This is a genomic window from Microbacterium sp., assembly GCF_041641055.1.
GTDB lineage: Bacteria > Actinomycetota > Actinomycetes > Actinomycetales > Microbacteriaceae > Microbacterium.
In genome coordinates this window covers 53,934-94,843 of sequence record NZ_JBEPZB010000014.1, presented here as the reverse complement: position 1 = coordinate 94,843, position 40,910 = coordinate 53,934, and the positions used below count along the sequence as shown (strand labels likewise).

The 40,910-nt window shown below is 69.4% G+C and carries 30 protein-coding genes and 4 tRNA genes (1 of these 34 only partly in view); 16 read left to right on the top strand and 18 right to left on the bottom strand.

What is annotated here, in order from left to right; genetic code table 11:
* From ACESK8_RS10795 to ACESK8_RS10780, 4 genes are all read right to left on the bottom strand, one after another.
* Window positions 1–10,361: beta strand repeat-containing protein (locus tag ACESK8_RS10795; RefSeq protein WP_372968591.1), on the bottom strand; the 10,361-nt coding region annotated here is incomplete at its 3' end.
* 322 nt (window positions 10,362–10,683) lie between these two features.
* Window positions 10,684–10,755: transfer RNA gene (locus ACESK8_RS10790), tRNA-Val, on the bottom strand.
* 24 nt (window positions 10,756–10,779) lie between these two features.
* Window positions 10,780–10,850 (bottom strand) — tRNA-Cys (locus ACESK8_RS10785).
* 53 nt (window positions 10,851–10,903) lie between these two features.
* Window positions 10,904–10,976 (bottom strand) — tRNA-Gly (locus ACESK8_RS10780).
* A 152-nt stretch (window positions 10,977–11,128) separates the two neighbouring features.
* Here ACESK8_RS10780 and ACESK8_RS10775 point away from each other — a divergent pair.
* Window positions 11,129–11,204 (top strand) — tRNA-Val (locus tag ACESK8_RS10775).
* A gap of 301 nt (window positions 11,205–11,505) precedes the next feature.
* Window positions 11,506–11,925, top strand: a complete 420-nt coding sequence (locus ACESK8_RS10770) for a GIY-YIG nuclease family protein (RefSeq protein ID WP_372968590.1) — start codon at window positions 11,506–11,508, stop codon at window positions 11,923–11,925.
* A gap of 160 nt (window positions 11,926–12,085) precedes the next feature.
* Here the strand turns inward: ACESK8_RS10770 and ACESK8_RS10765 are convergent, their stop codons facing one another.
* Window positions 12,086–12,469 carry an SPW repeat protein gene (locus ACESK8_RS10765; RefSeq protein WP_060928081.1) on the bottom strand — a complete coding sequence of 128 codons (384 nt, stop codon included), beginning with the start codon at window positions 12,467–12,469 and terminating at the stop codon, window positions 12,086–12,088.
* Window positions 12,470–12,564: 95 nt separating this feature from the next.
* Here ACESK8_RS10765 and ACESK8_RS10760 point away from each other — a divergent pair, with 95 nt between their 5' ends.
* Window positions 12,565–13,230 carry a Pr6Pr family membrane protein gene (locus ACESK8_RS10760; RefSeq protein ID WP_372968589.1) on the top strand — a complete coding sequence of 222 codons (666 nt, stop codon included), beginning with the start codon at window positions 12,565–12,567 and terminating at the stop codon, window positions 13,228–13,230.
* On the opposite strand, the gene ACESK8_RS10755 is transcribed toward ACESK8_RS10760, so the two are convergent.
* The 3 genes from ACESK8_RS10755 to zapE all read right to left on the bottom strand — a co-directional run bounded on the left by ACESK8_RS10755 (window position 13,209) and on the right by zapE (window position 16,218).
* Window positions 13,209–13,790 (bottom strand): type II toxin-antitoxin system PemK/MazF family toxin, encoded by a 582-nt coding sequence (locus ACESK8_RS10755; protein ID WP_372968588.1) that lies wholly within the window; start codon window positions 13,788–13,790, stop codon window positions 13,209–13,211. The two genes, ACESK8_RS10760 and ACESK8_RS10755, sit on opposite strands and share 22 nt — an antisense overlap.
* 20 nt (window positions 13,791–13,810) lie before the next feature.
* Window positions 13,811–15,049 carry an ammonium transporter gene (locus ACESK8_RS10750; protein ID WP_372968587.1) on the bottom strand — a complete coding sequence of 413 codons (1,239 nt, stop codon included), beginning with the start codon at window positions 15,047–15,049 and terminating at the stop codon, window positions 13,811–13,813.
* Between the two features lie 116 nt (window positions 15,050–15,165).
* Window positions 15,166–16,218: a cell division protein ZapE gene (zapE, locus tag ACESK8_RS10745; RefSeq protein WP_372968586.1), complete on the bottom strand. Its 1,053-nt coding sequence runs from the start codon at window positions 16,216–16,218 to the stop codon at window positions 15,166–15,168.
* Between the two features lie 146 nt (window positions 16,219–16,364).
* Between zapE and ACESK8_RS10740 the strand changes: the two genes are divergently transcribed.
* Entirely contained in the window at window positions 16,365–17,258 is an 894-nt protein-coding gene (locus ACESK8_RS10740; protein ID WP_372968585.1) for a sulfurtransferase, read from the top strand.
* Window positions 17,259–17,277: 19 nt separating this feature from the next.
* Window positions 17,278–17,709 (top strand): SufE family protein, encoded by a 432-nt coding sequence (locus ACESK8_RS10735; protein WP_372968584.1) that lies wholly within the window; start codon window positions 17,278–17,280, stop codon window positions 17,707–17,709.
* Here ACESK8_RS10735 and ACESK8_RS10730 read toward each other — a convergent pair.
* Window positions 17,693–18,847, bottom strand: a complete 1,155-nt coding sequence (locus ACESK8_RS10730; protein WP_372968583.1) for an alpha/beta hydrolase — start codon at window positions 18,845–18,847, stop codon at window positions 17,693–17,695. The genes ACESK8_RS10735 and ACESK8_RS10730 overlap by 17 nt on opposite strands.
* Window positions 18,848–18,872: 25 nt before the next feature.
* On the opposite strand from ACESK8_RS10730, the gene ACESK8_RS10725 reads away from it, so the two are divergent.
* From ACESK8_RS10725 to ACESK8_RS10710, 4 genes are all read left to right on the top strand, one after another.
* Window positions 18,873–19,454, top strand: a complete 582-nt coding sequence (locus ACESK8_RS10725; protein ID WP_372968582.1) for a DUF3000 domain-containing protein — start codon at window positions 18,873–18,875, stop codon at window positions 19,452–19,454.
* Window positions 19,447–20,640 (top strand): ribonuclease D, encoded by a 1,194-nt coding sequence (locus ACESK8_RS10720; protein WP_372968581.1) that lies wholly within the window; start codon window positions 19,447–19,449, stop codon window positions 20,638–20,640. The genes ACESK8_RS10725 and ACESK8_RS10720 overlap by 8 nt, the downstream gene beginning before the upstream one ends.
* Before the next feature lie 73 nt (window positions 20,641–20,713).
* Window positions 20,714–21,919 (top strand): thiolase family protein, encoded by a 1,206-nt coding sequence (locus tag ACESK8_RS10715; RefSeq protein WP_060928072.1) that lies wholly within the window; start codon window positions 20,714–20,716, stop codon window positions 21,917–21,919.
* Between the two features lie 5 nt (window positions 21,920–21,924).
* Window positions 21,925–24,084: a 3-hydroxyacyl-CoA dehydrogenase NAD-binding domain-containing protein gene (locus ACESK8_RS10710; protein WP_372968580.1), complete on the top strand. Its 2,160-nt coding sequence runs from the start codon at window positions 21,925–21,927 to the stop codon at window positions 24,082–24,084.
* Between the two features lie 49 nt (window positions 24,085–24,133).
* Here the strand turns inward: ACESK8_RS10710 and ACESK8_RS10705 are convergent, their stop codons facing one another.
* Genes ACESK8_RS10705 through ACESK8_RS10695 form a run of 3 tightly spaced genes read right to left on the bottom strand, consistent with a single transcriptional unit; the run spans window position 24,134 to window position 28,312 of the window.
* Window positions 24,134–25,783: a GMC oxidoreductase gene (locus ACESK8_RS10705; RefSeq protein WP_372968579.1), complete on the bottom strand. Its 1,650-nt coding sequence runs from the start codon at window positions 25,781–25,783 to the stop codon at window positions 24,134–24,136.
* Complete coding sequence (locus ACESK8_RS10700) at window positions 25,780–26,688, bottom strand: YegS/Rv2252/BmrU family lipid kinase (protein WP_372968578.1); 909 nt, start codon at window positions 26,686–26,688, stop codon at window positions 25,780–25,782. Before ACESK8_RS10700 ends, ACESK8_RS10705 begins: the two co-directional genes overlap by 4 nt.
* A gap of 1 nt (window position 26,689) precedes the next feature.
* Window positions 26,690–28,312, bottom strand: a complete 1,623-nt coding sequence (locus ACESK8_RS10695) for an FAD-binding oxidoreductase (RefSeq protein ID WP_372968577.1) — start codon at window positions 28,310–28,312, stop codon at window positions 26,690–26,692.
* A gap of 20 nt (window positions 28,313–28,332) precedes the next feature.
* On the opposite strand from ACESK8_RS10695, the gene ACESK8_RS10690 reads away from it, so the two are divergent.
* The 5 genes from ACESK8_RS10690 to ACESK8_RS10670 all read left to right on the top strand — a co-directional run bounded on the left by ACESK8_RS10690 (window position 28,333) and on the right by ACESK8_RS10670 (window position 32,534).
* Window positions 28,333–28,941: a TetR/AcrR family transcriptional regulator gene (locus ACESK8_RS10690; RefSeq protein ID WP_372968576.1), complete on the top strand. Its 609-nt coding sequence runs from the start codon at window positions 28,333–28,335 to the stop codon at window positions 28,939–28,941.
* Window positions 28,938–30,380 (top strand): glycerol-3-phosphate dehydrogenase/oxidase, encoded by a 1,443-nt coding sequence (locus ACESK8_RS10685; protein ID WP_372968575.1) that lies wholly within the window; start codon window positions 28,938–28,940, stop codon window positions 30,378–30,380. Before ACESK8_RS10690 ends, ACESK8_RS10685 begins: the two co-directional genes overlap by 4 nt.
* Window positions 30,381–30,518: 138 nt before the next feature.
* Window positions 30,519–31,214 carry an SPFH domain-containing protein gene (locus tag ACESK8_RS10680; RefSeq protein WP_060928183.1) on the top strand — a complete coding sequence of 232 codons (696 nt, stop codon included), beginning with the start codon at window positions 30,519–30,521 and terminating at the stop codon, window positions 31,212–31,214.
* 49 nt (window positions 31,215–31,263) lie between these two features.
* The gene (locus ACESK8_RS10675) at window positions 31,264–31,938 is read left to right on the top strand and encodes a TetR/AcrR family transcriptional regulator (RefSeq protein WP_372968574.1); all 675 of its coding nucleotides are present in this window, start codon (window positions 31,264–31,266) and stop codon (window positions 31,936–31,938) included.
* Window positions 31,935–32,534 carry a hypothetical protein gene (locus ACESK8_RS10670; RefSeq protein ID WP_372968573.1) on the top strand — a complete coding sequence of 200 codons (600 nt, stop codon included), beginning with the start codon at window positions 31,935–31,937 and terminating at the stop codon, window positions 32,532–32,534. The genes ACESK8_RS10675 and ACESK8_RS10670 overlap by 4 nt, the downstream gene beginning before the upstream one ends.
* A gap of 39 nt (window positions 32,535–32,573) precedes the next feature.
* Here ACESK8_RS10670 and dxs read toward each other — a convergent pair whose 3' ends face one another.
* The 5 genes from dxs to dut all read right to left on the bottom strand — a co-directional run bounded on the left by dxs (window position 32,574) and on the right by dut (window position 39,461).
* A complete protein-coding gene (gene dxs / locus ACESK8_RS10665) occupies window positions 32,574–34,514 on the bottom strand; it encodes a 1-deoxy-D-xylulose-5-phosphate synthase (protein ID WP_372968572.1) in 1,941 nt (646 codons plus the stop codon).
* Between the two features lie 171 nt (window positions 34,515–34,685).
* A complete protein-coding gene (locus ACESK8_RS10660; RefSeq protein ID WP_372968571.1) occupies window positions 34,686–37,568 on the bottom strand; it encodes an aconitate hydratase in 2,883 nt (960 codons plus the stop codon).
* Between the two features lie 108 nt (window positions 37,569–37,676).
* Entirely contained in the window at window positions 37,677–38,411 is a 735-nt protein-coding gene (locus tag ACESK8_RS10655) for a DUF3159 domain-containing protein (RefSeq protein WP_372968570.1), read from the bottom strand.
* Window positions 38,408–38,995, bottom strand: a complete 588-nt coding sequence (locus ACESK8_RS10650; protein ID WP_372968569.1) for a DUF3710 domain-containing protein — start codon at window positions 38,993–38,995, stop codon at window positions 38,408–38,410. The genes ACESK8_RS10655 and ACESK8_RS10650 overlap by 4 nt, the downstream gene beginning before the upstream one ends.
* Complete coding sequence (gene dut, locus ACESK8_RS10645) at window positions 38,988–39,461, bottom strand: dUTP diphosphatase (RefSeq protein WP_372968568.1); 474 nt, start codon at window positions 39,459–39,461, stop codon at window positions 38,988–38,990. Before dut ends, ACESK8_RS10650 begins: the two co-directional genes overlap by 8 nt.
* A gap of 12 nt (window positions 39,462–39,473) precedes the next feature.
* On the opposite strand from dut, the gene ACESK8_RS10640 reads away from it, so the two are divergent.
* Window positions 39,474–39,938 (top strand): DUF3093 domain-containing protein, encoded by a 465-nt coding sequence (locus ACESK8_RS10640; protein ID WP_372968567.1) that lies wholly within the window; start codon window positions 39,474–39,476, stop codon window positions 39,936–39,938.
* 148 nt (window positions 39,939–40,086) lie between these two features.
* Here ACESK8_RS10640 and ACESK8_RS10635 read toward each other — a convergent pair whose 3' ends face one another.
* Window positions 40,087–40,380: a DUF4193 domain-containing protein gene (locus tag ACESK8_RS10635; RefSeq protein WP_060928192.1), complete on the bottom strand. Its 294-nt coding sequence runs from the start codon at window positions 40,378–40,380 to the stop codon at window positions 40,087–40,089.
* A gap of 196 nt (window positions 40,381–40,576) precedes the next feature.
* Between ACESK8_RS10635 and sepH the strand changes: the two genes are divergently transcribed.
* On the top strand, window positions 40,577–40,910 hold the beginning of the coding sequence (sepH, locus tag ACESK8_RS10630) for a septation protein SepH (RefSeq protein WP_372968566.1). Its footprint extends 707 nt past the window's final position; only the first 334 of its 1,041 coding nucleotides appear in the window; the start codon lies at window positions 40,577–40,579; its stop codon lies beyond the right edge, outside the window.

The following is a 40,910-nucleotide window of genomic DNA, read 5'->3' as shown; positions in this document are numbered from 1 at the left end:
ACCAACACCCCACCCGTGACCGTCACATTCCCCGTGTTCGTCACCACCACCACATACTCCACCGTGTCACCCACCACACCGATACCACCCGCAGCCAACACCCCCGACTTCACCGCAGACAACGCGGCTCCCGGGGTGATGCCGATCGTGGAGATCGCGGTCGAGGGGTCGAGGGTGCCGCGGACCGGCGTGCCGGTGACGGTCACGGCGTTCGCGACGGATCCGGCGTCGACGTCCGCCTGGGTCAGGGTGTAGCCGGCGGTTGCCGTCGCTTCGGCCCCGGGGGCGAGAATGCCGGGGGCCGCCGCATCCGGCCAGGTGATCGTCAGGGGACTCAGGCCGGCGAGAGCGTCGTCGAACGTCACTTCGCTGACGGTCACGTCGCCGGTGTTGACGACCGAGAAGCGGAACTCGGCGATGTCGCCTGCGCGGCCGGTCGCACCGGCCGCCAGTGCGCCTCGCTTCGTCGCCGTGAGGTCGGGGTTCGCAGGCGCGAGCTCCGTCGTGACCTCGGCGTCGCCCGACGAGACCGCGACGTCAGCCGGAGCTGCGCCCGTCGCGACGGCGGTGTTGACGACCTCGCCGGCGTCGACGTCGCGCTGCACGACCGTGTAGCGCGCGGTCGCCGTGACGACGTCGCCCGGAGCGAGGACGCCGGTCTGACCGCGCGGCCACGCTCCGAAGGCGAGACCCGAGATGCCCTCCAGCTCGTCGGCGACGGCGACGTCCGTGATCGTGGTGTTGCCCGTGTTGCGCACCGTGAAGGTGTACTCGATCGAGTCGCCGAGCGAGCCGGCACCGGTCAGGGCGTCGTCCTTCGCCAGCTCCAGCGCGGGTGCGCGCGTCTCGGTCGTCAACTCGATCGCATCGGAATCGGTCACGGCCGCATCGGCCGGGGTGAGTCCCGTCGCCGTCGCCGTGTTGCTCACACCACCGCGGTCGACGTCGGCCTGGGTGATCGTGTAGGAAGCCGTCGCGGTGACGGTGCCGCCGGGTGCCAGCGCGCCCGGCGATCCCGGCCATGCGCCGAACGAGATCGCCGAGAGCCCCGGCAGCGGGTCGCTCAGTGCGATCGCGTCGATCGTGGCCGTGCCGGAGTTCGTGACGGCGAAGGTGAACGTCACGACATCTCCGACGGCGAGGTCGTCCTCCTGCGAGGCGCTCTTCACCAGAGTGAGACCCGCGGTCGAGTCGATCGGAACGGTCGCCGGCGCAGCCGCCGAGACGACGGCGGCGGATGGCGCGGTGCCGCGTCCGGTCACGACGCTGACGATCGATCCTGCGTCGACGTCGGCCTGGGTGAGCACGGTCGTCGCGGTCGCGGCGACGGTGTCACCGGGCGCCAGCACTCCCGCTGTCCCGTTCCACTGGTAGACCGGCGCGGTGGTGCCGGGGAGAGCATCCGTCAGTGCGGCGCCCGTGAGAGTCACGTTGCCGGTGTTCTGCAGGGAGTAGGTCCATGTCACGGTCGAACCCGCGACAGACCCCGGAGGAAGGGTGCCCCGGTTCGTCACGGCGACCGACGGTGCGGCGGCCTCGACGGGCACGATGCTCTGCGGCGAGGACGTCGTAAGGTCCCCGTCGGGCGCCGATCCGGACGCCGTCGCCGTGTTGAGCACGCGGCCGGCATCGACGTGCGCCTGGGTGATCTGCAGGGTCGCGGTCGCGGTGACGCTCTCACCGGGATCGAGCACGCCGGTGGCATCCGGCCAGTCGGCGGCGATCGCGGACAGCCCTGCGAGCGGGTCCGCGATGACGATGTCCTCGACGGTCACGTTCCCGGTGTTGCGGAGCACGAACGAGTAGGTGATGACGTCGCCGACGCCCGCCTCTCCCGCGACCGTCGCTCCGGACTTCGTGAGTCGCAGCTCGGAGCGCTGGGCCCCGGTGGCGACCTCGACCTCATCGGTGGCCTGCACGTCCGCGCCCGACGGCGGCGCACCGGTCACGGTCACGGCGTTCGTCACGGCTCCGGCGTTCACGTCGGCTTGAGTGATGTCGTACAGCGCGACGGCCGTCGCGGTGGCGCCGGGAGCGAGCACGCCGGGCGCCGCAGGGTCGGGCCAGGTGATGGTCGGGACGAGGCCGGGGATGCTGTCGTCGAGCACGACATCGGTCAGTGTGACGTTGCCGGTGTTCGCGATCACGAACTCGAAGCGGATGTCGTCGCCGACCTCGCCGTCGTCCACGCCGTCGCCGATCACGGTTCCCGTCTTCGAGACCGTCACGGACGCGGCAGGGTCGATCGGCACAGAGACCTCGGCGGACTCGCTGATCGTGGTGCCGTCCGGTGCCGTCGCGGAGCCGTTCACCGTGTTGTCGACGCCGCCGGCATCGATGTCGGCCTGGGTCAGCGTGTACGTCGCCGTCGCGGTCACGACCTGGTTGGGAGCGAGAGTGCCGGCGGCTCCCGGCCACGAGTACGCGAGCGGCGATACGGCCGGCTCGAGATCGGTCAGCGCGACCCCTGTGAGGGTCACGTTGCCGGTGTTGCGCAACGTGAAGGAGTAGGCGACCGTGTCACCGGCACGTGAGGTCGCGCCGCCGCGGAGGGTGCCGGACTTGGTCACCTCGATGTCGGGGGCCCTCGTCGCCGCCGGGGTGACGACGGTGTCGGACGGGTCGCTGACCGCGAGGCCCGTCGGTGGCGTGCCGGTCGTGGTCGCGATGTTCGTGACCGACCCGGTGTCGAGGTCGGCTTGCGTGATGCGGTGGGTCGCCGTGGCGGTCACGGACTCCCCCGGCTGCAGTGTGCCGCTGGCACCCGGCCATGGCCCGTAGGCGAGCGGGCTCAATCCGGGTGCCGGGTCGGAGACCGCGATGCCGGTGAGCGTGACGTTGCCGGTGTTCGTCGCTCGGAACGTGTAGGTGATGAGGTCACCGAGCTGACCTGCCCCGCCGACGGATGCCGACTTCGTCGTGAGGATGCCGGGGGCAGCCGCCGCTGTGTCGAGCACGACCGTCTGCGACGTCGTCGAGACCGCAGCACCCGTGGGAGGACGTCCGGATGCCGTCGCCACATCGGTGATCGAGCCGCTGTTCACGTCGCTCTGGCGCACCTGATAGGTCGCGGTCGCGACCACGGTCTGGTTCGGGCCGAGCGTCCCCGCCGTGCCCGAGGGCCAGGTGCCGTAGCTGATCGCCGAGAGCCCGCTGTGCGGGTCGGCGACGGCGACGCCGGACAGCGTCACGTTGCCCGCGTTGCGCAGCGTATAGGTGTACGTGATGGTGTCGCCGACCGCCCCGGAGCCGGTCGTGTACGCTCCGGATTTCTGAAGGGTGAGCGCGGGCGCAGAGGCCAGCGGCACCGTGCCGGAGCCGATGGCCGACGTCGACTGGCCCCGCGCGGGCGTTCCTGTCGCGGTGGCCGCGTTCGAGATCGCTCCGGCATCCACGTCGCTCTGTCGCACGGTGGATGTCGCGGTGGCCGTCACCGCGTCGCCGGGCGCGAGGCGGCCGGCGGTGCCGGACGGCCAGGTGCCGTAGACCAGGTCGGTGATGCCGGGCAGGGAATCGGTCGCAGCGACGCCCGTGAGGGTCACGTTGCCCGTGTTGCGGATCGTGACGGTCCAGGTGATGGTCTCGCCGGCGACGCCGGTGGCACCGGCCGGAAGCGCACCGGCCTTCGTCACCTGAAGACGCGGATCCCCCGCGACCGTCGAGGTGGTGACGGTGCCGGATGCCGCACTGACCGGCGTGCCGTTCGGGGCGAGACCGCTGCCCGTGGCGACGTTCACGAGGGAGCCGGCATCCACGTCGGCCTGGGTGATCGTGTGGCTGGCCCGCGCGATGACCTGCGCCCCCGGTGCCAGCACCCCCGAGTCGCCCGGCCAGGTGTAGGCGAACGCGCTGAGTCCGGGCAGCGGGTCGCGCACCGTCACGTCGCGGAGCGTCACGTTTCCGGTGTTGGTCACCCGGACCGTGTAGTCGATGACGTCGCCCACGGCGCCCGTCCCACTCACTGTCGCGGACTTCGCGGTGGTGAGCGCGGGGCCGGCGGCGACGGTCGTGAGTGTCACGGTCGGCGAATCCGCGCCGATGGCGGGACCCGAGGGCGGTGTACCCGACACCCGGGCGCTGTTGCGCACGATTCCGGCATCCACATCGGCCTGGGTGACCGTGTACGTGGCCGTGCCCACGACCTGCGCGCCCGGCGCGAGAGTGCCGGCGGCGCCCGGCCAGGCGAGCGAGACGGGGCTGAGCCCGGCGTGCGGGTCGGTGACGGTCACCCCCGTGAGAGTGACGTTGCCCGTGTTCCGGGCGGTGAACGTGTACGTGATGACGCTGCCGACCGCGCCTGTTCCTGACGTGTACGCAGCGCTCTTCCCGAGGGTGAGCAGCGGTCCGGCGACCAGTGGCAGGGTCGCAGGCGCATCGGCGCTCACCGGGTCGCCGGCGGGCGGGGTCGCGGTCGCCCGCGCCGTGTTGGCGACGGACCCGGCATCCACGTCCGACTGCGTCAGAGCGCGCGTCGCGCTGGCGGTGACGCTCTGGCCCGGCTGCAGGGTTCCCGCAGCACCCGGCCAGCCGGCGTAGGTGATGGCCGACAACCCGGGGAGCGCATCGGTGATGCCCACGCCCGTGAGTGTGACGTTCCCGGCGTTGCGCACCGTGAAGCTGTAGGTGACCGGATCTCCGGCTCGTCCCGTGGCCCCCGGAGCGAGGCTGGCCGTCTTGTCGAGGGTCACCCGGGGCGCGGCGGCGACGGTGGGCGTGACGAGCTCGGCCGACGACGCGGTGACGGGCACCCCTCCGGGCGCTGTCGCTCCGGCCGACGCCGTGTTGCGGATCGAGCCGGCATTCACATCCGCCTGGGTGATCACATACGTGCCCCTGGCGATCGCGGTCTGGCCGGGAGCCAGCACCCCGGTCGTCCCCGGCCACGTGATCGCGAGGGCGGAGAGCCCGGCGAGCGGGTCGGTCACGGTGACGCCCGTGAGCGTCTGGTTCCCGCTGTTCGTCGCGCGGATCGTGTACGAGACGACGTCACCGGCGCGGGTCCCCGCCGCGGTGTCCGCGGTCTTCGTCACGGTCAGCCCCGGTGTCGCCGCGCTGGTGGGCACGACGGCTTCGACCGAGGTGGCGCTCACGACGGCCCCGGTCGGCGGGCGGCCGCTGACCGCGGCGGTGTTGCGCACCGATCCGGCGTCGACGTCGGCCTGACGCACCGTGTAGGTGGCGGTCGCCGTGGCGGTCTGCCCGGGAGCGAGGCTGTTCGGCGACCCCGGCCACGTGATCACCGGGCTGCTGAGACCCGCGAGGGTGTCGGTGAGCGCGATCCCGCCGAGCGTGACGTTGCCGGAATTGCGGATCGTGAACGCGAAGGTCACGGTGCTCCCGACTTCACCGGATCCGCTCGTGATCGAACCGCTCTTCACGATCGAGATCGACGGCACGGCCGCGATGCGCACGGTGGAGGGTGCGGTCGCGCTCACGGCAGCTCCGCGAGGCGGCGTGCCCGTCGCCGTCGCGGTGTTCGCGACGGCTCCGGCATCCACGTCCGACTGCTTCACGGTGTAGGTCGCGGTTCCCGAGACGGCCTGCCCCGGCTGGAGGGTCCCCGCCGCACCCGCCCAGCCGCTCAGCGAGACGGCCGCCGTGCCGATGAGCGGGTCGACGAGCGAGACGCCGGTCAGCGTGACGTTCCCGGAGTTCCGCACGGTGAAGTCGTAGGTGATGGTGTCGCCGGCGGCGCCGGTGCCCGACAGGGTTCCGGTCTTCGTCACTGCGAGGGCCGGAGCGATCGCCGCCGTCGGTGTGGAGACGACACCCGAGGATGCGGATACGGTCGCCCCGCCGCCCGCGCCGCTCGCGGTGGCGGTGTTCGTGATGACACCCGCGTTCACGTCGGCCTGCGTCACCGTATAGGCGGCGGTCGCGACGACGGCCTGCCCGGGTGCGAGCGTGCCGGTGGCTCCTGGCCACTCGTATTCCAACGGCCCGAGCCCCGCGAGCGGGTCGGCGACACCGACACCGGTGAGCGTGACGTTGCCGGTGTTGACCGCGCGGAAGGTGTACGTGACGACGCTGCCGACTCCTCCGCCGCCACCCGTCGCGCTCTTCGTGATCGCGATGGCCGGCGCGGCCGCCACGGTCGCGACGGTCACCTCGGCGGAGGATGCGGTGATCGCCGCCCCCGTGGGCGGTGTGCCGCTGACGCTCGCCGTGTTCCTCGCGGATCCGGCGTCCACGTCCGACTGGCGCACCGTGTACGTGGCGGTGGCGGTGACCGTCTGGTTCGGCTGCAGCGTGCCTGCGGCGCCGGGCCACGAATAGGCCAGGGCCGAGAGCCCGGCATGCGGATCGGCGATCGCGACGCCCGTGAGGGTCACGTTCCCGGTGTTGCGGGCCGAGAACGAGTAGGTGATGGTGCTGCCGACCGAGCCGTTGCCGGAGGTGACCGCGCCCGTCTTCGTGAGTGTCAGACCTGGCGCCGAGGCGAGGGACACGGTGGCGGGTGCCGTGCTGGTGACCGCGGCACCTGTCGGTGGCGTGCCGCTGCCGGTGGCGGTGTTGCTGACTGCGCCGGAGTTCACATCGGTCTGCGAGATCACCGACGTCGCGGTCGCGGTGACGGTCTGCCCCGGCTGCAGCACACCTGCGGTGCCGCTCGGCCACGTCCCGTACGCGGGTGTGGAGACGCCGGGCACCGAATCGGTCACTGAGACGCCTGTCAGCGTGACGTTCCCGGCGTTGCGCAGCGTGAGCGACCAGACGATCGTGTCTCCCGCACGCCCGGAGGATCCGCTCTGCAGCGCACCCGTCTTGGTCGTGACGATCGCCGCGGATGCCGCGACGGTGCTGGTGGTGACGGCACCGGAGGTGCTCGTGACCGGTGTCGTGCCGTACACGGCGGTGGACGAGGCGACGTTGCGCACGGACCCGGCATTCACGTCGGCCTGCCTGATCGTGTACGTCGCGACCGCGGTGACGGACTGGCCCGGGGCGAGGCGTCCGGTCGTGCCGGGCCAGGTGTAGGTGAACGCGGACAGACCCGGCAGCGTGTCGGCGATCGTGACGTCCGTCAGCGTGACGTTGCCGGTGTTGGTCGTGCGCACCGTGTACGTGATGACGTCGCCGACCGCAGCGGTACCCGACGCGACCGCGGTCTTGGTGGTGGTGCTGGCGGGTGCTGCAGCAGTGGTGTTCACCCGCGTCGTCGGCGAAGTGCCCGTGACCGAGGCACCGCCCGGAGTGCGTGCAGCGGCCGTCGCCGTGTTCGTGACGGCACCGGCGTCGACGTCCGCCTGACGCACCGTGTAGGTCGCGCGGCCCTGCACGGTCTGGCCGGGAGCCAGCGTCCCGGCGGTGCCGGGCCAGGTGTAGGTGATCGCCGAGAGTCCGGCCAGCGGATCCGAGAGCCCGACCTGCGTCAGGGTCACGTTGCCGTTGTTCGTCGCCGAGAACGTGTACGTGACGGTGCTGCCGACTCCGCCTGTGCCTGCCGTGATCGATCCGGACTTGAGCACCGTGAGCGCACCCGTCGGAGCGACGGGGAGCGTGGACGAGCGCGTCTGGGTGACGCGCGCGCCGCTGGGCGGCAGGGCGGATGCGGTCGCCGTGTTCGCCACGGCTCCGGCATCCACGTCCGACTGCTTCAGCGTGTACGTCGCGGTGGCGGCGACCGCCTGCCCGGGCGCGAGTGTGCCGGCGGTCCCCGGCCAGGTGTACGTCAGCGCCGAGAGTCCGGAGAGGGGGTCGGCGATCACGGCGTCGGTGAGCGTGACGTTTCCGGTGTTGGCGAGGCGGAACGAGTAGGTGACGACGTCGCCGGCACGTCCTGTGCTCCCCGGCGCGAGCGCACCGGACTTGGTCAGGCTCACCGACGGCGCCGAGGCCGCGGTGGCGACGACGGACTGACTGCTCGGAACGGTCAGGGTCGCACCGGCCGGGGTGCGGGCGGTGCCGGTGGCGATGTTGCGTACGGCCCCGGCGTCGACGTCGGCCTGAGTCACCGTGTATGTGGCGGTCGCCGTCACGGACTGCGACGGAGCGAGGGTTCCCGCCGTTCCCGGCCACGAGTACGTCAGAGCGGAGAGTCCGGCGAGAGGATCCGCGATGGCGACGTTCGTGAGAGTCGTGTTGCCGGAGTTGCGGACCGTGAAGCTGTAGGTGATGGTGCTGCCCACGCCGCCCGTGCCCTGGGTGAATGCTCCCGACTTCGTCGTCGTGAGTGCGGGGGCCGAGGCGATGGTGGGGACGGTGACCTGCGAAGAGGTTCCGGAGACTGTGGTCCCGTTCGGGGTTCGAGCGGTGGCGGTGGCGGTGTTGCGGACGCTTCCTGCATCCACATCCGCCTGGGTGATCGTGTAGAAGGCGGTGGCGGTGGCGGTCTGGCCGACCGGGATCACACCGGCCGTTGTCGTGGGCCAGGTGATGACCGGTGGCGAGAGCCCCGGCAGCGGGTCGACGAGCGACGCGTTCTCGAGGGTCACGTTGCCGGTGTTGCGCACGGTGAAGGTGTAGTTGATCCGGTCGCCCACGCGGCCCGTCGTCCCACCCGCGAGCGAGCCGGTCTTGTTGACCGTGAGCGTCCCGGCGGAGGCGATCGGGGTGACGCGGTTCGCGGAACCGGATGGGCGGATGCCGCCGTCGTCATCCCGTGCGCTGACCGACGCCGTGTTCGCGACCGACCCCGCATCCACATCGCTCTGTTTGAGCGTGTAATTGGCCGTCGCGGTGACCGACTGACCCGGGGTCAGTGTTCCGACGGTGCCCGGCCAGGAGCCGAAGGTGATGGCCGAGAGCCCGGGGAGCGGATCGGTCAGCACGATGTCGGTCAGCGTCGACTGCCCCGTGTTCGTCACGGTGAAGGTGTAGACGACGACGTCGCCGGCGCGGCCGGTTCCACCGGGTGCCAGTGCGCTGGTCTTGCTGAGGCTGATCGCGCTGAGCAGCACCGTCGTGCTGTCGCTGTCCTGCGCGAGGAAGTCACCCACCACGGTGCGGGCCGTCGCCTCGGCGGTCGACACGTAGCCGGTGGCTGACGGCGCTGTCGCCGTACACGTGAAGGTCGTCGTCTGCAGTGGCGCCAGCGTGATGGCACCGAGGTTGCGCGCGCAATTCGTCTGATCGTCGGTGATGACGATGTTGCGCAGCGTGCCGGCGCCCGTATTCGTGATGCGGATCGTGAAGGTCGCGAGTTCGCCCGAGGTCCGAGACTGCGTGTCTGCGGTCCCGTCGAAGCTCTTCACGATCTGCAGGCCGGCGGTCGGCACCGAGAGCATCGCATTGCGCAGCAGGAAGGAGTCGCCGGACGTACCCAGCCGGAGGTTCACGGTCGTGTCGCCGGCGACCACATTCGTGAGCCCGACCGTCGCGACGTCGACGCTCTGGTTCGTGAAGGCGGTCCCTGCCGTCCCGGCGTACCGGACGGAGCCCACTGCACGGGAGATGCCCACGTTGTCGGCGGCACCCGCGGCGTTGGCGATCTCGGTGTAGGGAGTCGACCCGCCCCGGGAGTATTCGGCGGTGTCTCCGGTGATGTTCCGGTCACCCTCGAAGAGGGTGAATCCCGCACGGGTGCCTGCGGCGACCGCGGTGAATCCGTTGAAGGCGACGGTGAGGTCGGCGTCGTTCGCCCCCTGACGGACGTGGCCCTCGTAGTAGATGATGTTGTGCGGCACCGACGCAGGGTTGTCGGGGATGAAGGTGCCGTAGTCGTAGACGACGTTCAGCGACCAGCCCGCGTAGCAGCCGGCGCCGGTGGGAGTCCAGATGTTGCCTGCCGAGACGGTGACCGCCGACCCGGTGGGGACACCCGCGAAGGCCGAGGTCACATCGGCGCTGCCGGAGTAGTAGAGCGCGGTGGCCTGAGATGCAGGGTCGACGAGCATGCTCTGCGGCGCGACGTTCACGACCGCGGCGCCGGCCACCTTGAGCTGGATGGCGCGAGAGGTGTATCCGGTCGCGCTTCCCGTCGGCATCGTCGCGACGCCGCGGGCAGCGGAGTACTGGGCGCACAGCCGACGCGTGTCGCCGGTGTAGACGCCGGTGTTGGCGCTCCAGGTCAAGAAGGCCTTCACGACCGTCGCCCCGGCGGGGACCGTGATCGTGGCGCTGCTCGAGTTGCCCGTGAAACCGCTGACCGCGTTGGTCTGGGTCATCACGAAGTTGTCGTTGACGTTCTGCGCGTTGGTGCTGGAGGCCGCGTGCAGATCCGCGCAGGTGCCGTTCGTCGTCGCCGTCGTCGCGGTGCACGCGAGCACGCCGTTGCCGGCCATGATGAAATCGCCGTTGACGTTGGCCTGGTAGTTCGGTGCCGTGCCAGAGTTCGTGCCCCACTGGACGACGGCGGCCTCTGCGGCCTGCGGAGCGCCGAGGGTCAGGCCGGCGACGATCACGGCGACAGCCGTCGTCATCGCGACCGCAGAGCGACGCCAGACGCGCCGACCACTCCCCCCGACCATCGGAAAAGACCCCCCTCAGAGTCCGGCGTCCCTCCCCGGTGCGCCGTCATATCACCCTAGGTGAACTCACAGGTGATGACAATGGTGCGGATGTGACGAATGAGAAACGGCGGATGCGCGGTACGGACCGCACGGTCAGTGAGGAGCACCGATCCGCACCGGTGCGTGCCGGCGTCGACCACGAGGACCGGAGTACCGCGTCGGAGCGCCACGCTCGACCCATGCAGACCATGGACGGCAACAAAAAACCCCCGGAAGACCGGGGGTTTCTCTGTGCGCGATACTGGGATCGAACCAGTGACCTCTTCCGTGTCAGGGAAGCGCGCTACCGCTGCGCCAATCGCGCCCGTGTGGGCTATTCAGTTCTGAGAGGTGGCGACGGGATTCGAACCCGTGTAAACGGCTTTGCAGGCCGGTGCCTAGCCGCTCGGCCACGCCACCGTGTGGATTGACCCCACGTGCGGAAGGCCCTCCGAAGAAGGCCCCTGCACTTGAGCGGATGACGAGACTCGAACTCGCGACCCCAACCTTGGCAAGGTTGTGCGCTACCAACTGCGCTACATCCGCGTTGTCCCCGGCTGTTGTCCCGGGCACTTATGAAACATTAGCCGATGATCGGCGACTGTCCAAACCGAAAGCGATTCTCGCGCGTGTCCGCCGGGATGGTCATCTCGGCCTCCGACCGTCGGGTAGTATCGGTTGACGTACCCCACGGGTATGGGCGATTGGCGCAGTTGGTAGCGCGCTTCCTTCACACGGAAGAGGTCATCGGTTCGAGTCCGGTATCGCCCACCACACAACCCCCGCCGCCGCGGGGGTTTCTGCGTCTCCGGGGCGAGACACCGGGGCACGGATCCCCACCCCACGCGGGCTTCGCACCGTTCGCCGCCAGCGGGGTCACTTTCGCACCGGAAACAGCCTCTAGCGGTGCGTTTTTGACCCCGCATCGGACCGGGCGGTGCAGCGGTACGCCTCGAGTGCAGCGTCACGCCCCGGGCGATCACCACGGGACGTGGTGCAACTGGGTACCCCGCGGACTCACACGTCGACGCGGCGAGTTCCGATGTCGGGGGCCCGCGGTAGCGTGCTCCGGGTGATGAGCATCCCGCTTCCCAGCCCGTGCAGCCTGTGCGGGCGACTGCGCGGTGAGCGGGTGGCGGCCGCGCTCGTCTGCAGCTGGTGCGGGTGGCGCTACGGCGACTCCCCCGACCCCGATCTTCCGCGGCCTGTGATCGAGGTGGTGTACTACATCCGCTACGACCGACGGATCAAGATCGGCACGAGTCGACGCCCACGCCAACGCCTCACCAGCATCCGGCATGAGGAGCTGCTGGCCTTCGAGCGCGGCGGACGTGAGGTCGAGCAGGCCCGGCATCGCGAGTTCGCCGCCATTCGCGAGGGCGGTGAGTGGTTCACCCTCACCGCGGAGCTCGCGCAGCACGTCGCCGGTCTGCGGGCCGTCGGCGATCCATGGCAGCTGTACGCCCGGTGGATCAGCTCCGCCCTCCAGCGCTGAGACCGCTGCAGCACTGAGACCGAGCAGCACCGACACCGAGCAGCACCGAGACCGAGCAGCACTGAGACCGAGCAGCACCGAGACCGAACGACGTGCAGCACTGAAGCCCCGCACGGGCCGACGTTCCGTGCGGGGCTTCAGGGTCAGCAGTCCGGCTGGTTCAGGCGCGGGCGGTGGCCTTGACCTGTGCAGGCTGCGGCTGCGAGAACAGGACCACGACGATCACGGCCACGCCGACGACCACGTGCGGCACCCAGACGTTCGGCGCCTCCGTCGAGAAGCCGAAGATCCACGGCGACAGAGCGAGGAAGAGGCTGGCGACGATGTCGAACACGAGGTGCACGGGCATCGGGATGAATCCGAAGGGTCCCCACTCGTACTTGGTGAACAGGCTGTAGACGATGAGGCCCACACCCAGGACGATCGGGATGATGACGGCAGGTCCGCCGACGCCGACGAAGCCGAAGAGCCACGGGGCGACGATCAGGGCCGCTCCGACGACGTAATCGAGGATGCCGTGGACCTTGGTGGGGATGAAGCGCATGATTCCTCCTTGATGGTGCCGCGTGCTGCGACTCACAGTTGGTTCGCAGCGCCACGCGAATCGGATTGCCCGCCGGGTCCACTTAGCCTGAGGGGATGACGCGCACCTCACCTGCACCGCCATCGATCGCGGCCGCGCGGATCGTGGTGGGCGCCGGAGTGATCGGCGTCCTCGCCTACACGTATGCCATCGGCATCCCCACCCGCGGCGCGAGTCCGTTCGACTACCTCGGCTACTTCACCAACCTGACGAGTCTGCTCACCGCCGTCACCCTCATCGCGTCCGGTGGCCTCGCTCTGCGCGGCCGCGCCGTGTCGCCGGTGCTGACCACGGTTCGCGCCGTCTCGGTGTCCTGCATGATCATCGTCGCCGTCGTCTACAACGTCCTGGTCCCGGGGACAGGCAGTGCGCCGGCATGGGTGAGTCTCGCGCTCCACACGCTCTTCCCCGCACTGCTGGTGATCGATTGGGCGCTCGCGCCCGACCGCACCCGGCTCCCCTGGCGCCACCTCTGGATGGTGCTCCCCTACCCCGCGCTGTGGCTCGTCGTCGTCCTGATACGCGGCGTCGCAGACGGGTGGGTGCCGTACGGCTTCCTGCTCCCCGAGCGCGGCGCCCTCTCGCTCATCGCGCACATCGTCGGCCTGCTCGTCGCGCTGCTCGTCTCAGGAGCGGCGGTCTGGGCGCTCAGCCGACTGCCACGCCGCCCGACGCGACGCTCACGCCGAGCGCCGCAGACTCAGGCGCTCGTCCAGCCGTAGCGACCGGAGAGCGCGGCCGCGACGCGCCCGTAGCGAGAGCGGTCGAGCACGGCGGCCTCCCGGCGCAGCCCGCTCTCGTGCACGCTGTACAGCTGCTCGATGTCGACCCAGGACTCGCGTCCCTGCGAATCCCACTGCCCCGTTCCGATGGTGAGATAGTCGCGATCGCCGTCGTGCGGTCTGCTGGTCATCCGCACCGCGTACACCCGGTCTCGCGATTCGCGCCCGATCACGAGGACAGGACGATCTTTGCCCCTGCCGTCGTTCTCCTCGTACGGCACCCAGGTCCAGACGATCTCCCCGGCGTCCGGAGCGCCGTCCCTGTCGGGTGAGTAGTCGATGCGCAGGTCGTCGATGGCGTCAGGGTCGACCCGCACCGTGCCCGTTCCTGAGCGCTGCATCCGCCCGGGCTCGCCCGCATCGGGACGCGCGTCAGCGGAGGACCGCACACGCGAGACCGGGCGTCCGGGACGATTGCTCGTCCTGGACGCCCGGTCCGATCCCAGTGCGGTGAGAAGGATCTCCGCGAGTCTTGCCAGGATGCCGCTGCTTGTGCTCACACGGTCACCCTAACGGCAGGTCACGCATCCGCGAGTGCGTAGCCCTCCTCGCCGTGGACGACCTGGTCGACACCGGCGATCTCGTCTTCGCTGGTGACGCGGAAGCCGATGGTCTTCTCGATCGCGAAGCCGATGATGAAGGCGATGACGAACGAGTAGATCAGCACACCGAGTGCTGCGATCGCCTGCACGGCGAGCTGGCGCAGGTCGCCGCCGACGAAGACGCCGGTGCCCGTCGCGAAGAGGCCGAGGTAGAGCGTTCCGATGAGTCCACCGACGAGGTGGATGCCGACGACGTCGAGCGAGTCATCGAAGCCGAGACGGAATTTCATCTCGACCGCGAGTGCGCAGACGATGCCGGCGACGGCGCCCAGCAGCAGCGACCAGCCGGGCGTCAGGTTGGCGCAGGCCGGGGTGATCGCGACCAGACCCGCGACAGCACCCGAGGCGGCTCCGACCGACGTGGCCTTGCCGTCCTTGATGCGCTCGATGAGGATCCAGCCGAGGATCGCCGCAGCGGTGGCGCCGAGCGTGTTGAGACCGATGAGTCCGACGCCGCCCATGTCTTCCGCGAGCCACTCGGCTCCGGCATTGAAGCCGAACCAGCCGAACCACAGCAGCGCTGCGCCGAGAAGGGTCAGCGGCACGTTGTGCGGCTTGAGGATGCCCTTCTGGAAGCCGATGCGCTTGCCGAGGACGATCGCGAGGGCGAGTGCCGCCGCTCCGGCGTTGATGTGCACCGCGGTGCCACCGGCGTAGTCGATGACGCCGATTCCGCTGTCCTCACCGAAGAGGGTGGTGCCGAGGTTCATGATCCAGCCACCGCCCCAGACCCATGCGGCGACCGGGAAGTATCCGACCGTGGCGAAGACACCGGCGAAGATCAGCCAGCTGCCGAACTTCGCGCGGTCGGCGATGGCGCCGGAGATGAGCGCGACGGTGATGATCGCGAAGGTCGCGCCGTACGCGACTCCGAGCAGAGCCACGTTCGAGTCCTCACCGGCGGCGAGGTTCGAGAGGCCGAAGTCGGCGAACGGGTTGCCGGCGAAGGCCGTCGGGCTGTCCACTGCGCTCATCGAGAATCCGAAGAGGATCCACAGAACGGCGACGAGACCGATCGAGCCGAAGCTCATCATCATCATGCTGACGACGCTCTTGGCCTTGACGAGACCGCCGTAGAAGAAGGCGACGCCGGGCGTCATGAGCAGTACGAGGGCGGTCGCGGTGATCGCCCAGGAGATGTTGCCTGGAGCATCCATAGTCAAACCTCACAATTCGGGAAACTGAGAGCTTCAGTGTGACGAGGCCCGATTTCCGGAATGCGTGAAGTTTGTTGCGGTGGCGTTACAGCAGCGCCCCGCATGTGAACATCGCGTTACGCGACACTGCGCTCCGCGTGTGTAAGTGCATTGAGTCTGGAGACAGCGCGCAGGTACTTCTTGCGGTATCCGCCGCCGAGCATCTCCTGCGCGAACACCTGGTCGAGGCTCACACCCGTGGCGACGATCGGGATCTGCGCGTCGTAGACACGGTCGACGAACGCGACGAAGCGCAGCGCCTCCGACTGATCGGTCAGCACCTGGACGTCACGCAGGCCGACGAGGTCGAGTCCTTCGATCACCCGCAGGTAGCGGGAGGGATGCACGCGGGCGAGGTGTCTGATCACCTCGACGAACGAATCGTCCGACGCGATCCCCGCCGCGCTGCCCTGCTGCACGGCCTGGGCGTACTCGTCCGCATCGCTGACGACGGCGTGCCCGTCGAGTGCGCGCTGACGGAAGTCGACTCCGTCGATCCGGATGGTCTGGAAGCTGTCGGACATCGCGTGGATCTCGCGGAGGAAGTCCTGGGCTGCGAAGCGTCCTTCGCCCAGCGCGTTCGGCGGGGTGTTCGACGTCGCGGCGAGTCTCGTTCCGGTCGGCACGAGTTCACCGATCAGGCGGGTCATGACCATGGTGTCACCCGGGTCGTCGAGCTCGAACTCGTCGATGCAGAGCAGATCCGCCCCCTTGAGCAGGTCCACGGTGTTCTTGTAGCCGAGGGCTCCGACCAGAGCGGTGTACTCGATGAACGAGCCGAAGTACTTCCGACGGGCCGGCATCGCATGGTAGATCGACGCGAGCAGGTGGGTCTTGCCGACACCGAATCCGCCGTCGAGATACACGCCGGGCTTGAGATCCGGCTCCTTCTTCGCGCGGCTGAAGAACCCGCCGCGCTTGACCGGACCGCCGCCGCGACCGGCGAACCGCATCAGAGTCTCCTTCGCCTCCTCCTGCGACGGGTACGAGGCGTCGGCGCGGTAGCTCTCGAAGGTCGCCCCGTCGAACTGCGGCGGCGGCGTGAGGCTGGCCAGCATCTCGGGGCCGGTGACGGTGGGCTGGCGATCGGTCAGGTGCACGATGCCCGTGCGGCTGGGCGTGTCGGTCATCACGGTCCTGTGTCGGGTGCGCACCTGTGTCGAAGTCTTACGAATCGGGTGCAGGGCGCACGGCGTGGATCTATCGTCGAAGTATCGGCTCCACATTACGCCGTCATTCCCTGCACAATCGCCGCTCACCGTCTGAGGAGATCCCTGTGGCCATCGAGTTCGACACCACTTCGTCCAAGTTCGCCGAGTACGCCGAACCCGGCCGTCTCGTGAGCACCGAGTGGCTCGCCGAGCGTCTCGGAACGCCAGGTCTGGTGGTCGTCGAGTCGGACGAGGACGTGCTGCTCTACGAGACCGGCCACATCCCCGGCGCGGTCAAGGTGGACTGGCACACCGAGCTCAACGACCCGGTCGTGCGCGACTACGTCGACGGGGAGGGATTCGCGAAGCTGTTGAGCGGCAAGGGGATCTCGCGCGATGACACCGTGGTGATCTACGGCGACAAGAACAACTGGTGGGCCGCCTACGCACTGTGGGTCTTCTCGCTGTTCGGCCACGAGGACGTGCGCCTCCTCGACGGAGGGCGCGACCGCTGGATCGCCGAGGGCCGAGAGATCACCCGCGAGGCCCCGACGGTCACGGCCACCGAGTACCCGGTCGTCGAGCGCGACGACTCCGTGATCCGCGCCTACAAGGAGGACGTGCTCGCGCACATCGGCAGTCCTCTGATCGATGTGCGCTCCCCCGAGGAGTACAGCGGTGAGCGCACCACGGCGCCGGCCTACCCGGAGGAGGGCACCCTGCGCGCCGGCCACATCCCGACCGCGCAGAGCGTGCCGTGGGCGAAGGCCGTGGCCGAGGACGGCGGCTTCCGCTCGCGCGCAGAGCTCGACGCGATCTACCGCGACGGTGCCGGCCTGAAGGACGGCGACCCGGTGGTGGCGTACTGCCGGATCGGTGAGCGCTCGAGCCACACGTGGTTCGTGCTCAAGCACCTGCTCGGCTTCGACGACGTGCGCAACTACGACGGATCGTGGACCGAATGGGGCAGCGCCGTGCGCGTCCCGATCGTCACCGGTGCGGAGCCCGGTTCGCTCTGATCGTGGAAGAATGTCGGGGATGAGCACGAGCGACGTTCCTGACACTCTCGCCGAGATCCGCGACGCCTTCCTGGATACCCCGGAGGCCGAGCGACTGCTGCTCCTGCTGGAGTTCTCGGACGAGCTTCCTGAGGTGTCGGAGGAGGTGGCGAGCCACCCCGAGATGTGCGAGCGGGTGGCCGAGTGCCAGTCCCCGGTCTACATCTACGTCGAGGTGAACGACGGCGTTGTGACGATGCACGCGACCGCGCCGCCGGAGGCTCCGACGACGCGAGGGTTCGCGAGCATCCTGGTGCAGGGCATCACGGGGCTCACTCCCGATGAGGTGCTGGCCATTCCCGACGACTACCCGCAGTCCATCGGCCTCACGAAGGCCGTGTCGCCCCTCCGCATCGGCGGGATGACCGGCATGCTCATGCGCGCCAAGAAGCAGGTCAGGCAGAAGCGCTGAGCCCCTGCTCCGTGAGCCAGTCGGTGATCGCCGAGTTCCAGCCCGCCTCGTCGTAGTTCCAGAGCTTGGTGTGGCGTGCGACCGAGAACGCCGGCATCGTCACGAGGTCGGGGCGTGCAGCATGCAGGGCATGCGAGGCGTCCGCAGGAACGAAGCCGTCGTCGTCGCTGTGCAGGATCAGGATCGGAACGCTCAACTCGTCGGCGCGGGCGACCATGTCGAGGCTGTCGAACGGGATCGCCCCGTCCGCCCCGCTGAGCCGCGCCGTGAGAGGAAGCGAGAGCGCACTCATCGCCAGGTCCGGCAGCGGAGCGTGCATCCCCGCCTGCCGCGCCTGGAAGCGCAGCACGGTGCGCCAGTCCACGACGGGGGACTCGAGGATCAGACCCGCGATTCGATCGCGGTTGCCGGAGTTCACGGACGTCTGCAGCGCGACCGCGCCGCCCATCGACCACCCCATCAGGATCACGCGCTCCGCGCCGCGGCGACGGGCGAACGAGATCGCCGCATCCACATCGCGCCACTCCTGGGCACCGAGGGCGTAGGCACCGCTGCGGCTGCGAGGGGCCTCGCCGTCGTTCCGATACGAGACCACGAGGGTCGGCAGTCCGGCCGCGTGCAGCACGGGCACCGCACGCAGGCACTCGGCCCGCGTCACTCCCCTGCCATGGATCTGGATCACCCAGGTGGTCGATTCCGCGGGGAACAGCCACGCGGGACACGGACCGGCCGGCGACCCGATGAGCACGTTCTCCCACGGCAGATGCAGCTCGCTCGGCGTCGAGTAGTACCAGCCGCTGAACGCGGCGCTGCGGTCCACCTGTGAGCCGGGCTCGATCTGGGTGAGCAGCTTGCGGCGCACGGTGGTGGCGTCGGCGCCGAGCACAGCCCCGAGCTTGACGTAGCCGTGGGTGCCGGAGGTGAACAGCCCGTAGCGGCCGGGCAGCTCCGTGTCGGGGGTACGGGTGAGCTCGATCGTCTGGGCGCCGGTGTCGACGGCGAGGATCTCGGTGTCGGCGGGGCGTCTGGCGGGGATGACCACCCGGCGGGCGACGCTGAAAACGAGCAGGGCCATCGCAGTCCCGAGTGCGATCAGTGCAGGGACAAGGAGCGCAACGGCGTGCCTGAGACTCTTCATCGCTTCCTGACTCTAGCCTGTTGCCGTGACCGCACACCCCGATGCCGGGACCCTCTTCGACGCCGCAGTGGCCGAGCTCCGTGATCTCACGTTCCGCTCGGACATCACGATCCGCGAGATCCCCACTCCGCAGGGCCTCGCCCCGCACGCCCTCGCGCTGGCCGCGGACGTCCGCCCGGACGACGAGGGCGAGTCCGCCTACGGCACCGGCCGCTTCGTCCTGCTCCACGACCCGGACAGCCCCGCGGCCTGGGACGGGGACTGGCGCATCGTGATCTTCGCCCAGGCTCCGCTGGAGACCGAGATCGGCACGGACCCGCTGCTCGCGGACGTCACCTGGTCGTGGCTGGTCGATGCCCTCGAGTCCAGGGACGCCGTCTACCATTCCGCATCCGGCACGTCCACCAAGACCCTGTCCAAGGGGTTCGGCGGCCTCGCCGACGAGGGTGACGGAGCGCAGATAGAATTGAGGGCGTCCTGGACTCCGGAGGGCCCGTACCGACCGCACGTCGAAGCATGGGTCGAGCTGGTCGGAATGCTGGCGGGTCTTCCGCCCGGTTCCGAGGGCATCGCCGTGATCGGCGCGCGAAAGGCAGCACGTGACTGAATACTCCGTGATCTCCGACGTCTCGGAGTTCCATGCGGCGTGCGCCGCACTGGCCGCAGGTACCGGGCCCGTGGCCGTCGATGTCGAGCGGGCATCCGGTTTCCGCTATTCGCAGCGCGCCTACCTCGTTCAGGTCTTCCGTCGCGATGCCGGCGTGTTCCTCTTCGATCCTCCCGCGCTGGGCGACTTCAGTCCGCTGCAGGCGGCGATCGGCGACGTGAAGTGGATCTTCCATGCCGCGAGCCAGGACCTCCCGTCACTGCGCGAGCTCGACCTCCTGCCGCCGTCGATCTTCGACACCGAGCTCGCCTCGCGTCTGCTGGGTCACGAGCGCGTCGGTCTCGCGGCTGTCGTCGAGAACGCCCTCGGCATCACGCTCAAGAAGGAGCACTCCGCAGCGGACTGGTCGACCCGTCCGCTGCCCGCGGCCTGGCTCGAGTACGCGGCATTGGATGTGCTGCATCTCATCGATGTGTACGAGGTGCTGGAGGCGGAGCTCGAGGAGCAGGGCAAGACCGAGTTCGCGGCCGAGGAGTTCGCAGCGACCCTGACCAGGTTACCCAAGCCCCCGCGGGAGGATCCGTGGCGTCGGCTCAGCGGACTCCACCAGGTCCGGGGCGCGCGCAACCTCGCGGTCGCACGGTCGCTGTGGCAGGCCCGCGAGGCTTACGCCCAGGACCAGGACGTCTCCCCCGGCCGGCTCGTCCCCGACCGCTCGCTGATCGCCGCCGTGCTGGCGAACCCGCAGAGCAAGCAGGCGCTGGCGGGTATCAAGGAGTTCCAGGGCCGCGCGAGCCGCACCCAGCTCGACCGCTGGTGGCAGGCGATGGTCGACGGACGGACGACCGAGGAGCTGCCGCGCGAGCGGGTCCCCAGCGACGCGCTGCCGCCGCCGCGCGCCTGGTCGGATCGCAACCCGGAGGCGGATGCCCGGCTGAAGGCCGCTCGCCCTCTGGTCGAGGCGACGGCCGAGGAGCTCGGGATGCCGACCGAGAACCTTCTGACCCCCGATCACCTGCGCCGCGTGGCGTGGGATGTGCCCGGCACGACGCCGGAGGCGATCGGTGAAGCGCTCGCGACGCTGGGCGCCCGCCCCTGGCAGATTGCACAGACTGCACAGAAGATCGCGGAGGCCTTTGTAGAGGCGGCGCAAACGCCCGACGAGGCGCCCGCGCCCGCTTCGTAGGTTCGATCCAACCGATTCCTCCCCGTTTCGGGGCCTCCATAGACTGAGGCCACCGCACAAACTTGGAGGCAGAGTGGCCGAGATCTCGGACGTCTTCTTCGTCGATGGAGTGCGCACCCCCTTCGGGCGCGCCGGCGAAAAGGGCATGTACTGGAACACCCGCGCAGATGACCTCGCCGTGAAGGCGACCATCGGCCTGATGGAGCGGAACGCCGCCGTACCGGCGGATCGCATCGACGACGTCGCGATCGCGGCGACGAGCCAGACGGGCGACCAGGGGCTGACGCTCGGTCGTTCGGTGGCGATCCTCGCCGGACTCCCCCAGACCGTCCCCGGCCTCGCCGTCGAGCGCATGTGCGCCGGCGCGATGACCAGCGTGACGACGATGGGAGCCTCCATCGGCGTCGGCATGTACGATTTCGCCCTCGCGGGCGGCGTCGAGCACATGGGCCACCACCCGATCGGCGGCAACGCCGACCCGAACCCCCGGTTCGTCGCGGAGCGCATGGTCGACCCCGGCGCGCTCAACATGGGCGTCACGGCCGAGCGCATCTTCGACCGGTTCCCGCACCTCACGAAGGAGCGCTCCGACCGGTTCGGCATGCTCAGCCAGCACAAGGTCCAGGCGGCCTACGACGCGGGCAAGATCCAGCCGGATCTCGTCTCCGTCGCGACCAAGGGCGCTGACGGGGCCTGGGGTCTGGCCACCGAGGACGAGGGCCGGCGCCCCCAGACCACGATGGAGGACCTCGCAGCTCTCAAGACGCCGTTCCGTCCGCACGGTCGCGTGACCGCCGGCACCTCGTCGCCCCTCACCGACGGCGCCACGATGTCGCTGCTCGCCGGCGGCGGGGCCGTCAAGGAGTTCGGCCTGGCCCCGAAGATGCGCATGGTGTCGTTCGCGTTCGCCGGCGTGCAGCCGGAGATCATGGGGATCGGCCCGATCCCCTCGACCGAGAAGGCACTGAAGAAGGCCGGACTCACGATCGACGACATCGGCCTGTTCGAGCTGAACGAGGCGTTCGCGATCCAGGTGATCTCGCTGCTCGATCACTTCGGCATCGCGGATGACGACCCCCGGGTCAACCAGTGGGGCGGCGCGATCGCTCTCGGGCACCCGCTCGCGGCATCCGGAGTCCGCCTGATGATCCAGCTCGCGGCCCAGTTCGCCGAGCGTCCCGACGTGCGCTACGGCCTGACGGCCATGTGCGTCGGTCTCGGCCAGGGCGGCTCCGTCATCTGGGAGAACCCGCACTTCGACGGCAAGAAGAGGAAGTAGTCCCGATGGCACACTCGGTCTCCGAACAGTACGCGAACGTCGACTTCTCCCCCATCCAGGCGCTGACCGAGGGCGAGGTGATCACGCACTCCCCGGTCCGTGACATCCGCCTCGCCTCCGGCAAGGTGCTCGCCCTGATCACGCTCGACAACGGACGCGATCACACCCGCCCCAACACGCTGGGACCCGCGACGCTCACCGCGCTCGGCGAGACGCTCGACGCTCTCGCGCGCCGTGCCGCCGCCGGGGAGATCCAGGCGGTCGGCATCACCGGCAAGCAGTACATCCTGGCCGCCGGCGCCGACCTGTCCGACATCAGCAAGGTCGGCTCGCGCGACAACGCCCGCCTCATCGCCCAGCTCGGCCACAAGGTGCTCGGCAAGCTCGGCGAGCTAGGCGTGCCCTCGTTCGCGTTCGTGAACGGACTCGCCCTCGGTGGCGGACTGGAGATCGCCCTGAACTCCAGCTACCGCACGGTGGACTCGTCCGCTGCCGCGATCGCGCTGCCCGAGGTCTTCCTCGGCATCATCCCCGGATGGGGTGGCGCGTACCTGCTGCCGAACCTCATCGGCATCGAGAACGCCCTCGAGGTCGTCATCTCCAATCCGCTCAAGCAGAACAGGATGCTGAAGCCGCAGCAGGCGTTCGATCTCGGGATCGTCGACGCGATCTTCCCGGCCGCGAACTACCTCGAGAACTCGCTCGCCTGGGCCGATGCAGTACTCGGCGGCAAGAAGGTCGAGCGCCGCAACGAGCCAGGCAAGATGGAGCGGCTCACCAAGTGGCCGATCGCCGTCAAGATGGCGCGCGGCATGCTCGAGTCGAAGATCGGCACCGTTCCGAAGTCGCCGTACGCTGCTCTCGAACTGCTCGACAAGGCGAAGAGCGGCACGAAGGCGGAGGGGTTCGCCCGCGAGGACGAAGCCCTTGCGGATCTCGTCACCGGCGACCAGTTCGCCGCCTCGATGTACGCGTTCGACCTGGTGCAGAAGCGCGCGAAACGCCCCGTCGGCGCGCCGGACAAGCAGCTGGCCAAGAAGGTCACGAAGGTCGGCATCATCGGTGCGGGTCTCATGGCCAGCCAGTTCGCCCTGCTGTTCGTGCGCAAGCTCCAGGTGCCGGTCCTCATCACGGATCTGGATCAGGCTCGCGTCGACAAGGGCGTGGCCTACATCCACGAGGAGATCGGCAAGCTCGAGGCGAAGGGCCGCCTCGACGCGGACTCCGCCAACAAGCTGCGGGCGCTCGTGACCGGCACCACCGACAAGAGCCTGTACGCGGACTGCGACTTCGTCATCGAGGCCGTGTTCGAGGAGGTCGGCGTCAAGCAGCAGGTGTTCGGCGAGATCGAGAAGATCATCGCCGAGGACGCGATCCTCGCGACCAACACCTCGTCGCTGTCGGTGGAGGAGATCGGCGCGAAGCTCGCTCACCCCGAGCGTCTCGTCGGATTCCACTTCTTCAACCCGGTCGCCGTGATGCCTCTGATCGAGATCGTCAAGACGCCCGTGACCTCCGAGGCCGCCCTGTCGACGGCGTTCGTGGTGGCGAAGAACCTGGGCAAGAACGCGGTCCTGACCGCTGACGCCCCGGGGTTCGTCGTCAACCGCCTCCTCGCCAAGGTCATGGGAGAAGCAGCTCGTGCGGTCTACGAGGGCACACCGGTCACCGACGTCGAGAAGGCCTTCGCTCCCCTCGGGTTGCCGATGGGGCCGTTCCAGCTCATCGACCTCGTCGGCTGGAAGGTCGCCGCCCACGTGCAGGACACCATGGCGACCGCGTTCCCCGACCGGTTCTACGCCAACGAGAACTTCCACGCTCTCGCTGAGCTCGATGCGGTCGTCGAGAAGGACAAGGGCGGACGGGTGACGGGCTGGACCAAGCAGGCCGAGAAGCTCCTCAAGCCCGCCGTCGGCAAGAATCCCGCATCCGCGGCGACGATCCTGCAGCGCGTGCAGGACGGTCTCGCGAGCGAGATCAAGCTGATGCTTGACGAGGGCGTGGTGCCAGAGGTCGAGGACATCGACCTCTGCCTCATCCTCGGCGCCGGCTGGCCCTTCATCGACGGCGGCGCCTCGCCGTACCTCGATCGCGAAGGTGCCTCGCAGCGCGCATTCGGCGGAGACTTCCACACCCCGCAGATCCGCGGCATCGAGAACCGCTGATCCACAGCACCGAGGGGGGTCGCGCTCGGCGTGGCCCCCTTCTGCGTGCTCAGGGCGCGGGGCGCGGATCGACCTCGCCGGACCGCGGCCAATACGACATGGCCCTCTCCGCGAGCGCCGTGATCGTCAGCGACGGGTTCACGCCGGGATTCGCAGGGACGGCCGCCCCGTCGACCACGTGAAGACCCGGGTGTCCCCAGACCCGGTGGTAGCGATCGACGACTCCCGTGTCGGGCGAGTCGGAGATCACGGCGCCGCCCAGGAAGTGCGCGGTCAGCGGGATGCCGAAGACCTCAGGCCACGACCCCCTGGCCTCGGCGGGCACGCCGCTCTCCTGCTGCATCCGGTCTGCGATCGCTTCCGCGGCACGGTGGGCCTGCGGCAGGTGCGACGGATTGGGTTCTCCGTGGCCCTGCGCGCTCGTCATCACCGTCCGCCCCCATCGCCGACGCAGTGACAGCGTGAGGGAGTTGTCCTCGGTCTGCATGACCAGGGCGATGATCCCGCGCTCGCTCCATCGCCGCAGCGATCCGAGCCGGAGCTGTCGCACCGGCGCCCGCACCGCTCGTGCGACCAGTCTGAGAAGCCGGACCGCGATTCCCGAGTCTCCGCGGACGAGGATCGACGCGAGCGCACCCATCAGGTTCGAGCCGGGTCCGTAGCGCACGTTCTCGACGTGCGTGCGCTCATCGACGTGGAACGAGGTCGTGATCGCGACGCCGCGAGCAAGCTTGAGCGAGGCGGGGACCCTGGTCGCGACCGCACCGTCGAGCGCTTCGGAGTTCGTCCGCGTCAGGCGACCAATCGCCGGGGATACCCGAGGCAGCGCGCCGTCTCGACGCATCCGGTGCAGCAGCTGCTGGGTGCCCCAGGTGCCTGCTGCGAGCACGACCTGGCGGGCGCGAACGGTTCGCCGCCCGTGCCGGATCCACGCGCCGGTGCGCTGCGTGGTGACGGCGAAGCCGCCTTCGGGCAGCTCGCGGACCTCCGTGACGGTGCGCAGCGCCTCGATGACCGCGCCGCGTCTCTCGGCGAGCGGCAGGTAGTTCTTCATGAGGGTGTTCTTGGCGCCGACCCGGCATCCGACCATGCAGTTCCCGCACAGGGTGCAGCCGGTGCGCTCAGGGCCTTCTCCGCCGAAGAACGGGTCGGCGACTCGTTCTCCCGGTCGGCCGAACCACACGCCCACCGGCGCGCGACGGAAGGTCTCGCCGACGCCGAGGTCCTCGGCGGCGCCCGCCATGATGCGCTCGACGGGACCCGTGTGGGGATAGGCCTCCACGACGCCCAGCATCCGCTTCGCCGTCGCATAGTGCGGGGAGAGTTCGCTCTCCCAGTCGGCGAGCCCGCGCCACTGCGGATCCGCGAAGAACGCCACACCGGGCTGGTACAGGGTGTTCGCGTAGTTGAGGGACCCTCCGCCGACTCCCGCACCCGCGAGGATCATCACGTGCGGCAGACGATGGATGCGCTGGACGCCGTAGCAGCCGATGGCAGGCGCCCAGAGATACCGGCGCACGTTCCAGTTCGTCCTGGCGAAGTCGGCATCCTCGAAACGCCGCCCCGCCTCATACACCCGCACCCGGTAGCCCTTCTCCACCAGCCGCAGCGCCGCCACGGAGCCGCCGAAGCCCGAGCCGACGATCACGACGTCCTCGTCGAACTCCTCCCGCCGGCCGGTGGCCTCCGGCCCGCTCATCGACCGACCCGGTCCGCAGGCACGAGCACGGTGAGAGCGGCCGGCCGCACCCCGATCGTGCATTCGTCCTCGCCGATGCGCTCGCCATCGGCATAGACCACGAGTCCCGGCGCGCTGACCGTGACGGAGGTCACCCGACGGTGGGCGACCTCCCGACGCGACAGGTGCGTTCCGCGGAGCAGCAGCGGGAACAGCCCGAGGAGCCGTGCCCTCGTCAGCGGCCGCACATGCACGAGGTCGAGCAGTCCGTCGTCCGGTGCCGCCCCGACGCACAGCGGCATGCCGCCGCCGTAGCTCTCGGTGTTGCCGACGGCGACGAGCGTGCCAGGCGACTGCACCGCAGGTCCGCCGTCGACGGAGACGACGAAGTCCAGGGGGCGCAGTCGGGCCAGCTCGATGAGCAGCGCGAGGTAGTAGCGCAGCACCCCGTGCGGCCACCGCAGTCTGTTCGTGCGATCGCTCACCTTCGCGTCGAATCCGAGCGCCGCGATGGTGAGGAACGACGAGGTGCGCTCCGAGGTGCGGATCTCTCCGACGTCGATCGCCCGCGGTGAACCCGTGAGCGCGAGCTCGACAGCGGCGGCAGGATCACGACGTGGCAGGCCGAGCGCCCTGGCGAGGTCGTTGCCCGTGCCCGCGGGGACGAGCACGACCGGGACCGCGGCCGCGCACACGAGGTCCAGGATGCCGGACAGCGTGCCGTCTCCCCCGACGACGACCAGCACACGAGGCTCCTCGGCGAGGGCCTCGGCGGTGAGCAGCAGACTCGAGGCGGAGGACTCCCCCACGTAGACGCGATGATCGGCACCGCGGGAACGGAGATGGGCGATCGCCGCCTCGGCCTCGCGCCCGCCCCGCCCCTTGCCTGCGAAGGGATTCGTCAGCACGGCGATGTGCTGAGACACCTCAGGACCGCCGTTCCGGAGAGATCAGCGCGCCCGGATTCAGTATCCCGGTCGGGTCGAGCTCCCGTTTGATCGCGGCGAGGATCCGCACGCCGGTCTCGCCGATCTCCTGCGCCAGCCACGGCGCGTGATCCCGCCCGACCCCGTGGTGGTGGCTGATCGTGCCGCCCGCCGCGAGGATCGCGTCGTTGGCTCGCGCCTTGACCTGATCCCAGACCGTCAGGGGGTCGGAGCGGATGCCGGCGAGCACCGTGAAGTACAGCGACGCGCCCGTCGGATAGATATGCGAGACGTGGCACAGCACGTGCGATCTGGCGCGAGCATCCGCGAATCCGGCGTTCAGTGCCGTCGTGACCGCCGTGCGGAGCGTCAGCAGATTCGACCACGTCGTGGCGGTCTCGAGCGTCTCGCAGAACACCCCGGCATCCAGCAGCGAGTCGCGGAGGTACGGGCCGTCGAAGCGTCCGGCGACCCATTCCTCCGCGGCGCTCTCGCCGGAGGGCGTTCCTCCGGCAGCGGACAGCAGCGCTGCGGTGCGCGACCTCCGCTCGGCGATGCCCTCTCCCTCGTACACCGTGACGACGGCCGCGCCTTTCGCCAGCGCCTGGCCGATCCTGCCGACCTGCGCGAGGCTGACAGCCGTCTCGGCCTCGTCGGAGAGTCGCACGACGGTCGGGCCGCCGCCGTGCTGGGCGACCCGTCGCAGTCCGTCGACGCCGCTCGCGAAGTCGGGGAACGTCCACGATTCGACCAGCCGATCGCGCGGCACAGGATGGATCCGCACCCGTACCTCCGTGATGACCCCGAAGATGCCCTCGGAGCCGAGGAACACCCGCACGAGATCGGGACCTGCGGCGGAGCCGGGCGCCCTGCCGAGCGCGAGATCACCGGTGGGGGTCGCGACGCGGACGCCGGTCACCATCGCGTCGAAGCGGCCGTGACCGGCGGAGTTCTGTCCTGACGACCGCGCGGCCGCGAACCCGCCGATGGTGGCGTAGCGGAAGCTCTGCGGATAGTGTCCGAGCTCGTACCCGTGGGCACCGAGCAGGGCCTCGGCATCCGGACCCGTGGTGCCCGCCGCGAGCACCGCCTCTGCGCTGACCTCGTCGAGACGGATGAGCCCGGACAGTCGCCGCAGATCGAGACTGACGACGGCCCGATGCTCGCCACGCTCCGGAGTGAGTGCTCCGACGACGCTCGTTCCCCCGCCGTAGGGGATCACGGCGATCTGCCGGGATCCGGCGAGGCGCAGGACGGCCGCGACCTGGTCATGGCTTCCCGGCGACACGACGGCGTCTGTTACGGCCCGCGTGCGCAGTCGCGCACGCAGCAGATCAGGGGTCGACCGCCCGCCGGAGTGCCGGATCCGGGCCTCTGGAGTGACGTCGACGTGCTCGACGCCGACGACGGCACCCAGCGCGCTCAGGTCCCCCGCATCCAGCGCGGTGGGTTCGATCCGCACCTCGTGCAGTTTCACGGGATCCTCCGGGCGGCGGATGCGACCGAGCAGCATCGGGAGGAGCGCGCGCACGGCGCGCGGAAGCGGCTTCTCTCGTGCCGGGTCGCCCCACCCGTTCCACCGCATCTCGGTCGGTCCGGCAGCACTGCCGTTCTCGTCGCCCATGCGTTACAGTGTGACAGATCATGGAAGAACGTCAAGCACGCACGGTCCCACCCACGCCGGAAGCTCCGCGGTGGGATGCCACGCAGTCGCGCATCCTCGACGCCGCCGACGATCTCATCGGCCGCAGGGGTGTGCACGATGTGACGATCGCCGAACTCGCCCGACGGGCGGGCCACAGTAGACCGACGATCTACCGCAGCTGGAGCGACGCCGACGACGTGGTGCGCGCCGCGCTGCTCCGGCGCGTCGCCGCAGTGCTCGCGCACTTCCCCGTGCCACCCGAGACCCGTGACACCCTCGTCGACGAAGTGCTCCGGTTCTCCGCACTGTTCCGCGCCGATGACGTCTTCGGGCGACTGCTCGAGGATGAGCCCGAGGTCTTCACGCGATACACCCTGCAACGGGTCGGCTCGAGTCAGCGGTTGATCCTGCAGTGGCTCGCCACGGCGATCGCCGCAGCTCAGCAGAGTGGCACGGTGCGCCGCGGTGAGCCGGACGAGATCGCGGTGATGCTCCTGCTCATCGCCCAGTCCGCGGTCCTGTCGCACGGAACCGTGTCCGACCTCCTCTCCGAGACCGCCTGGGAGCGCGAGCTGCGGGCCGCACTGGACGGGCTGCTGCGACCATGACCACGGACTCCCCCGACCTCAACGTCGCGCGTCGGGCGATCGAGCTGAGCAGGTCGGGCTCCGACACCACAGACGTCCTCGTGGTCGGCGGAGGCATCACCGGGGTCGGCACCGCACTCGATGCGGCTTCGCGCGGCCTTCGGGTCACGCTGATCGAAGCCGAGGACCTCGCCTTCGGGACGAGCAGGTTCAGCTCGAAGCTCGTGCACGGCGGGCTCCGCTACCTCGCGACGGGCGACATCGCCACCGCCGAGGAGAGCGCGCGTGAGCGTCATCTGCTGATGACCGTCATCGCGCCGCATCTGATCAGACCGCTGGGGCAGCTCCTGCCCTTCAGCCCGTCGGTATCGGCCCGACAGCGAGCCGCCGGCGTCGCCGGCATGACAATGGGCGATCTGCTCCGGCTCCGGGCACGCACACCGCGCAGGATTCTGCCCGCCCCGCATCCGGTGTCGGCTCGGACCGCCCGCCGGCTCGTACCGGCGCTCGAGGCCGGAGGCCTGCGCGGCGGGATGCTCTCGTACGACGGCCAGCTGGTGGACGACGCCCGGCTGGTCGTGACCGTAGCGCGCACCGCGGCGAGCCACGGCGCGCGGATCCTCACCCGCGTGCGCGCGCTCGCGCTCCGAGCCGACGGGGCGACGGCCGAGGACGCTCTGACGGGAGAGCGATTCGAGATCCGCGCACGGAGCGTGATCAATGCGACCGGAGTCTGGGCGGGCGGTCTCGACCCCTCGATCACGGTGCGTCCGAGTCGCGGCACCCACATCGTGCTGGACGGGGCGGCACTGGGGCATCCGACCGCAGCCCTCACGATCCCTCACAAGGGGTCGATCAGCCGGTACGTCTTCGCTCTGCCGCAGCAGGACGGGAGGGTGATCGTCGGTCTCACCGACGAAGAGGCATCGGGACCCGTGCCGCGCGTCGCGGACCCGACAGAGAGTGAGATCGCATTCCTGCTGTCGACTCTCGGCAGAGTGCTCGCCGAACCGGTCCGCCGCGAGCAGGTGCGCGGGGCGTTCGCGGGACTGCGTCCGCTGGTCGACACCGGCGCACAGGCCACGGCCGACATCTCGAGACGACACCTCGTGGCCGCGGCTGACGAGGGTTTCGTGACCGTCCTCGGCGGCAAGCTCACCACCTACCGGCGGATGGCGGAGGATGCTGTGGACCTCGCCTCGACGGTCCGGGGCCTGAGCGCGCCGGCGAGTCGGACGTCGTCGGTGCGACTGACCGACACCGCACCCCCGAAGACCGACCAGCGTGACGAGTCCATCTCGCGCGCTCAGGTCGAGTTCATGGTACGCGCCGAGGGCGCGATGACCGTCGATGACGTTCTGGATCGGCGCACCCGGATCGGACTCGTCCGCTCGGACAGGGACGCCGCCGCGCCCCGCGTCGACGCCCTGTTGCGCGAGGCGCTCGACAGTCTGGACTGACGCCGCCGAGCTTCCGGCTTCCCGTGCGTATCCGCTGCACGGCACGACGGCGAACGCACGCGGAACAGCGCATGAACACCGTCGCGCACGGAGCTTCGGCGGCGCGATCGCGCCGCCGCACCGTGCACAGTGGGTGTCATGGACATGCTCCTCTCGATGCTCGGCGGCAAGGGGATGTCCGGTCTCTTCAAGACCGGCACCGCGATCCTGACGATCCTGCTGGTGGTACCGGCGCTTCTGAAGATCTTCATCGTGACGGTGGATGAGGGGTGGGCGGCGATCCGCACCCGCAACGGGAAGCCGATCATCCGCAATCGCCCCCAGCGTCGTCCCACTTCGCGAGGCGGCGCGGTCGGCGAGGTGGTCGTCCTCGACCCCGGCTCCCACGGCGCGTTCCCGCTGTTCTACTGGTACAAGCTGATCGACGTCCGGTGCAGGGCGACGGACCTGCCGGCCAGGGAGATGACGGGCGCGGGAGGTCATCAGCATCGCGTCCATGCGTCGTTCGAGTGGCGCCCGATACCCACGGGCCGTGACTTGCGTGTGTTCGAGCTCGACGTCGTGAACGTCAAGGAGCGCGCCTCGAACATCGTCGGCGCGGCACTGCGAGATGTGATCCGCGGACTCGACGGCGCCGAGCTGCCGCACAACGACGAGATCAGCACGCGGGTCATCGCCGCCAGCGCCGACGAGGTGCGTCGGGCGTGCGGTGTGGAGCTCGTGCGGGTCATGGTCACCGGCGATGCGCTCACCGACGGCTACCTGCTCTCCGCCGCGCTGCGTGACTCGGATCGCGGCGCGGAGGTCGCCGCAGCGCTGCATGCGCTCAACTGACAGGGCTGCTCTGCGTGCCCGAGCACAGCTGTCGTGCTAGGTTTTGAACATGTTCGAAACTGGGTCATCGGGGAGCAAGAGCGAGCGGACCCGCGCGCGCATCAGCGCCGCGGCGCTGGAGTCGTTCACGACCCGGGGATACGCCGAGACGACGATGCGGCGCATCGCGGATGAGGCCGGGGTCTCCGTCAGCAATGCGTACTACTACTTCCCCTCGAAGGATCATCTCGTCCAGGCGCTGTACGAGCGGGTGCAGCGCGAGCACGAGGCGACAGCACGCAGCCGTCTCGACGCCGAGCGCTCGCTCGTCGGCCGACTGCGGATCGTCTTCGAAGCGGGGCTGGAGACCCTCGCCGCCTATCGCAGCGTCGCGCCGGGATTCCTCGCGGCGATGATCGCGCCCGACTCCCCCATCAACCCGCTCTCCGCCGATTCGACGCCCGCGCGCGACCTGACGGTCTCCCTGTTCCGCGATGCGGTCGACGGCGCTCAGCACCGTCTGCCCGCCGATGTCGTCGCCCTGCTCCCCGTGGCGCTGCTCGTCATCCACCTCGCTCTCGTCCTCCGCTGGACCTATGACGACTCCGCGGAGCAGCGGAAGACGAGAGACCTGCTCGCCGCGGGGATGCGTCTGCTCGCCGTCGCACTGCCGTTCGTCAGGGTCCCCGGTCTGCACCACGCCACGAGAGAGCTGCTCACCCTGATCGCGGAGGTGCGCGCATGACGACACCCGAGACGCCGAGCGTGCGCACCCCGGAGCATCCGATGGCCTTCACGCGCGACGAGCTGCTCAGTGGAGCGCTCACGACGTGGGTGCTGTTCCTCGCGCTGCTCCCCGCAGGTCTCCTCCTCGCAGCGATCGCTGCGATCCCCGGCTCTTCAGGCTTCGACCTCGGGGCGGTCGGACTCCTGGCCGTGATGGTGCTCGTCGTCGTGGTCGTGGCCGGCGTCGTCGCGCTGCTGCTGCTGCCCTTCGTGCTTCTCGCCGTCTGGCCGTTGGCGACCGCGCTGCACGGCGTACGGCCGATCGCGATCCACCTGCTCTGCTACACGCTGATCGGCGCCGGCCTGGGGTATGCGTATCTGGCGATCTTCGGCGGGCCGGACGCCTCCTGGTTTCTCTCCCCCGCCGGGGCGGTGACATTCGGCACACCCGCGATCGCGGTGACGCTCGCCGTCCCGCTCGGCTGGTGGCTGACCGCGCGACGTGCCCTCCGCCGCGACGCCGGACTCCTCCCGCGATCGCGGCGGCGCATCGATCATGATGCCGCGACGGAGGATGTGCTCGCCGACACCGACAGTGCCTCGCCGATCCGGTGAGCCGGCGCCGCGGGAGGATCCCGCGGACGTCCAGCGCCGTCAGCGTCGCTCGTGCAGGGGCAGGTCGATGGTGCCGGTCTCGCCGGCGTGACGAGCGACGGGGATTCTGGTGCCCAGCACCTGCGCCACGACGTCCTGCGCGATCTTCGAGGCCGTCAGCCCCGCATCCGCGAGGATCTGATCGCGCGAGGCGTGGTCGAGGAACTCATCCGGCAGCCCCAGCTCGTCGACGGCCGTGTCGATGCCTGCCTCGCGCAGCACCTGACGCACGCGCGTGCCGATGCCGCCGACGCGGATGCCGTCTTCGAGGGTGATCACGAGCCGGTGGCGCGCCGCCATGCTCACGATCGACGGCTGCACCGGGATCGCCCACCGCGGATCGATGACGGTCGCCCCGATCCCCTGAGCGCGCAGCCGCTCGGCCACGTCCATCGCCAGCGCGGCGAAGGGGCCGATGGCCACGAGCAGCACGTCTTCGGACTCGCCCCGGGCGAGCACGTCCACGCCGTCGTGCAGCCTCTCGACGGCGGGAAGCTCCGGAGCCACATCGCCCTTGGGGAAGCGGATGACGGTGGGCGCGTCGTCGACGAGCACCGCCTCATCGAGCGCTTCGGTCAACCGCACGCCGTCGCGCGGTGCCGCGATGCGGATGTGCGGGACGATCTGGAGCATCGCCAGGTCCCACATGCCGTGGTGACTCGGGCCGTCGGGGCCGGTCACGCCCGCGCGGTCCAGCACGAAGGTGACGCCGGCGCGGTGCAGCGCGACGTCCATCAGCACCTGATCGAAGGCGCGACCCATGAAGGTCGCGTACACGGCGACGACGGGGTGGAGCCCGCCGAAGGCGAGCCCCGCCGCCGAGGCGACAGCGTGCTGCTCGGCGATGCCGACGTCGTAGACGCGGTCAGGGAACCTCTCGGCGAACGGCGCGAGGCCGGTGGGACGCAGCATGGCGGCTGTCATCGCGATGACGTCGTCACGTCGCTCCCCGACGGCCACGAGAGCGTCGGAGAAGACATCCGTCCACCCGGTCCCGCCGGACGACAGGGTCTCACCCGTCGTCGGGTCGATGCGTCCGACGGCATGGAACTGGTCCGCGACATCGTCGCGGGCGGGCTGATAGCCGCGGCCCTTCTCGGTGATCGCGTGGACGATGACCGGGGCTCCGTACGACTTCGCCAGCTTCAGGGTCTCCAGGAGCGCGGGCAGGTCATGCCCGTCGACCGGGCCGAGGTACTTGATGTCGAGATTGGAATACAGCGCCTCGTTGTTGGTGAAGCGCGAGAGGAATCCGTGCGTGCCGCCGCGGACACCGCGGAAGACCGCCCGGCCGACCGGACCGAAGGCCCGGAAGAGCCGGTCGGACTTGTGGTGGAGCTCCTTGTAAGCGGCAGCGGTGCGCACGCGGTTCAGGAAACGGGACATCCCGCCGATGGTGGGCGCGTAGGAGCGTCCGTTGTCGTTCACGACGATCACGAGGTTGCGGTCGTTGTCGTCGGAGATGTTGTTGAGGGCTTCCCACGTCATCCCGCCGGTCAGCGCGCCGTCTCCGACGACGGCGACCACGTGGCGGTCGGCCCGCCCCGTCGCGGTGAGAGCCCGCGAGACGCCGTCCGCCCAGCTGAGGGAGCTCGACGCGTGCGAGGACTCCACCACATCGTGAGCGCTCTCGGAACGCTGCGGGTAGCCGGCCAGGCCGCCGCGGAGCCGCAGGGACGAGAAGTCCTGACGCCCGGTCAGGAGCTTGTGCACGTACGACTGATGCCCGGTGTCGAAGATGAACGGATCGTCCGGCGAGGAGAACACCCGGTGCAGGGCGATCGTGAGCTCGACGATGCCCAGGTTCGGGCCGAGGTGACCGCCGGTGCGCGAGACGTTCTCGACGAGGAACTCGCGGATCTCGTCAGCGAGTTCGACGAGCTGATCCTCAGACAGGGAGTCGAGGTCACGGGGTCCTGAGATGCTCGGAAGAATGGGCATCTGCACCTCCTCATAGGCACCGTTGGCGGCATCCGATTCCGGTTCGGACGCCTGCTCGATCCTACCCCGGGCACCGGGGAAAGCTCGGAGAACGCCGCTCCCCTTGACACCGGTCCCGGCACACGGCAGAGGGCCCGGTTCCGAAGAACCGGGCCCTCTGTATGCGGGTGATCAGACCAGCGAGCGCAGCACGTACTGCAGGATGCCGCCGTTGCGGTAGTAGTCCGCCTCCCCGGGGGTGTCGATGCGGACGACCGCGTCGAACTCCACGACCTGCTTGCCCTCGGGCGACTCGTCGCTCGGGGTGGCCGTGACGCGGACGGTCTTCGGGGTCACACCGTTGTTGAGCTCCTCCAGCCCGGAGATCGAGACGATCTCGGTGCCGTCGAGTCCGAGCGACTCCCAGCTCTGCCCGGCGGGGAACTGCAGCGGGACGACGCCCATGCCGATCAGGTTCGAGCGGTGGATGCGCTCGAAGCTCTCGGTGATGACCGCCTTGACACCCAGCAGGCTCGTGCCCTTGGCCGCCCAGTCGCGGGAGGAGCCGGAACCGTACTCCTTGCCACCGAAGATGACGAGCGGCGTGCCCTGCTCCTGGTAGTTCATGCTCGCGTCGTAGATGTACGACTGCGGGCCGCCGGGCTGCGTGAAGTCGCGGGTGTATCCACCCTCGACGACCTGGCCGTCGTTGACGGCCGAGACCATCAGGTTCTTCAGACGGATGTTCGCGAAGGTGCCGCGGATCATCACCTCGTGGTTGCCGCGGCGCGAGCCGAAGGAGTTGAAGTCCTTGCGGTCGACACCGTGCTCCGTGAGGTACTGAGCGGCGGGCGTGCCCGGCTTGATGTTTCCGGCCGGCGAGATGTGGTCGGTCGTGACCGAGTCGCCGAGAGTCGCCATCACGCGGGCGCCCTCGATGTCGCGCACCGGGGTGAGCTCCATCGTCATGCCGTCGAAGTACGGCGCCTTGCGCACGTACGTCGAGTTCTCGTCCCACTGGAAGATGTCGTCGTCGGGCGTCGGCAGGCTGCGCCAGCGGTCGTCGCCGTCGAAGACGGTCGCGTACTGCTTGATGAACTGCTCACGCGAGATCGACGAGTCGACGATCTCCTGCACCTCGTCCGGCGTCGGCCAGATGTCCTTGAGGAACACGTCGTTGCCGTCGGATCCCTTGCCGAGCGCGTCGTTCTCGAAGTCGAAGTGCATCGATCCGGCCAGCGCGTAGGCGATCACGAGCGGCGGGCTGGCGAGGTAGTTCATCTTCACGTCGGGGCTGATGCGGCCCTCGAAGTTGCGGTTGCCCGAGAGCACAGCGGTCACGGCGAGGTCGTGCGAGTTGATCGCCTCGGAGACCTCTTCGATCAGCGGACCGGAGTTTCCGATGCAGATGGTGCAGCCGTAGCCGACGGTGTAGAACCCGAGGCCCTCGAGGTCCTTGTCGAGGCCGGACTTCTCGTAGTAGTCCGTGACGACCTTGGATCCCGGTCCGAGCGTGGTCTTGACCCACGGCTTCTGCTTGAGGCCCTTCTCGAGCGCCTTGCGGGCGACGAGACCGGCCGCGATCATCACCGACGGGTTCGACGTGTTGGTGCACGAAGTGATCGCCGCGAGGGTGACCGCACCGTTGTCGAGGATGTAGTGCTCGCCGCTCGGCGTGGTGACAGGGACGGGCTTCGACGCGTTCGCCGGTGCGCCGCTGTTGATGTGCACGGGCCGGGTGGTACGCGGCTCCTCCTCGCCGGGGGCGTTGCCGGGGTCCGACGCGGGGAACGAGTGCTTCGACTCGAGGTCGACCATGTCGTCCGAGGTCGAGGGTGCGGCGTAGGCGAGGATGTCCTGCTCGAACTGCGTCTTCGCCTCGGAGAGGAGGATGCGATCCTGCGGGCGCTTCGGGCCGGCGATGGAGGGCACGACGGTGCCGAGGTCGAGCTCGAGGTACTCGCTGAAGACGGGCTCCTGCGAGGCGTCGTGCCAGAGCTTCTGCTCCTTGGCGTACGCCTCGACGAGCGCGACGGCCTCTTCGCTGCGACCGGTCAGGCGCAGGTAGTCGAGGGTGACGTCGTCGATCGGGAAGATCGCGGCGGTGGAGCCGAACTCCGGCGACATGTTGCCGATCGTGGCGCGGTTCGCCAGCGGCACGGAGGCCACGCCCTCGCCGTAGAACTCGACGAACTTGCCGACGACGCCGTGCTTGCGCAGCAGGTCGGTGATGGTGAGCACCACGTCGGTCGCCGTGACGCCGGCGGGGATCTCACCGGAGAGCTTGAAGCCGACCACGCGCGGGATGAGCATCGACACGGGCTGGCCGAGCATGGCCGCCTCCGCCTCGATGCCGCCGACGCCCCAGCCGAGCACGCCGAGGCCGTTGACCATGGTGGTGTGCGAGTCGGTGCCGACGCAGGTGTCGGGGTAGGCGCGCAGCACGCCGTCCACGTCACGGTCGTAGATGACCTTGGCGAGGTGCTCGATGTTCACCTGGTGCACGATGCCGGTTCCGGGCGGGACGACCTTGAAGTCGCTGAACGCCGTCTGGCCCCAGCGCAGGAACTGGTACCGCTCGCCGTTGCGCTCGTACTCGATCTCCACGTTGCGCTCGAGCGCGTTCTCGGAACCGAAGAGGTCGGCGATGACCGAGTGGTCGATCACCATCTCGGCGGGCGAGAGCGGGTTGATCTTGTTCGGGTCTCCGCCGAGTGCCGTGACCGCCTCGCGCATGGTGGCGAGGTCGACGATGCAGGGCACGCCGGTGAAGTCCTGCATGACGACACGGGCGGGCGTGAACTGGATCTCGGTGCTGGGCTCAGCCGCAGCATCCCAGGAGCCGAGGGCCTCGATCTGGGCCTTCGTCACGTTCGCGCCGTCTTCGGTGCGCAGCAGGTTCTCGAGGAGGACCTTGAGGCTGAAGGGGAGCTTGTCGAAACCGGGCACCGTGTCGATGCGGAAGATCTCGTAGTCGGTGCTGCCGACCGTCAGGGTGCTCTTGGCACCGAAGCTGTTCACCGTGGACACGAATCCGTCTCCTTCTATTCGGATGGGAGCGACAGGCGCCTCCATCTTGCTCGTCAGCGAGCCCCTGCGGCTAGCAAGGCAGACCTAACCAGTCTGCTCCGCTCAGCCTCCGGGCGAAAGCCTTCAATTTATCTTGATGTCAAGATAAATCTATCACGCCGTCGAGCGTGCGTCATCCGCCGGAGTGCGGGGATACAGCGCCCTCACCACGAGCCAGGTGACGGCGATGAGAGGCGCGAACAGCGGCAGCCCCATGATCAGCTTCAGCGTGCCGAGCGCGGTCACCTGCTCGGTCAGGTAGAGCGGGAGCTGCACCGCGAGCCGGGCGAAGAAGAGCGCAGCCCACGCGATGCCGAGCCAGAAGAACGCCCGACGCTTGCGGCGGTCGGTGCGCCAGCCCGTGCCCTCTCCCATCAGGAAGCCGACCGCGAGTCCGATGAGGGACCAGCCGATGAGCGCCGAGATGAGGATCGCCGTGCCGTACGCGGCATTCGTGATGAGGCCGGGCACGAAGTTGTCCTGCCCGCGCCCCGTCCACAGCGCGAGCCCCGCGGCCGCGGCCGCGGCGACGAGTCCGCCGATCGCGGCCGAGGGCGGCGACTTCTGCACGAGACGGACGATGGTGAACAGTGCCGCGATGCCGACCGACACGCCGAGGGCGAGGATCAGGGGCTCGGGGCTGATCGTGAACAGCACGACGAAGGCCAGGCTCGGCAGAACCGACTCGAGGATGCCGCGCCATCCGCCGATCGCCGACCAGACGACCTTCTGGGTGCTGGCGCTCTCGGAAGGGTCGAGGCCCGCACGTCTGGCGGCCCCGCCGAGCGCCGCGCCGAGGATGTCCGACGCGCTCTGCTCGCGCTCCGGATCCGGTGCCTGCGCGCTCACGCGGAGCCGGGGGTCGCCGGCATCTTCAGCGGGATCAGGTCGCGCGGCGGCATCGGGGCGCCCCCGCGCACGACGACGATGGAGCGGAAGAGGTCTTCGACCTTGGCCGCGGCCTCGAGATCGGATGCCGCGGCGCCGCCGATCACACCGCGCAGGAACCAGCGAGGTCCGTCGATGCCGACGAAACGGGCGAGTCGGAGCTCGGACCCCTCGTTCGCGGTGGCAGGCACCTCGGCGAGCAGCTCCTTGCCGAGCGGCCCCTCGCGCTCCTCGACACGTCCGCCCTGGGTGCGCACCTGGTCGCGCAGCTGCACACGGGTCTCGTCCCAGAGACCTCCGGAGCGCGGCGCGGCGAACGGCTGCACCTGCAGGGAGGAGTCCGCGTAGTCGAGACCGACCGCGACGATGCGCTTGGACTGCTCCTCGACCTCGAGGCGCAGATTCAGGCCCTCGCGCGGGAGGATCTTGATGCCGCCGAGGTCGATGTAGGGACGGACCGGGTTGGCCTCGGAGTCGTCGAACGGCCCCTGGGTCGCCCGGTCCAGCGGTGCTGACTTCGAGGGCGTGGCGTTGTTGTCAGTCATTGGTGTGTCCTCCCGAACGGGAATCGGTTCCTGCCTGGTAGCCGGTCGATCCGAAGCCACCCTCGCCGCGGACGCTGTCCGGCAGCTCCTCGACGGGGATGAACACGGCACGGGTGACCGGCATCACGATCAGCTGGGCGATGCGATCGCCGACGGCGACATCGTACGCGCTGTGGATGTCGGTGTTGATCAGGCTCACCTTGATCTCACCGCGGTAACCGGCATCGACCGTGCCCGGCGAGTTGACAATCGAGATGCCGTGCTTCGCCGCGAGTCCGCTACGAGGCACCACGAAAGCCGCATAGCCGTCCGGCAGCGCGATGCGCACCCCGGTCGCGACCAGCGCGCGCTCCCCCGGGCCCAGATGCACGGCCTCGGCAGCCACCAGATCCGCTCCGGCATCGCCGGGGTGGGCGTAGCCGGGGACCGTAGAGGCGATAATGGGGACATCAACGGATTCAGTCACCCCACGAGGCTAATGCAGAACAACGCCCCCGACGCGCGGATCAGCTACCGCGAGAGACTGTCGCCCAGCCTGTGGCTGCTGGTGACGGTCGCCCTCGCAGGCCCGATGGTGTCCCTCATCTTCGTGCCCGTCGGATCGACCGTCGCCCTGATCGTCGGAGCAGCCGTCTCCGCGCTGCTCGTCGTGGCGTTCATCGTGCTCAACCCGGTCGTCAGCGTCGACGGCGGGGTGCTGCGCGCCGGGCGAGCCCACATCGACGTCTCCCACCTCGGAGCGCCCATCGCGTTGAACGCGGAGGAGGCGCGACAAGCGCGCGGTCCTGGGCTGCCGGCACGCGGCTGGCATCTCATCCGCGGGGGCATCGACGGCGTCGTCGTCGTGCCCAACCTCGACCAGGACGACCCGGTCGACACGTGGACGATCTCGTCGCGGACGCCCGATCGTCTGGCCGCCGCCATCGTCGCGGCTCAGCGCTGAATCGCGGCCCAGCGCGGAATCGCGCCCCAGCGCTGGATCGCGGCGCAGCGCTGAGTGACGCCTCATCGCCGAATGACCATCCGCTTGGAGAAGACGACGCGCCCCTGACCGTGAGGCCGGGGGCGCGTGGAATCTCGTGCGCGTGCGCTCAGGCGGCGCACTCCTTGCAGATGGGGCCGGAGGAGCCCTCGTGATCGAGCTGTGAACGGTGCTTCACGAGGAAGCAGTTCATGCAGGTGAATTCGTCCTGCTGCGCGGGCAGCACGACGACATCGAGCTCGAGGTCGGAAAGATCGGCTCCGGGGAGGTCGAAGCTGGACGGATTGTCCGCGTCCTCGTCTCCCGTGGAACCGGAGAGCTTGTCCGGCACACGCTCCTTGAGGGCTTCGATCGACTCGGAGTCGTCTTCACTCTTGCGGGGAGCGTCGTAGTCGGTTGCCATGTGGTGAATCTCCACTTTCATGCGAGTGGGTGGTGCGCCGTCGGGGTAATCGGCGGCCATAGTTTGCACGACCTCGAACGAATAAGCAAATGCCCGTGGGTGCGACAGACCAAACTGACGGCACGCCCAGAGTATTCCCGGCTCGGGGCACCCCTGCGTGACACCATGAACGCACACCCATCAGAGGGGCATTCGCATGGAAAACGTCACCATCGTCGGCACAGAAGCAGGAGTGCTCGTACTCGCGACCGAGTCGGGCGAGCGGTTCGCGCTGCCCATCGACGACGTCCTGCACCGTGAGATCCGTCGCGCCACCCGCCAGAGCGAACCCACCGCCCAGCGTCTCGCCGCGAGTCCCCGCGACATCCAGGCGCAGATCCGCGCGGGGCTCACGGCCCCGGAGGTGGCAGAACTGCTCGGGATCTCCGTCGAGGACGTCGCGCGTTTCGAAGGCCCCGTCCTCGCCGAGCGCGAACACGTCATCGGTCAGGCCCTCGCCGTACCCGTGCTGATCGGCAGCGAGGTCGAGC

Bases quoted from the DNA above. Each gene is read 5' to 3' on its own strand.
- ACESK8_RS10770 (WP_372968590.1), top strand. From the start codon at position 11,506: ATGAGCATCCCGCTTCCCAGCCCGTGCAGCCTGTGCGGGCGACTGCGC.
- ACESK8_RS10765 (WP_060928081.1), bottom strand. From the start codon at position 12,469: ATGCGCTTCATCCCCACCAAGGTCCACGGCATCCTCGATTACGTCGTC.
- ACESK8_RS10760 (WP_372968589.1), top strand. From the start codon at position 12,565: ATGACGCGCACCTCACCTGCACCGCCATCGATCGCGGCCGCGCGGATC.
- ACESK8_RS10750 (WP_372968587.1), bottom strand. From the start codon at position 15,049: ATGGATGCTCCAGGCAACATCTCCTGGGCGATCACCGCGACCGCCCTC.
- zapE (WP_372968586.1), bottom strand. From the start codon at position 16,218: ATGACCGACACGCCCAGCCGCACGGGCATCGTGCACCTGACCGATCGC.
- ACESK8_RS10735 (WP_372968584.1), top strand. From the start codon at position 17,278: ATGAGCACGAGCGACGTTCCTGACACTCTCGCCGAGATCCGCGACGCC.
- ACESK8_RS10730 (WP_372968583.1), bottom strand. From the start codon at position 18,847: ATGAAGAGTCTCAGGCACGCCGTTGCGCTCCTTGTCCCTGCACTGATC.
- ACESK8_RS10710 (WP_372968580.1), top strand. From the start codon at position 21,925: ATGGCACACTCGGTCTCCGAACAGTACGCGAACGTCGACTTCTCCCCC.
- ACESK8_RS10705 (WP_372968579.1), bottom strand. From the start codon at position 25,783: ATGAGCGGGCCGGAGGCCACCGGCCGGCGGGAGGAGTTCGACGAGGAC.
- ACESK8_RS10695 (WP_372968577.1), bottom strand. From the start codon at position 28,312: ATGGGCGACGAGAACGGCAGTGCTGCCGGACCGACCGAGATGCGGTGG.
- ACESK8_RS10690 (WP_372968576.1), top strand. From the start codon at position 28,333: ATGGAAGAACGTCAAGCACGCACGGTCCCACCCACGCCGGAAGCTCCG.
- ACESK8_RS10685 (WP_372968575.1), top strand. From the start codon at position 28,938: ATGACCACGGACTCCCCCGACCTCAACGTCGCGCGTCGGGCGATCGAG.
- ACESK8_RS10680 (WP_060928183.1), top strand. From the start codon at position 30,519: ATGGACATGCTCCTCTCGATGCTCGGCGGCAAGGGGATGTCCGGTCTC.
- ACESK8_RS10675 (WP_372968574.1), top strand. From the start codon at position 31,264: ATGTTCGAAACTGGGTCATCGGGGAGCAAGAGCGAGCGGACCCGCGCG.
- ACESK8_RS10670 (WP_372968573.1), top strand. From the start codon at position 31,935: ATGACGACACCCGAGACGCCGAGCGTGCGCACCCCGGAGCATCCGATG.
- dxs (WP_372968572.1), bottom strand. From the start codon at position 34,514: ATGCCCATTCTTCCGAGCATCTCAGGACCCCGTGACCTCGACTCCCTG.
- ACESK8_RS10660 (WP_372968571.1), bottom strand. From the start codon at position 37,568: ATGGAGGCGCCTGTCGCTCCCATCCGAATAGAAGGAGACGGATTCGTG.
- ACESK8_RS10650 (WP_372968569.1), bottom strand. From the start codon at position 38,995: ATGACTGACAACAACGCCACGCCCTCGAAGTCAGCACCGCTGGACCGG.
- ACESK8_RS10640 (WP_372968567.1), top strand. From the start codon at position 39,474: ATGCAGAACAACGCCCCCGACGCGCGGATCAGCTACCGCGAGAGACTG.
- ACESK8_RS10635 (WP_060928192.1), bottom strand. From the start codon at position 40,380: ATGGCAACCGACTACGACGCTCCCCGCAAGAGTGAAGACGACTCCGAG.